Origin of the sequence: Leptolinea tardivitalis (assembly GCF_001050275.1) — a bacterium.
Taxonomy (GTDB): Bacteria; Chloroflexota; Anaerolineae; order Anaerolineales; family Anaerolineaceae; genus Leptolinea; species Leptolinea tardivitalis.
On sequence record NZ_BBYA01000009.1, the window covers coordinates 286,842 to 342,946 of the forward strand.

General features: G+C 46.7%; 62 protein-coding genes (2 of these 62 cut by a window edge). 41 read left to right on the forward strand and 21 right to left on the reverse strand.

The annotated features are described in order from the left end of the window. Positions 1-720 carry the 3' portion of an MFS transporter gene (locus LTAR_RS08630; RefSeq protein WP_062421797.1) on the forward strand. Its footprint begins 690 nt before the window's first position, so only the last 720 of its 1,410 coding nucleotides appear in the window; the start codon falls outside the window, past its left edge; its stop codon occupies positions 718-720. Between the two features lie 118 nt (positions 721-838). Then, on the forward strand, positions 839-1,264 hold the full coding sequence (locus LTAR_RS08635; protein ID WP_062421798.1) for a DUF3788 family protein: 426 nt from the start codon (positions 839-841) through the stop codon (positions 1,262-1,264). A 111-nt stretch (positions 1,265-1,375) separates the two neighbouring features. Here LTAR_RS08635 and LTAR_RS08640 read toward each other — a convergent pair whose 3' ends face one another. From LTAR_RS08640 to LTAR_RS08650, 3 genes are all read right to left on the reverse strand, one after another. Continuing rightward, the gene (locus tag LTAR_RS08640; protein WP_062421799.1) at positions 1,376-2,089 is read right to left on the reverse strand and encodes a permease prefix domain 1-containing protein; all 714 of its coding nucleotides are present in this window, start codon (positions 2,087-2,089) and stop codon (positions 1,376-1,378) included. Next, entirely contained in the window at positions 2,082-2,414 is a 333-nt protein-coding gene (locus LTAR_RS08645) for a PadR family transcriptional regulator (protein WP_062421800.1), read from the reverse strand. Before LTAR_RS08645 ends, LTAR_RS08640 begins: the two co-directional genes overlap by 8 nt. 124 nt (positions 2,415-2,538) lie before the next feature. Beyond that, positions 2,539-3,765 (reverse strand): endo-1,4-beta-xylanase, encoded by a 1,227-nt coding sequence (locus LTAR_RS08650; protein WP_062421801.1) that lies wholly within the window; start codon positions 3,763-3,765, stop codon positions 2,539-2,541. Between the two features lie 219 nt (positions 3,766-3,984). Here LTAR_RS08650 and LTAR_RS08655 point away from each other — a divergent pair, with 219 nt between their 5' ends. The 5 genes from LTAR_RS08655 to LTAR_RS08675 all read left to right on the forward strand — a co-directional run bounded on the left by LTAR_RS08655 (position 3,985) and on the right by LTAR_RS08675 (position 7,773). After that, positions 3,985-4,449, forward strand: coding sequence for a hypothetical protein (locus LTAR_RS08655; RefSeq protein WP_062421802.1), 465 nt, complete (start codon positions 3,985-3,987; stop codon positions 4,447-4,449). 62 nt (positions 4,450-4,511) lie between these two features. Beyond that, complete coding sequence (locus LTAR_RS08660; protein ID WP_062421803.1) at positions 4,512-5,264, forward strand: DUF72 domain-containing protein; 753 nt, start codon at positions 4,512-4,514, stop codon at positions 5,262-5,264. Positions 5,265-5,397: 133 nt separating this feature from the next. After that, positions 5,398-6,183, forward strand: coding sequence for a ribonuclease HI (gene rnhA, locus LTAR_RS08665; protein WP_081419899.1), 786 nt, complete (start codon positions 5,398-5,400; stop codon positions 6,181-6,183). 85 nt (positions 6,184-6,268) lie between these two features. After that, positions 6,269-6,760 (forward strand): hypothetical protein, encoded by a 492-nt coding sequence (locus LTAR_RS08670; RefSeq protein WP_062421804.1) that lies wholly within the window; start codon positions 6,269-6,271, stop codon positions 6,758-6,760. 155 nt (positions 6,761-6,915) lie between these two features. Further along, positions 6,916-7,773, forward strand: coding sequence for an alpha/beta hydrolase (locus LTAR_RS08675; protein WP_062421805.1), 858 nt, complete (start codon positions 6,916-6,918; stop codon positions 7,771-7,773). A 9-nt stretch (positions 7,774-7,782) separates the two neighbouring features. On the opposite strand, the gene LTAR_RS08680 is transcribed toward LTAR_RS08675, so the two are convergent. Further along, positions 7,783-8,658: a LysR family transcriptional regulator gene (locus tag LTAR_RS08680; protein ID WP_062421806.1), complete on the reverse strand. Its 876-nt coding sequence runs from the start codon at positions 8,656-8,658 to the stop codon at positions 7,783-7,785. A gap of 98 nt (positions 8,659-8,756) precedes the next feature. On the opposite strand from LTAR_RS08680, the gene LTAR_RS08685 reads away from it, so the two are divergent. After that, a complete protein-coding gene (locus LTAR_RS08685) occupies positions 8,757-9,749 on the forward strand; it encodes a YeiH family protein (protein WP_062421807.1) in 993 nt (330 codons plus the stop codon). Between the two features lie 162 nt (positions 9,750-9,911). On the opposite strand, the gene LTAR_RS08690 is transcribed toward LTAR_RS08685, so the two are convergent. Then, positions 9,912-10,328, reverse strand: a complete 417-nt coding sequence (locus LTAR_RS08690; protein ID WP_062421808.1) for an OsmC family protein — start codon at positions 10,326-10,328, stop codon at positions 9,912-9,914. 340 nt (positions 10,329-10,668) lie between these two features. On the opposite strand from LTAR_RS08690, the gene LTAR_RS08695 reads away from it, so the two are divergent. The 6 genes from LTAR_RS08695 (at position 10,669) to LTAR_RS08715 (ending at position 16,831) form a co-directional block, all read left to right on the forward strand. Next, positions 10,669-12,126, forward strand: coding sequence for an aldehyde dehydrogenase family protein (locus LTAR_RS08695; protein ID WP_062421809.1), 1,458 nt, complete (start codon positions 10,669-10,671; stop codon positions 12,124-12,126). A 182-nt stretch (positions 12,127-12,308) separates the two neighbouring features. Beyond that, positions 12,309-12,701: a hypothetical protein gene (locus LTAR_RS17250; RefSeq protein ID WP_201775963.1), complete on the forward strand. Its 393-nt coding sequence runs from the start codon at positions 12,309-12,311 to the stop codon at positions 12,699-12,701. Next, positions 12,662-13,177: a CPBP family intramembrane glutamic endopeptidase gene (locus LTAR_RS17255; protein ID WP_201775964.1), complete on the forward strand. Its 516-nt coding sequence runs from the start codon at positions 12,662-12,664 to the stop codon at positions 13,175-13,177. The genes LTAR_RS17250 and LTAR_RS17255 overlap by 40 nt, the downstream gene beginning before the upstream one ends. A gap of 267 nt (positions 13,178-13,444) precedes the next feature. Beyond that, positions 13,445-14,764 carry an ABC transporter substrate-binding protein gene (locus tag LTAR_RS08705; protein WP_062422005.1) on the forward strand — a complete coding sequence of 440 codons (1,320 nt, stop codon included), beginning with the start codon at positions 13,445-13,447 and terminating at the stop codon, positions 14,762-14,764. 169 nt (positions 14,765-14,933) lie between these two features. Continuing rightward, entirely contained in the window at positions 14,934-16,007 is a 1,074-nt protein-coding gene (locus tag LTAR_RS08710) for a carbohydrate ABC transporter permease (protein ID WP_236686594.1), read from the forward strand. Continuing rightward, positions 16,004-16,831 carry a carbohydrate ABC transporter permease gene (locus LTAR_RS08715; protein ID WP_081419900.1) on the forward strand — a complete coding sequence of 276 codons (828 nt, stop codon included), beginning with the start codon at positions 16,004-16,006 and terminating at the stop codon, positions 16,829-16,831. The genes LTAR_RS08710 and LTAR_RS08715 overlap by 4 nt, the downstream gene beginning before the upstream one ends. Before the next feature lie 110 nt (positions 16,832-16,941). On the opposite strand, the gene LTAR_RS17645 is transcribed toward LTAR_RS08715, so the two are convergent. The 4 genes from LTAR_RS17645 to LTAR_RS08730 all read right to left on the reverse strand — a co-directional run bounded on the left by LTAR_RS17645 (position 16,942) and on the right by LTAR_RS08730 (position 20,321). Next, positions 16,942-17,124, reverse strand: a complete 183-nt coding sequence (locus LTAR_RS17645; RefSeq protein WP_369409634.1) for a type II toxin-antitoxin system PemK/MazF family toxin — start codon at positions 17,122-17,124, stop codon at positions 16,942-16,944. After that, the gene (locus tag LTAR_RS17265) at positions 17,117-17,293 is read right to left on the reverse strand and encodes a type II toxin-antitoxin system PemK/MazF family toxin (RefSeq protein WP_201775966.1); all 177 of its coding nucleotides are present in this window, start codon (positions 17,291-17,293) and stop codon (positions 17,117-17,119) included. The genes LTAR_RS17645 and LTAR_RS17265 overlap by 8 nt, the downstream gene beginning before the upstream one ends. Positions 17,294-17,720: 427 nt before the next feature. Next, positions 17,721-18,836, reverse strand: a complete 1,116-nt coding sequence (locus LTAR_RS08725; RefSeq protein WP_062421810.1) for a M14 family metallopeptidase — start codon at positions 18,834-18,836, stop codon at positions 17,721-17,723. 30 nt (positions 18,837-18,866) lie between these two features. After that, positions 18,867-20,321, reverse strand: a complete 1,455-nt coding sequence (locus LTAR_RS08730; protein WP_062421811.1) for a YfcC family protein — start codon at positions 20,319-20,321, stop codon at positions 18,867-18,869. A gap of 170 nt (positions 20,322-20,491) precedes the next feature. Between LTAR_RS08730 and LTAR_RS08735 the strand changes: the two genes are divergently transcribed. The 3 genes from LTAR_RS08735 to LTAR_RS08745 are packed head-to-tail and all read left to right on the forward strand — an operon-like array spanning position 20,492 to position 22,851. Beyond that, entirely contained in the window at positions 20,492-21,070 is a 579-nt protein-coding gene (locus LTAR_RS08735; RefSeq protein ID WP_062421812.1) for an RNA polymerase sigma factor, read from the forward strand. After that, positions 21,063-21,677, forward strand: a complete 615-nt coding sequence (locus tag LTAR_RS08740; protein WP_062421813.1) for an anti-sigma factor family protein — start codon at positions 21,063-21,065, stop codon at positions 21,675-21,677. Before LTAR_RS08735 ends, LTAR_RS08740 begins: the two co-directional genes overlap by 8 nt. Positions 21,678-21,732: 55 nt before the next feature. Beyond that, complete coding sequence (locus tag LTAR_RS08745) at positions 21,733-22,851, forward strand: DUF7544 domain-containing protein (protein ID WP_062421814.1); 1,119 nt, start codon at positions 21,733-21,735, stop codon at positions 22,849-22,851. A 104-nt stretch (positions 22,852-22,955) separates the two neighbouring features. Here the strand turns inward: LTAR_RS08745 and gpmA are convergent, their stop codons facing one another. Continuing rightward, positions 22,956-23,699, reverse strand: a complete 744-nt coding sequence (gene gpmA / locus LTAR_RS08750) for a 2,3-diphosphoglycerate-dependent phosphoglycerate mutase (protein ID WP_062421815.1) — start codon at positions 23,697-23,699, stop codon at positions 22,956-22,958. Positions 23,700-23,942: 243 nt separating this feature from the next. Here gpmA and LTAR_RS08755 point away from each other — a divergent pair, with 243 nt between their 5' ends. The 6 genes from LTAR_RS08755 (at position 23,943) to LTAR_RS08780 (ending at position 30,457) form a co-directional block, all read left to right on the forward strand. Next, complete coding sequence (locus LTAR_RS08755) at positions 23,943-25,079, forward strand: acyltransferase family protein (RefSeq protein ID WP_062421816.1); 1,137 nt, start codon at positions 23,943-23,945, stop codon at positions 25,077-25,079. A gap of 68 nt (positions 25,080-25,147) precedes the next feature. Then, positions 25,148-27,811 carry a winged helix-turn-helix domain-containing protein gene (locus LTAR_RS08760; RefSeq protein WP_062421817.1) on the forward strand — a complete coding sequence of 888 codons (2,664 nt, stop codon included), beginning with the start codon at positions 25,148-25,150 and terminating at the stop codon, positions 27,809-27,811. Positions 27,812-28,002: 191 nt separating this feature from the next. Further along, positions 28,003-28,986 (forward strand): NAD(P)-dependent alcohol dehydrogenase, encoded by a 984-nt coding sequence (locus LTAR_RS08765; protein WP_062421818.1) that lies wholly within the window; start codon positions 28,003-28,005, stop codon positions 28,984-28,986. A 47-nt stretch (positions 28,987-29,033) separates the two neighbouring features. Continuing rightward, positions 29,034-29,399, forward strand: coding sequence for a DUF6326 family protein (locus LTAR_RS08770; RefSeq protein WP_062421819.1), 366 nt, complete (start codon positions 29,034-29,036; stop codon positions 29,397-29,399). Between the two features lie 75 nt (positions 29,400-29,474). After that, complete coding sequence (locus LTAR_RS08775; protein ID WP_062422008.1) at positions 29,475-29,825, forward strand: DsrE family protein; 351 nt, start codon at positions 29,475-29,477, stop codon at positions 29,823-29,825. 209 nt (positions 29,826-30,034) lie between these two features. Further along, complete coding sequence (locus LTAR_RS08780; RefSeq protein WP_062421820.1) at positions 30,035-30,457, forward strand: VOC family protein; 423 nt, start codon at positions 30,035-30,037, stop codon at positions 30,455-30,457. Positions 30,458-30,518: 61 nt separating this feature from the next. Here the strand turns inward: LTAR_RS08780 and LTAR_RS08785 are convergent, their stop codons facing one another. Beyond that, positions 30,519-33,074 (reverse strand): PEP/pyruvate-binding domain-containing protein, encoded by a 2,556-nt coding sequence (locus LTAR_RS08785; protein ID WP_201775967.1) that lies wholly within the window; start codon positions 33,072-33,074, stop codon positions 30,519-30,521. Positions 33,075-33,102: 28 nt separating this feature from the next. Then, positions 33,103-33,351, reverse strand: a complete 249-nt coding sequence (locus LTAR_RS16875; RefSeq protein WP_081419903.1) for an AbrB/MazE/SpoVT family DNA-binding domain-containing protein — start codon at positions 33,349-33,351, stop codon at positions 33,103-33,105. Positions 33,352-33,444: 93 nt separating this feature from the next. On the opposite strand from LTAR_RS16875, the gene LTAR_RS08795 reads away from it, so the two are divergent. The 3 genes from LTAR_RS08795 to LTAR_RS08805 all read left to right on the forward strand — a co-directional run bounded on the left by LTAR_RS08795 (position 33,445) and on the right by LTAR_RS08805 (position 35,296). Next, the gene (locus tag LTAR_RS08795) at positions 33,445-33,696 is read left to right on the forward strand and encodes a hypothetical protein (RefSeq protein ID WP_139044473.1); all 252 of its coding nucleotides are present in this window, start codon (positions 33,445-33,447) and stop codon (positions 33,694-33,696) included. A 286-nt stretch (positions 33,697-33,982) separates the two neighbouring features. Next, positions 33,983-34,345 (forward strand): hypothetical protein, encoded by a 363-nt coding sequence (locus tag LTAR_RS08800; RefSeq protein WP_062421822.1) that lies wholly within the window; start codon positions 33,983-33,985, stop codon positions 34,343-34,345. A 141-nt stretch (positions 34,346-34,486) separates the two neighbouring features. After that, positions 34,487-35,296 carry an aldo/keto reductase gene (locus tag LTAR_RS08805; protein ID WP_062421823.1) on the forward strand — a complete coding sequence of 270 codons (810 nt, stop codon included), beginning with the start codon at positions 34,487-34,489 and terminating at the stop codon, positions 35,294-35,296. Positions 35,297-35,338: 42 nt separating this feature from the next. Here the strand turns inward: LTAR_RS08805 and LTAR_RS08810 are convergent, their stop codons facing one another. From LTAR_RS08810 to LTAR_RS08820, 3 genes are all read right to left on the reverse strand, one after another. Further along, positions 35,339-35,863, reverse strand: a complete 525-nt coding sequence (locus tag LTAR_RS08810; protein WP_062421824.1) for a GyrI-like domain-containing protein — start codon at positions 35,861-35,863, stop codon at positions 35,339-35,341. 66 nt (positions 35,864-35,929) lie between these two features. Then, complete coding sequence (locus LTAR_RS08815; RefSeq protein ID WP_062421825.1) at positions 35,930-36,838, reverse strand: helix-turn-helix transcriptional regulator; 909 nt, start codon at positions 36,836-36,838, stop codon at positions 35,930-35,932. 69 nt (positions 36,839-36,907) lie between these two features. Next, a complete protein-coding gene (locus LTAR_RS08820) occupies positions 36,908-37,717 on the reverse strand; it encodes an SPL family radical SAM protein (RefSeq protein ID WP_201775968.1) in 810 nt (269 codons plus the stop codon). Between the two features lie 80 nt (positions 37,718-37,797). Between LTAR_RS08820 and LTAR_RS08825 the strand changes: the two genes are divergently transcribed. The 11 genes from LTAR_RS08825 (at position 37,798) to LTAR_RS08875 (ending at position 47,613) form a co-directional block, all read left to right on the forward strand. Beyond that, a complete protein-coding gene (locus LTAR_RS08825; protein ID WP_062421826.1) occupies positions 37,798-38,427 on the forward strand; it encodes a class I SAM-dependent methyltransferase in 630 nt (209 codons plus the stop codon). A 216-nt stretch (positions 38,428-38,643) separates the two neighbouring features. Next, a complete protein-coding gene (locus LTAR_RS08830; protein WP_062421827.1) occupies positions 38,644-39,603 on the forward strand; it encodes a D-2-hydroxyacid dehydrogenase in 960 nt (319 codons plus the stop codon). A 17-nt stretch (positions 39,604-39,620) separates the two neighbouring features. Further along, entirely contained in the window at positions 39,621-40,055 is a 435-nt protein-coding gene (locus tag LTAR_RS08835; RefSeq protein WP_062421828.1) for a hypothetical protein, read from the forward strand. 14 nt (positions 40,056-40,069) lie between these two features. Further along, the gene (locus LTAR_RS08840) at positions 40,070-40,576 is read left to right on the forward strand and encodes a hypothetical protein (protein WP_062421829.1); all 507 of its coding nucleotides are present in this window, start codon (positions 40,070-40,072) and stop codon (positions 40,574-40,576) included. Between the two features lie 61 nt (positions 40,577-40,637). After that, the gene (locus tag LTAR_RS08845) at positions 40,638-41,213 is read left to right on the forward strand and encodes a nitroreductase family protein (protein WP_062421830.1); all 576 of its coding nucleotides are present in this window, start codon (positions 40,638-40,640) and stop codon (positions 41,211-41,213) included. A gap of 158 nt (positions 41,214-41,371) precedes the next feature. After that, positions 41,372-41,971, forward strand: coding sequence for a TetR/AcrR family transcriptional regulator (locus LTAR_RS08850; RefSeq protein ID WP_062421831.1), 600 nt, complete (start codon positions 41,372-41,374; stop codon positions 41,969-41,971). Then, entirely contained in the window at positions 41,968-43,074 is a 1,107-nt protein-coding gene (locus LTAR_RS08855) for an Acg family FMN-binding oxidoreductase (protein WP_062421832.1), read from the forward strand. Before LTAR_RS08850 ends, LTAR_RS08855 begins: the two co-directional genes overlap by 4 nt. 475 nt (positions 43,075-43,549) lie before the next feature. Then, positions 43,550-44,836 carry an ABC transporter substrate-binding protein gene (locus LTAR_RS08860; protein WP_369409635.1) on the forward strand — a complete coding sequence of 429 codons (1,287 nt, stop codon included), beginning with the start codon at positions 43,550-43,552 and terminating at the stop codon, positions 44,834-44,836. A gap of 98 nt (positions 44,837-44,934) precedes the next feature. Beyond that, positions 44,935-45,780 (forward strand): carbohydrate ABC transporter permease, encoded by an 846-nt coding sequence (locus tag LTAR_RS08865; protein ID WP_062421833.1) that lies wholly within the window; start codon positions 44,935-44,937, stop codon positions 45,778-45,780. After that, a complete protein-coding gene (locus LTAR_RS08870) occupies positions 45,780-46,616 on the forward strand; it encodes a carbohydrate ABC transporter permease (protein ID WP_062421834.1) in 837 nt (278 codons plus the stop codon). Before LTAR_RS08865 ends, LTAR_RS08870 begins: the two co-directional genes overlap by 1 nt. A 124-nt stretch (positions 46,617-46,740) precedes the next feature. Beyond that, positions 46,741-47,613 carry an AraC family transcriptional regulator gene (locus LTAR_RS08875; protein ID WP_062531883.1) on the forward strand — a complete coding sequence of 291 codons (873 nt, stop codon included), beginning with the start codon at positions 46,741-46,743 and terminating at the stop codon, positions 47,611-47,613. 8 nt (positions 47,614-47,621) lie between these two features. Here the strand turns inward: LTAR_RS08875 and LTAR_RS08880 are convergent, their stop codons facing one another. Next, positions 47,622-47,999, reverse strand: a complete 378-nt coding sequence (locus tag LTAR_RS08880; protein WP_062421836.1) for a cupin domain-containing protein — start codon at positions 47,997-47,999, stop codon at positions 47,622-47,624. A 337-nt stretch (positions 48,000-48,336) separates the two neighbouring features. On the opposite strand from LTAR_RS08880, the gene LTAR_RS08885 reads away from it, so the two are divergent. Continuing rightward, the gene (locus tag LTAR_RS08885) at positions 48,337-49,557 is read left to right on the forward strand and encodes a BaiN/RdsA family NAD(P)/FAD-dependent oxidoreductase (RefSeq protein WP_062421837.1); all 1,221 of its coding nucleotides are present in this window, start codon (positions 48,337-48,339) and stop codon (positions 49,555-49,557) included. A gap of 115 nt (positions 49,558-49,672) precedes the next feature. Then, positions 49,673-50,233: a methyltransferase family protein gene (locus tag LTAR_RS08890; protein ID WP_062421838.1), complete on the forward strand. Its 561-nt coding sequence runs from the start codon at positions 49,673-49,675 to the stop codon at positions 50,231-50,233. On the opposite strand, the gene LTAR_RS08895 is transcribed toward LTAR_RS08890, so the two are convergent. The 4 genes from LTAR_RS08895 to LTAR_RS08910 all read right to left on the reverse strand — a co-directional run bounded on the left by LTAR_RS08895 (position 50,230) and on the right by LTAR_RS08910 (position 54,125). Beyond that, positions 50,230-50,997 (reverse strand): AAA family ATPase, encoded by a 768-nt coding sequence (locus tag LTAR_RS08895; protein ID WP_201775970.1) that lies wholly within the window; start codon positions 50,995-50,997, stop codon positions 50,230-50,232. The genes LTAR_RS08890 and LTAR_RS08895 overlap by 4 nt on opposite strands. A gap of 87 nt (positions 50,998-51,084) precedes the next feature. Continuing rightward, positions 51,085-51,897, reverse strand: a complete 813-nt coding sequence (locus tag LTAR_RS08900) for an SIMPL domain-containing protein (RefSeq protein ID WP_062421839.1) — start codon at positions 51,895-51,897, stop codon at positions 51,085-51,087. A gap of 45 nt (positions 51,898-51,942) precedes the next feature. Beyond that, positions 51,943-53,430: a sensor histidine kinase gene (locus LTAR_RS08905; RefSeq protein WP_062421840.1), complete on the reverse strand. Its 1,488-nt coding sequence runs from the start codon at positions 53,428-53,430 to the stop codon at positions 51,943-51,945. A gap of 2 nt (positions 53,431-53,432) precedes the next feature. After that, positions 53,433-54,125 carry a response regulator transcription factor gene (locus LTAR_RS08910; RefSeq protein ID WP_062422013.1) on the reverse strand — a complete coding sequence of 231 codons (693 nt, stop codon included), beginning with the start codon at positions 54,123-54,125 and terminating at the stop codon, positions 53,433-53,435. Positions 54,126-54,299: 174 nt separating this feature from the next. On the opposite strand from LTAR_RS08910, the gene LTAR_RS08915 reads away from it, so the two are divergent. Next, the gene (locus LTAR_RS08915) at positions 54,300-54,905 is read left to right on the forward strand and encodes an LOG family protein (RefSeq protein ID WP_062421841.1); all 606 of its coding nucleotides are present in this window, start codon (positions 54,300-54,302) and stop codon (positions 54,903-54,905) included. 223 nt (positions 54,906-55,128) lie between these two features. Further along, positions 55,129-55,383 carry a hypothetical protein gene (locus LTAR_RS08920; protein ID WP_062421842.1) on the forward strand — a complete coding sequence of 85 codons (255 nt, stop codon included), beginning with the start codon at positions 55,129-55,131 and terminating at the stop codon, positions 55,381-55,383. A gap of 84 nt (positions 55,384-55,467) precedes the next feature. Here the strand turns inward: LTAR_RS08920 and LTAR_RS08925 are convergent, their stop codons facing one another. After that, positions 55,468-56,105, reverse strand: the 3' portion of a protein-coding gene (locus LTAR_RS08925) for an NADH:flavin oxidoreductase/NADH oxidase (protein ID WP_062421843.1). The gene runs 427 nt beyond the window's last position; only the last 638 of its 1,065 coding nucleotides appear in the window; the start codon falls outside the window, past its right edge; the stop codon is at positions 55,468-55,470.

A 56,105-nucleotide genomic window follows, 5' to 3' on the forward strand; every position in this document is an offset into this window, starting at 1 on the left:
AGCAATAAACCTTTCATCCTTGTTACCACGATTTACATGCTCTCCTGGCTGGCCATCCAGTTTGCACAGAATAACTTGCAGCTCTACACCAAAGACTGGATCAAGATGGATATGGGCCTGTTCAGTTTCTTGCTGCTGGCCATACAGTTTTCTTCCTTTATATGGGTGCTCATCTGGGCAAAGGTCAGTGAAAAGATCGGCAAGCAGAATGTATATTACCTGGGCGCGGGCTTCTTTGTCCTCGCCCTGATGGGATTGTTCTTCCTGCAACCGGGGCAGGTTGTCGCTACTTTCGTATTGGCCGTCATTGCCGGGATTGGCATATCCGTCGGTTATCTGGTCCCCTGGAGCATGGTGCCTGATGTGGTCGAGCTGGACGAGCTGGAAACCGGACAGCGGCGCGAGGGTGTATTCTATGGTTTCTTTGTATTCCTCCAAAAAATGGGACTGGCTGTAGGCCTGTTTATATCCGGCTGGGCACTCGAACTTTCCGGATATGTCAATGCCACCCCGGGTCTCCCTGATCCGGTTCAGCCTGCTTCAGCACTTTTTGCCATCCGTGTGCTCATTGGTCCGGCCAGTGCTGTGATCCTTCTGCTCAGTTTCCTGGCGGTGAAGGCTTACCCGATCACCCGTGAAAAGCATGCTGAGATTAAAGTCGAACTGGATAAGCGAAAGAACAATCAACCCATTCCATCAACCTTATTGCCTGAAGAATAATTTGGTGGATGGACATAGATATGACGGGATGACATGAATTTCTTTCTTCTCGCTTTTTGAAGCATAGAAGATATGAAGTAAAATAGATCATATCTTCTATTTATTTGACGGAGAGGTAATGGAAACGGTCAACGATGTTGAATTGCGTGATGAAACTATCTTCCCTGATGATCATGTCCTTTCTGCTATGCTGGGTGATTCTTTTTCTGCCTATCAGGAATTGCTCAAATTGTTTGACGATAACCAGTTGAACTACGGCTGGCGCTTCTATCACGATGTAAACATGTGGCTATGTAAAGTTCAAAAGAAAGAGAAAACCATTGTCTGGATGTCTGCGAAACAGGGGTACGCCCAGGCGACCATCTATTTTCCGGAAAAACATATCGATCAGATTTACACACTGAATATCAGCGAAGAACGTAAGGACCTTATCCGCAATACAAAAAACACGGGTAAATCCAAACCCTGTATCTTCGAGGTCCGGTCAGCAGATGTTCTGACGGATTTTAACGAAGTGATGCAATTCAAAATAAGAGCCAAATAATCGGCGAAAAGGGAGAGGAATCCCTCCACAAGAAAGTAATGCTTCCCGGATAAACCACAAAGAACGCCGTAAGGCGTTCTTTGTCTATTTGGTGTATCAGGGCAACAAAAATCAGTTAGTTGCCAGATGTTTTTTCCTGTCAACATTGAGCCATTGCAGAAGGATTAATCCCAATAGGGGAAGAAGAATTCCCGAAACCAGCTGGTACATGGAGACTACAGCCGAGTATTCTGCGTACATGGTTATGGGCATATTGGCCGCTGTAATACTGGTCAACAAAATCCCTCCGATGGGAACGAGAAGGAATAAACCGGCCAGACAACCCAGCAACCACCCCCATCTCTGTTCAACGAATTGTGAAAATGGTGACTGACGGACAATCCCCAAGGTTTTTTCCCGGGTCAGGGTTTTAACACCCAGCCAGAGAATGACCGGCAGCAGAATGGAAAGAACCACAAACAGGATGCCGCTTGAAAGAATGGATTTTGTAGACATCAGCAGCCACGAACTGCCTGCTCTGGCCAGAAAAGCCCAGACAGTACTGAGTGCCTGAAAGCCCAGGATGCCAATGACCATCCAGCGCAGCCGATGGATCCACAGGCTGCCGGTATTGACCTTTTCAAATTCCGCTTCCAGATTTGCCCCTGTACCGATGCGTCTGGCGGCAATCAGGAAGGCCTCTTCTTCTGATAAGCCGAGGCTGACCAGATGAGAGATACCCATCCGCAGATGGTCTTCGAGTTCATCTATATCATCTGCCAGGATGTTTTCCTGCAGATTCAGTCCGGATTTCCAACGGGAAATCAATTCGTCAAGGTTATGCATACGACCCCTTCCATAGTCTATTCAAGGTATTGTTTACAATCCCCCATTGATGTTTTTCTTCCTGCAAGGCACTGACGCCTTTTTTGTTAAGTCTGTAATACTTCCGTTTTCGTCCGGAATCCATCAATCTCCATTCGGATGTCACCAGCTCTTCTTTTTCCAGGCGGTGAAGCACCGGATACAGCATCCCTTCTGACCAGCTAATTTCTTCTTCCGATAATTCGCTAATACGCTGGATGATTTCATAGCCGTAGCTTTCCCCTTCGGCCAATATGGACAGGATCAACGGTGTGGATGAAGCCGCCACAAGTTCTTTATTCAGCATAGTCCTCCTTTTATACATAACAGTTTTAGGTATTATACATAGAACTGTTAGGTAATGCAAGCCCTCCATATTCACTACAGATCTGTTTGGGACAGATTTGGGGGAGAGTGTTGCAATTTATGATCTACAGGCGGATTGTTGCTCGGTCTGATCCCTGATCAATCGAGATAATCTGACGTTCACCGGCGGCAGTTATTTCATATTCTCCAGGGAATCCACTGAAATGTAAGCAGCCATTTTCATCCGTGAAAAAGTCCGTTTTTTCCAGCCACCATTCGCCTTTAACCCGTTTCAACAGCTCGTCATAGGCCGGTTTGGCCGAACCGTCACGCCGGATCAAACCGCCGGGTGAATTCAACCAGTTGCCGTCCTGCATATCCCACCAGGTGATGCTTTGCACCAGTGGATGGGCAAACAGGGTTTCATAGTGCATCACGGCTTCTATTGCCTGACGTTCCTCGCCTTCCGGTGTTGACGGCCAATCTTTCACCTGATAATCGTTTAAATCAACAATCTCCGGTGGCATCAATTGACCGGAAACCAGGGTGGTTTCTGTAAAATGAATCGGCAGATTGAAACGACTGAATCGTTCCAGAATTTCCAGAGTCTTTTCTACTCCCCAGTAACCCTGATGCATGTGCGATTGAATCCCAATGGCATCAAATTTCACTCCGGCTGCCAGGCATCCCTCTACCAGAATATCATAGGCAACAGATGTATCAAAGTCATTGATTAGGAAGATGGCATCCGGATTTTCTGCCCGGGCAGTCTCGAACATCGTCTTGATAGTCTGTATCCGTCCCATTTCTTTGCAGATGCGGGTGATGCCGTTGTCATACCGGTTAAAAACCGGCATGATCACGGCTTCGTTGATTACATCCCACATATCAATCAAACCACGGAAATCGGAAACCTCGCGGCGGATCCGTTTTTTCTCCTCAGCGAGGATTTCAGAATTGGTAAGGGGAAGCAGCCAGTCGGCGCACAGCGTATGCCAGCACAAAGGATGCCCTTTCACTGTCAAATGATGGTCAAGACACCATTGGGCGGCGTGTTTCAAAGATTCTGTTTTTGGCTGGCCGCGCTGCGGTTCAAATTGACCCCAGTAAAATGGCAGAGTGGCTGCATTAAAGAGAGTGGTGAGCTTTTCCGCCCTGATGTGAGCCTGTTCCAGTGATTTACCCGTGTACTCGTTATTTGCCAGTGGAACGGTATCAAAAGCGGCTGTACCAAAGAGGAATTTGTGATTGATCTGCTTAACGATCGCCGGTTGATTGATGAGGGGTGAACCATCGGTATTTAAGAGAGTGATAGTTGAGTGAAACATACGGCTCTTGAGTTGACTGTTCATTGGTTCCTCCGGTTACGCGATATTTAATCCGTTCGTTTTATTTCACTGATGTAATGGATAGGCGATCCCATCTTACCATGATAGGATTCTTTATAATATCCATGTCTTTTAATCTTCCGGGTTTTATAAAAGACAATCTCTTTATTTCATCCTGACCATTGCTCCAATGGATAAACCCGGATGCAATCAAAATTCATAAAACATGGTCGGTGATTTCCCATGAACGAACAAATCCATGATTATGTAGTCTCAAAAATATCCAGTGCGGCATCAGATGATGACATTATTTATTCCATCTGTCAGGAAAAGGGATTTAATTGGGAAGAAGCCAGCCAATTAGTGGAACAAGTCAAAGAAGAGCACAATGATGACATAGCAACCCGGCAGGCTCCCATTAAAATGTTCTTATCTATTGTTTTCTTTATTTTGGGAATTGTTCTGGTGATTGGTCCTATCCTTTATCTTTGGAATATGTTGGACATGTTAAGGGTTTTATCTGAATTCCTCAATGGCCGCGGTGGTACTCAGTCAGCAATAAAGCTGTTGCAGAGTCGGTGTCTTTTATTGAACTGGTATGAACTGCCTTCCTGGTTTTCCTTAATTGCTCTTGGAGCCGCGATTTTCGCGGCAAACATCCAGTATATTCAAGAATTCTGGAGACAATTGTTGCCAGGTCAGGATTGACTTGAAATATCCAATACGTTCCGGGTAAGACAGAAAAACTTGTTTGGGTTATCATTTTATTCATGGTTGAGCATCAGAATACAGATCTAACTACTTTTTTTATCGGTACTTCCGGCTGGACATATGAACACTGGAAGGGTTGCTTTTACCCGGAAAGCCTGGCCAGGAAAAAATGGTTTGACTTTTACTCCACCCGGTTTAATGCTGTTGAAATCAATGCCACGTTCTACCGGTCATTTCGTGATCAGACGTACCTGAATTGGAAGGCGCATGCCCCGCAGGGATTCGGGTACGTGTTAAAGGTGCCCAAGACCATCACCCACAGAAAATTGCTCAAAGACGTTGAAGTGGACATTCAGGCCTTTTGTCAGTCAGCTGCCCTGTTGGAAGAATCATGGAAAATGGTCCTTTTACAGGTGCCTCCCAATTTGACGTATGATCCGGGGTTGCTGCGCGCTGCCTTGCAAGTGTTCCCGGATCCTTCACGTGTGGCGGTGGAATTTCGACATGATTCCTGGTTCAATGCGGATATTGAACGGTTGTTATCTACGCTTGGCGTAGCTTTTTGCAATGTTGATTCACCCCGTCATGCCTTAACGGATTTCCTTACATCAGAGCGGGCTTATATTCGCCTGCACGGACGCGAACACTGGTATTCGTCCAATTATCCTGATGAAGATCTGGTCTATCTGGCCAGTCTATTGCGCCGGTTGTCTGTCCGCGGTGCCAGAGAGGTCTACGTCTTTTTCAATAATGACTTTGGGGGCTTTGCCCCTGCCAATGCTCTGACATTGAAACGTTTTCTTGACTCTTGAATGTTTTTTGATGGCAGTTCGATTGTTACAATTATTCAAATATGTCTCCATTGCACTTGACTGACCTGAATTTGGTTGCCAATCAAGAAACTTTCCAGAAAATCAAGTAGTAAATAAATATTCGGATAGCTTAATGAGCGAGAAGAAAAAGCAGTATTACATCGTAATAAAAGGCCGGCTGTCGGGTGTTTACACAAAATGGTTCGGTACCGGAGAAGCGGTTGAACAGGTGAAGGATTTCCCTGGAGCGGTGTATAAGGGTTTTTATACGCGTGAGGAAGCCGTCAACTGGTTGGAAACCTTCTCTGAAGATGAGCTTATAAAATCTTCACCTGAGTTGGTGGATTTTATCCACAAAACCACTCCAGAGAACAACGAGCTGACCCTTCCCCCTGTGGAAGAATTTTTGAAAGCCGGAAAAGTGGTCATTTTTACAGATGGCTCTGCCATCGGAAACCCCGGACCCGGTGGATATGGTGTTGTGATGAAATTCAGAGAACATCGTAAAGAACTTTCCGGAGGATTCCGTCAGACGACCAACAACCGTATGGAAATTCAGGCGTGTATTGAAGGCTTGCGGGCATTGAAGCAAAAATCCGATGTGGTGATCATCAGTGATTCGAAGTATGTGGTTGAAAGTATGACCAAGGGTTGGGTCAGACGATGGCAGTCCAATGGCTGGCGTCGTAATGATAAAGAGATGGCCGAAAATATTGATCTTTGGATGCAAATGCTGGATTTGTGCGATCGGCATTCAGTTGAGTTTCGCTGGATCAAAGGGCATAACAACACAAAGGAGAATGAACGTTGTGACCAATTGGCTGTTTCCTTTGCTCAGAGGAATGACCTTCCGGCAGATGTAACATTTGAAAAAGGTCTCTCTGAAAAGGATATGCCTTTATTTTCTTCTTTGAGATAAGCATATTCAAATTGTATAATAAACAAATTGGGCGTGGCATTGGCCCGTAACGTTATTGCCATTGCAGATTTCAGGGAGGAATTCAATGAAAAGGCTGAAATACAGCGTTTTATTCTTTAGCACAATCCTCGCGTATGTAATCTTCCACATTACAGAAGAAGCGCTGGGAAACTTCCCATTATTTATGCATCAAAATTGGGGTATCCCCAATATTGGATATGCCCGCTGGCTTTATCACAACATCATTTTCTTTTTACCTGTATTGATGATTGGTTTCCTGATGTATCTAATTGATGAGAAAAGGATTTATCTGGGGCTCGGCATTACATTCTGGGGAATTCTCAATTTCTTTGAACATACTTTTTATACTATAAAGAACGGCGTTGTCTCACCGGGCTTCTTTTCATCATTGATTTTTGTTGCTCTGGCAATTCTGACAATGATTACACTCGCAAAACAGAAAAACCTTACAAAAAAGATCGTGATCTCTTCGGTTCTTACGGCCGGTGTCTATTGGTTGATATCTATAGCCCTTGTTTTAACCTGTTCCCAACTCGTGGCAAAAATCTTCCAATAATCTGAATGTTCCAGAGCAAGAAATTGATTTTGCACGTAGTTGGTGGTGAATTACCGGTAATACCAAAGATTGGTTGATCTGTATAATGAATATGGATTAAGGGCGGTAGCCACGAAATTTGCATTTTTCATAAGTGGAACCGGGAAGGTGGAAAAATGACCAAATACTCACGTAACCATGTTTTGGTGGTGTTTATTCTTTTAATTCTGGGATTTTCTGGCTGTAGACCTGAACCTGAGCCAACAGTTGAATTTCCGCCGGTCGCCATTCCTGATTCGGAAATCCGGCAGCTCAAATCAACCGCCACCGGACGGTCGTATGATCTGTACATTCGATACCCCAATAATTATGTAAAAGACGGCGGTTTAAAATACCCGGTCCTCTATCTGCTGGATGCCCAGTGGGATTTTAAAATGCTGGATTCGATTTACGGCTGTCTGGAGTATGACGGATATATTCCTTCAATTTTTATCGTGGGGATTACATACTCAGGCAAAGATGTTGACTATAACGCTCTTCGGGCTATGGACTTTACCCCTGTACATGATGACACCGTTCGCGGCTCCGGCGATGCTCCCAAGTTCTTATCCTTCATCAAGACAGAATTAATGCCTTTTATTGAGTCAAATTACCGCATTGATACCAGCAAACAGGTTTTGATGGGTAGTTCGTACGGCGGTACTTTTACCCTCTATACCCTGTTTACAGAGCCTAGTCTTTTCAAAGGATATGTTGCGTCAAGTCCGGTTACTGTGTATGGCAACCGGTTTGCGTTTGATCAGGAAGAAAACTATGCCGCCAGCCATAAAGAACTGCCTGCACGATTATTTATTGGTGTAGGCGGGGATGAGAATCTACTGGAACCGGTAAAATCATTCATCAACGTGCTGGAAAAAAGGAATTATGCCGGTCTCAAGATGGAAACACGGATCATAGAGGGTGCTGCACATTCCAGTAATAAACCAGAAGTGTACACCCGGGGATTGAAATTCGTGTTTCTCGATGTGCCCTGATTTAATGAATCATCTTTTACCGGTAATTTGTATGGCAAATTCCTTCATCGTTGATGTGAAGTATTTTTGTCTGTGATAAATCAGACAAAATTTTCGGCGCAATTTCAGTTCAGATATTGGAACAATATGGATAGTCTTTTCCATAAGTTCCTGTTGAATTGCCACGATAGGTAATACACCCAGCCCAAGGTTATTCAGTACAGCAAGTTTGATAGCTTCTGTGCTGTTATAAACACCAGCTTCTTTCCATGGAATGCCAGCTGCATTCATCTGAGTTGTAAAAATTTCCTTTGTGCCGCTGCCATCCTCCCGAACAATAAAAGGGAATTCAGCCAATTGCTCTGGTTTCACTGATGGTAATTTCATCAAAGGATGTTTGGAAGAGCAAACAATAGCCAGATCATCATATAAAAAAGTTTCCTCCAGGATATCGTCTGAGTGAACCATGCCTTCTACCAGTCCAAAATCCAGCTTATCTTCCAACAAAAGGCTTTCAATCTCGCGGGTATTATCTACCCTGGAAAAGATTTCCACATCAGGAAAGCGATCTTTATATTTCGCAATTGCATCGGGAAGAAAATAGGCACCCACGGTTTGGCTTGCTCCGATGCGTAAGATTCCGGCATGGTTTAAGTCAGATAGTTCTTTTTTTGCCTGAGCTTCCAGATTAATAATATGCCGTGCATAAGACTGCAACCGTTTCCCTGCTTCCGTGAGGAATAATCGGTGATTTAATCTTTCAAATAGACGTGTATCGTAATACTTCTCCAGATCACTTATCATTTGGCTCACAGAGGGTTGACTCATATACAGTGATTTGGCTGCCATGGTCATGTTCATATAGTCGCAAACTGATAAAAAAACAGTTAAATGTCGAATATTCATAAGTAAATCCTTATGAATATTATCATATCATACTATTTTACATATTCTTATTTTCTATTTATTATCCAGAAATACTTACAATACAAGGTGAATTAAATATGTGGATTAAAAAGTTTTCCATCCTGGCAGGTATCTCTCTATCTTTGGCATTAGCCACAGTTGGTTACTGGCTCGGTAAAATATTCCCTATTATTGGTGGAGCTGTATTTAGTATTCTTCTGGGAATCCTGCTGGCTTCCGTCTGGAAACGTCCTGCTTTTTTTGAAACTGGCATCCGTTTCACATCAAAATATATCCTTCAATTGGCTGTAATCTTACTGGGTTTCGAAATGAGTATTGGCAGTGTACTGGTTGTCGGGAGACAATCGCTCTGGGTAATTATCGTGACACTGTCCACGTCATTTCTTGTCGTTTTTCTTGCAGGTCGTTTTCTGAAAGTCAATAGAACACTGCGAGTGTTGATTGGTGTTGGAACTGCCATTTGCGGTGGATCTGCTATAGCAGCCGCATCTTCTGCCATTCAGGCGAAAGATCAAGATGTTTCATACTCGATTTCCACCATTTTCCTTTTCAATGTAATTGCTGTATTTCTGTTCCCCCCTATGGGCAGACTACTGGGTTTGTCGGATACCGGTTTTGGTATGTGGGCTGGAACGGCAATCAATGATACATCGTCAGTTGTTGCAGCCAGTTATGCCTTCAGTAATGCAGCCGGCAACTTCGCTACGATAGTAAAACTGACTCGCAGTTTAATGATTGTGCCTATCACGCTAATTCTGGCAATTGCTTACGCACGAATCAATGGCGATAAAAACAAATTTTCCTTTATAAAAGTGTTTCCCTGGTTTGTTATCGGATTTTTAGCAACCGCCATTGTTACCAGTTTGGGATTTATCCCGGCAGAAAATTCCCATTTTCTTGCTTGGATTGGTAAGTTCTTGATAATGACTGCTATGGCAGCGATTGGGTTAAACACCAATATTCAGAAATTTATCACAGCTGGTCCACGGGCATTATCATTGGGGGGCATTACCTGGCTGGCCGTTATGGGATCTTCATTGGCTATCCAACTTGCCAGTCGAATCTGGTAAAAATGAATTAGAAAGTATCTTTAAGGATAAACCGCAGGGATTTTGATCTGACTTTACTTTCCGTCTAGAACAATAATACCTGAATGAAGGCTTAAAAGCAGACCGCAGAATTTTCTGCGGTCTGCTTTCCCATTACTTCTTTGGAGTATGATTCGAAAAACCTCAGGCTAATCTGGCCGTTAACTTCATCTCCACTGCGGATAGAGCCTGGGAAACCGGGCATCCAGCTTTAGCCTGTTCGGCAAACTCGACAAAGGTTTTTTCATCAATACCGGGAACTTCACCAATAGTCGAAAGTTCAATCAGGGTGATTTTAGGACCATCGCCCAGATGTACTTTGGCGGTGGTGGAAATGCGGGTGGGGGTGTGATTGGCTTTGGACAGGATGGCTGAGAGGAACATGGAAAAGCACCCTGCATGGGCGGCACCGATCAATTCTTCCGGGTTTGTACCCGGGCCATCTTCAAAGCGGGAAGCACGGGTAAAACTGCCTTCATAAGCGCCCGATCCAAGGCGCATAGTTCCCTTACCGTCAACTAGATTTCCATTCCATACGGCCGATGATTCTCGAATTGCCATTTGAACGCTCCTTTTGCGTATTAATTATTTTTATAAAAAGAGCGTAGCATGATGACGGCACAGGTTCAATACAAGGTATCATCTTTTTCAAATATTCCTTTAGCCTGAATTGTTCACAAAAAAGGCAGAAGATCCATTTGAATTCAAGTTCGGTTGTAATAGATTTGATTCGCTTACATTTGAGTCGGGTGATAATATTCACGCCTGCCAGATGAAATGACGTAATACATAACTTTTCACAGCTTTTAATTGGCTGATTGAATTCACACACCAGAATCAACAGGAAATTTACAGAATCTACAAAGAAAGGATTACTGCCATTTTGCAGTAACTTAATAGCATGGATGCACAAACCCTGTCTGAGCGAGTGGAACGGTTACGCATCACTTTTCGGAGTGGAAAAACACGCTCTATTGAGTACCGTCAGTCTCAATTGCTGGCCCTTAAGAGAATGTTGACGGAATGCAGTTCTGATTTTGATACTGCGTTGAAGGCAGATTTGAATAAGAGCACTTTCGAATGTTATGCCACTGAGGTCGGGTTTCTTCTGGGAGAAACCAACCATGCATTGGAACATCTTAAGACATGGATGCAGCCTCTGGAAAAAAGCACACCGGTATTCCTTCAACCGGCAAAGAGCCGGGTGGTCTTTGAACCGCTGGGGGTGGCATTAATTCTGGGAGCCTGGAATTATCCAATTCAGCTTACGCTCGGTCCTCTCGTGGCTGCCATCGCTGCCGGCAACGCTGCCGTCATCAAGCCGCCGCGCACGGCAAAAAACACTTTTCAAACCATTGCCCGGATTTTGCCTCAATACCTTGACCCCGATGCATACATGGTGATTGATGATGACACAGCCAATGACCTTATCCTGAATGAACGCTGGGATAAGATCTTTTTCACCGGAAGTGCAGAGGTAGGCCGGATCGTCATGCAGGCGGCGGCCAAACATCTAACCCCCGTTACATTGGAACTGGGTGGCAAGAGTCCAGCGCTGGTGGATGAAACAGCCAATTTACGGGTCGCCGCCCGCCGCATCGTTCAGGGGAAATTTTTCAATGCGGGGCAGACCTGTGTGGCACCTGATTATATTCTGGTGCAAGAAAACATCCTTGATAAACTGATTTCCGAACTGACCTGGGCTTTACATGAATTCTATGGAGATGATCCCCGGGAAAGTGATGAATATGCCCGGATTATCAATGTAAAACAATTTGATACCCTGATTGGCTACCTTTCCGATGGCGATATTGTTATTGGCGGGCAGTCTGATCGCGAGCAACGCTATATCGCACCTACGATTTTGAAAAACGTTTCTCCCGAAGCACCCGTTATGCAATTCGAAATCTTTGGTCCCATATTGCCGGTATTGCCGGTCAAAGATATGGATCACGCTTTGCAATTTGTTCAACAACGCGAGAAACCCCTGGCTTTTTATGTGTTTTCGGAAAACAGGGCGGAAGTGGAAAAAATTCTGAACAATTCGACATCCGGCGGTGTGTGTGTAAACGAGACGATCAACCACCTGGTGGTACCCGGTCTGCCATTTGGTGGAGTGGGCAACAGTGGCATGGGGAAATATCACGGTGAATGGGGTTTCAGGGAATTCTCTAATGCCCGGGCTGTTTTGGATCATGAGACCAGTTTTGATCCGTCTCTGCGGTATCCACCTTATGGAACCGAAAAATTGAACCGCATGAAGAAGTTGATGGAAATGCGTATTCCTTATCTGTTTGAAGGTCTGGTTGGCAGGTTATTGCGCCGCCAGGGAGATAAAATATTGCAGTTTATAAAGTAATGTTGACCGAAAAAAATAAAAAAGAATCTGACAATCAAAGGCTCGATTGTCAGATTCTTGTATAAACATGATGGGTATGGTATTCACAAATCATCCTGATGGAACATTTAAAGACCACATGGGATTTGAAGGTAAAATTATCTATCACAACATACTTCACTCAAATCCCATGGGGGAAAAACATGAGCACGCCCGACAACCAAGTTTTCCATTCCGAAAGTCAGAATTGGTTGCAACGTCATCCACTGGTCTCGTATTTCTGTCTGGCTTATGCGATTTCCTGGATATTGAGCATCCCGTTTATTCTATCTGAATGGGGTATTCTGAGTGGAGATTTCAGACCATTCTTTATTGTAAAATCGTTCGGGCCTTTTCTGGCTGCCTATATCTTGACAGGTTTTCTTGAAGGGAAAGACGGCGTAAAACGGTTTCGGAAATCTGTACGGCAATGGCAAACAGGCTGGTTGTGGTATCTGATTACGTTGCTGGTTATTCCGGCTTTGCTCCTGGGGGGATTCTTATCCAACCTGGATCGTTGGCCGGATTCAAAGGAATCACACCTCTTATTCTGGTAAATTATGCTGTAACCTACCTGGTCGTGTTCTTTGGCGGGGGGCCGCTTGGAGAAGAACCTGGTTGGCGTGGTTTTGCCCTTCCCCGGTTGCAGAAACAATATGGCCCGTTGGCGGGCACATTGATCTTGAGTGCGTTGTGGACCTGCTGGCACCTGCCCGATTTTTTGACGTCAGCCCAGGGCGGCGGGCCGGGGACGGGTATTTCTGCGTTTCTGGTCAATTTCCCGATTTTTCTTGCCCTGGTCACAGCCATTGCTGTCATTCTGACGTGGATCTTCAATAACACCAGGGGTAGCGTTTTCCTGTCTATATTGGCGCATGCCAGCGTGAATACTCCACAGGTTGTGCTGGTACCGCTTTTCTCGGCTGTTACGACTACCAGCTTGAATCTGGCCGCCTTGATCGGATTCAGCCTTCCTGCCGTAGTACTTTTACTCGTTACCCACGGTAAACTGGGTTATACCTTAAAAGACTAAAAGTTCTCGCAGGAAAATATCATACGGCTACCCGTATTTTTCGTCGCGTATTATATAAAAGTGCAATAACTATTTGACATGGATCTGCCTGTTGCTTTTTTTTAAATCTCTTAATTATGTAAAAATCACAATCTAATGTACAATAATAATCGCGAATAAAAAGATTTCTGGGGGAAACAGACGTCTTTCGGAAAGGAGATGATGTTCAGACATACTGCTCCTGCTTTTGGTTTAAAAGATGAATATATATTTTTCAGGAGGAAAGTTATGCAAAAAAGGTTTTTATGTCTGGTAAGCGTAATTCTGATTCTTGCATTCTCGCTTTCCGCTTTTGCACCGGCTGCACCCGCTGTCCAGAAGAAACAGGTTGAAGTCTTCTCCTGGTGGGTTGGCCCTGGCGAAGCTGATGGTCTGGCTGCCATGGTAAAAGTCTTTAACGCAAAGTATCCTGATATTACCTTCGTTAATGCTGCCGTGGCTGGTGGTGCCGGTACAAACGCCAAAGCGGTTTTGCAGACCCGCCTTGCCGCCAATGACGCACCAGATTCCTGGCAAGCCCATGCCGGTCAGGAAACCATCGCCAACTATGTGGCAGCGAATCAGGTTGCACCTTTAGACGACCTGTTCAAAACTACCGGTTTAAATGACGTTCTTCCAAAGACCCTCCTTCCATTAATTTCGAAAGACGGTCATCCTTATAGCGTTCCGGTTAATATTCACCGTTCCAACGTCCTGTGGTTCAACCCGAAAGTCTTAAAAGATGCCGGTGTAACGGCCAATCCCAAGACTGATTTCAAAACCTGGGACGATTTCTTCGCCGCCTGCGATAAGATCAAGGCCGCCGGAAAGACCTGCCTTTCCATGGGTGCTCCCTGGACGGCCATTCACCTCTTTGAGAATGTGATGATCGGAACCATTGGTCCTGATAAATGGAACGGCCTATGGTCGAACCCACCAACCACTGACTGGGCTGGCGCCGATGTAAAGAAAGGCATTGCCAATTTTGCCAAAGCCCTCTCTTACACAAACCCCGATGCCTCTACACTATCTGACTGGCAGCCGGCTTCCAAGATGGTTTCTGATGGCGATGCCGCCTTCAACATCATGGGTGACTGGGCATACGGCTATTACGCCAACCCGGCTCCGAACGGCCTGGCTCTGAAACCCCATGAACAATTTGACTGGGCGGTCTCTCCGGGAACCTATGGCGTCTTCAACTTCCTGGCAGACAGCTTTGTTTTACCCGCCAAGGCCAAGAATGCGGAAGGCACCAATGCCTGGTTGACTGTTGCCGCTTCCAAGGAAGGTCAGGAAGCCTTCAACCCGTTGAAAGGTTCCATCTGCGCCCGTACTGATTGCGATATGAGCAAATTCAGTGAATATTCCAAAGATACGGCCAAAGACTGGTCTTCCAATACAGTGGTTGGCAGTTTGCAGCATGGTGTGGTTGCTGCACCTGCCTGGGCTACGAAGATCGGAACCGCTATGGGATTGTTCCAGGCGAGTAAATTGGACGATGCCGCACAGGCTGACTTCCAAAAAGCCCTTGCCGATGCCTGCAAGTCTGACGGCACCTGCAAGAAATAATCCTGAATATATCTACACAAGCATGGGGCGGCTCTTTTTGAGCCGCCCATTCTTACCCAATCAAATCATTTTGCCTCTTTTGATACCCCGTCAATTGTATGGTCCAAAATCCTTGCGAAGGAGATTTTGTTGAAATGCAAAGAATAATCGGCAGAAAGAGAGACAAGATATGTCATTGAAATTCAAGCTGAATATTCCACATCTTATCCTCTCGGTTATTCTGATGGCTGTAGGAATTTCGGCCATCTTTGCTCTTTCAAAGATCGACCTGATCCTTTTTGAAAAGAACTTCACCTCCATTGGTATTCTGTTGGCCGCTCTTATTTTTTATAGTGGCATCATTCTGATTGTTATGATGTTTGAAAACGAGACTCTTCTTTCCATCTCGTTGCTTTTCCCTTCTGTTGTGGCTGTGGCCATCTTTGTATATGGGTTTATCGGCTGGTCAATACGGGTTTCACTGAGCAAATGGAAGGGCTTAACTCCAGATTTCACCTGGGTGGGACTTGCACAATATCAGGAATTGTTCAAGGACCCCCGTTTCCTGATTGATGTCCGTAATACAGTGATGTTCACGGTACTTTTCATTGCCGGGTGTCTGATCATTGGTCTAACACTGGCCATCCTGCTGGATCAGAAATTAAAAGGAGAATCGATTTTTCGAAGCATTTTCCTCTTCCCCATGTCCATCTCATTCATCGCCTCCGGTGTGGTGTGGGGCTGGTTGATGAACCCGGCCACCGGAAGCCGCACGGCTGGTATCAACCTGATATTCAAATCTCTGGGATTGAATTCTCTGATCAGCCTGTGGCACTCCACGCCGCAGCCGTGGGGGATGGCCTTCACAGTCATACCGGCGGTTTGGATGCTCTCTGGATATACCATGGCCCTGTATCTGGGCGGCATGCGGGCCATATCAGATGACCTGCGGGAAGCCGCCCGCGTGGATGGGGCGAGCGAATTTGAAATCTACCGGTATATTGTGTTCCCCATGCTGCAGCCGGTCACCCTCAGTGCAGTCATCATTCTGGGTCATATGTCGTTGAAGATTTTCGACCTTATCGTTGCATTGGGAAATAAGGATATCCGGTTGGATGTTCCGGGTATCTACATGTGGGTGACAACTTTTGATGGTACGAATTACGCCCAGGGAGCGGCGATCGGTGTGTTGATGTTAATCAGTGTTGCCATACTGGTTATTCCATACCTGGTTCAGAATATCCGCACGGAGACAGAACTATGACCCATCGCAAACCTGTTGTTTCAGTTCTGTACTATACGTTTCTTATCGCGTTGATGCTGGTCTATCTTCTGCCTATATATCTGTTGCTGCTTACAGGGTTTAAGCCGTTTGACCAGGTGGATTTAAAAACCATGTGGAACCTGCCGGTTGGTGGGTTATATATTGATAACTTCATTGCAGGGTACAAGCAATTGGCGCCCAACATTGATAACAGCCTCAAGATGGTCATCCCTGAGGCCCTCCTTTCGGCTTTGCTGGGTTCCATCAATGGCTACCTGCTGGCAAAATGGAAATTTAAGGGCTCCAATCTCCTGTTTAGTCTGATTCTGTTCGGGATGTTCATTCCGTATCAAAGCATCTTGATCCCGCTGGTGAAATTCATGCAGTCCATTAACCTGTACGGTGACCTGCCCGGTCTGGTAATGGTGCACATCATTTATGGTATTCCCATCACCACGTTGATCTTCCGGAATTACTATGCCGGTATTTCTTCCGAAATTCTGGAAGCCGGGCGCATTGACGGAGCCAGCCTGCTTGGACTGTACCGTTACATCATGTTCCCGCTATCCGCGCCCAGTTTTGCCGTGGTCATCATCTGGCAGTTCACCCAGGCCTGGAATGAATTCCTGTTTGCCGTGGTGCTCACCAACCAGTCCAACTGGCCGGTGACGGTGGCATTGAACAATCTGGCTGGCAGTCAACTGGTGCAGTGGAACGTACTGATGGCAGCCACGTTTATGGCTGCTCTGCCCACCATGCTGGTCTACATTTTCCTCGGCCGGTTCTTCCTGCGCGGCTTGATGGCCGGAGCATTGAAAGAGTAAATTCTCTTTATCAACCGTACTTGACAAGAAACAAGCCCACCATTTTGAGATAGATTGGTAAGGTGGACTTGTTTTTGAATCTCATTTTTCCTTCATAGGATCAGGGATCTTTATTCCGTAACAGGATATTCGATTACCAGTCCAATCGAATGGGATATCTGATTCATTTCTTTGGGCGTAAGCGAACCTATTTTCTTTATAAACCGAATGGTTGAAACAGACCGGATTTGAAATGTATCTGCACTGGATCTTTTCTGTAAGCCGTTTTTCGGCGTTGGATTGATCTTAACCATCCAGGGTGCTTGTTGGTAATGCAATTTTCAATCCGTGAGGGGGCACCACGATACGGAGAGGTAGTTTTCCGATGGCATTACTGCTGACAATCGCAACAGGACAAGTTTTCTTGATCTCTGCTCCAATGGTGGGATCAAAGTTGATCAACCAGATTTCGCCTCTATCCATGGATTACGTCATCACCATTCAATGCAGTCATATCTGTGAGGTCGGAGTCGGTGGAATAATCGGCAAGCAATGCATCGGCTGCCATCGCCATTTCTTTATGGTTTGAAACCTGAGTTGTGAATTTAAGTACTTTCGAACAAGTTCAGAAAAAGAAAGCCCATCTTTGTCTGCGATTTTTTTATAAATCGCTCTGTTCTTTTTCGAGTATCACCTGTTTACGGACATAATTTATTGACATCATATCCTCGCTTTTGGTTGTTACATATTATCAACACAATTGAGTGTGTATTGAAAATACACACTCAATTGGTAGAATACACCAACAATCTGTTTAAGAGGATTTTTTCCGGTGGAAAAAGATACCAACAGAATGACTCTTTACATGAAATGTATAAATTTAGATGTAAGTAAATTCAGACGAGAGGTTTCACTTCACGGCGAATAACCCGATCACAGTATCAAACATCTTGCGAGAATCGGCCAGTGCTTTCTCAAACCAGGCCGATTCTGAAGGCAGATACAGCTCGCGGAATTCATTTTTCACCCATTCAGCCGCTTCCGGGCTGCCGCCTTGCTGGTTGAGCTGGTTTTTCAGTATGGTAATGCGCAGGCTGCGGGCTGCCTGTATGGTGGAATCACCATAGGTACCGAATTCACAGGTGGCGGCAAAGAATTTTGCTTCGGGAAATTCGCGGGCAGCCAGCTGGTATTCCCAATCGATCATATCGCCTTGCATGGTATAAAATTCGTCCGGGTTGGCAGCGGCTACCCGCGGGGTGCCATAGCAGGCGGCAAGTTCCGCGGCTGGCCGCTTCTCATACGGCGAGGTGACCAGGGTCATCTGGTCGCGCGGACCGTACCCGGTGTGCATGTCAAGGTGGGAGATGTCTTTATAACCGGTAAAACCCTGCCGGTACACAGTCATCATGGTATCTGTCTCCGGTTGTCTGTCAAATCCGCCAAAATATATACCTTCCGGATGGTTGTATTGCCCCATCAAAGCGGCTTCACGTATGCGCCGGGGACCGAATACGGCGAAGTTCCTTATTGTTCTGCCGATAAATCCCAGCTTTGAACCGGCCAGATTGTTGAGCGGTTCTTGCGGTTGGAAGTAGGGCATAAGCGCCGGGTAGTCAGGATTGGTTTGCTTCAATCGGGCAAAATCACCATCAAAGAAGTTGCGGTTAAGGTCAACATTGGACGAATTCTGGCGTTCCCAATTGTGCATCCCCCAGGGATTAATAGCATGAATCAACAAGAGGCCTGTGGTTTGTGGATCCAGCCTGTGGACGTATTCCTCAAAGAACAATTCCATCACGGCTGAACCGAGAAAACCCTCTATACCATGTTCGCCGGTGGTGATGACCAGCAGCCGGTCTTTGGAAACGGATGGTTCGCAGGTGATCACATCGGTTGTCAGATTGGGATCAACAACCAAAGGCAAACTGGTCAGGCGGGTTGCCGGCCAGCGGCTGGTCAAGTCAGCCAGATGTGCCTGAAATCGGGAACGTGATGTCAGATAGGAATCAGGGATAGTGGTCATAAAGGATTGCCTTTGAAATTGATGACGATTTTAGAACGGCCCATAATGGGTAAGCACGGCGATGCCCAGAAATGCCACTGTGGCCAGAATAACCCAGACCCACAAATTGAGAACCCAGCGAAGCCACTTGGGGAAGGGAATTACTGTGAGGCTGAGAGTTATAAGCAAAGCGGCGTTGGTGGGATAAACCATATTGGAAAACCCGTCTCCAAATGTATAGGCGCTGACGGCGATCTGCCGGTTGACACCCACCAGGTCAGCCAGGGGCATGATGATGGGAATCAGCAGAAAGGCTTTGGCGGATCCTGAGGTGATGAATAATTCGAGCACCAGGGTAAGGCCGTAGATCATCAAGGCAGCTGTGAACGGGCTGGTGCCCTGTAATCCATTATTGGCCCAGTGAAGAACCGTATCCAGAATCCCTCCGGATGAGATGATGTGTTTGACGCTGGCCGCCATCATCAACAGAGGTACAGCAGGAACGATACCCACAAATCCGTCCCAGGCAGCCTTCCAGGCAGATTTGCCTGCACCTGAGATCAGACCGGCACCAATACCGCCAATGACGAATAGCAGACCCGTAAGCGGGAGAGCGATGTCTCGTAAGATCTCCACGAAGGGGATGGCGATCAAGACGACCAGAATCAAGGCGAAAAACACGCCCAGAAATATGGCGGCGTTCTTCATTTTCGGATTGGTTGACATAGTGTCGTCAACATTGTAGGAACCAAATTTGATTTTCTCAGCTTTATCTTCTTCAAACACCAGCGATGTTTCTGGCTTCTTCTCCACCTTTCTGGCATATCGCGAAATAAAGACAGCCAGAATACCATAGACCACCACAAATAGAATCACTCTTGGTCCGGCGCCTGAGTAGAGCGGCAATCCGGAAAGCTGTTGGGCAATTCCGATGGTGAATGGATTAAACACGGCGGTGGAAAATCCTACATTGGTGGCCAGAATGGACATTCCAAGACCAGTCAGGGAATCCCACCCGAGGTAATACGCCAGTCCAAGGATGAGTGGCACCAGCGGGATGACTTCTTCAAAAATCCAAAAAAAAGATCCCAATGCCATGAAAACAAAGGTGACCACCAGCAGGAGCGTGTATTTACGCCCTCCGAATGTTTTTACGATGCGGGCAATTACCGCCTGCAATATTCCGCTGCGATCCATAATGCCGAAGGCGGTACCCACCAGCAGAATAAATACTATGATGGGTACAACTTTAGTCAGTCCATCTGGAGTGGCCAGCACTTCAAACGGGGAGGTGAACCACCGCCAGATCGGGAAATCTGGTTTGGCTACATATTGAAAAGAAGCCGGATCAATCACCTCGCGGCCATCGACTTTGATACGGTCATATTGTCCGGCCGGGATCACCAGCGTGAGTATGCCGGAAACCATCATAAGCAGAAAGATGATGGCCACAGCCTGAAGGAATGCTCGTGTGCTGATTTGTGCACCTGATTTTTGTTCTGCCATGAGGTTGTCTCCCGTGGTGGGTTTCATGAAAAATATAGAATTTGAAATAGCATATGGGATAAGCAATGATTCTATATCATTCGTCGAAAACCGGGTTAATCAAATTTGTATCGTTTTCTTCCGAATAAAAACGCCTCTATACTCGTTATATCTATAGAGGTTGAAACACTGTGCCCGAACATATATCAGAAATTGAAGAAAATCTGCTGATGGAAGCCAGAACCGGCGATCGAAATGCCTACGGTGAACTGGCTGGCCGTTGCTATTCCGATGTCATCCGGGTGGTATATCGTGCCTGCGGTGATACTGCCCTGGCACAGGATGCAGTACAGGAAGCCTTTATCCGTGCCTGGGTAAAACTGCCGGAATTTCAGGCCAGGGCGCCTTTCAGCCACTGGGTGTGCCGCATTGCGGTTAATGTTGCACTCGATACTCTTCGGGAAAAACCTCAAGAAAGTATCGAAGATAATCCGACAATGACCCATCTGGCAGGGAAAAACCTCGATCCTGAAACAGCGTACGTGGCTCGTGAACAGGCCGACCGTGTGCAGAATGCCATCAAATCATTACCTGAAGCCGCCCGAACGGTTCTGGTATTTCGTGAATATGGTCAGATGTCATATGACGAAATCGCAGCAACATTGGAGATCCCTGTTGGTACGGTTATGTCCCGCCTTAATTATGCCCGGAGCAAGCTTCGGGAATTATTACTGGAAGAATGCATGGAAACGGAGCGTGAGTATGCCTGATCTGATGCGTGAAAAACTGGGAGCTTATCTCGATGGTGAATTAGCCGCCTGTGATCGGGTGGAGTTGGAAGCTCATGTTGAAACCTGTCAGGCCTGCCGGGTGGAATTAGAAGAAATGCGGCACCTGTCTGCCATATTGAAAGACGCCATCGAACCCGAATTTATCCCTGCGGCTGACTTCAAGGCACAGTTGATGCTGCAACTCCCACGCAGCGCGGCCGCCCCATCTGACGACAGCCGCTGGCTGCCGTGGATAGCGCCGTTTATTGTTTTGATTGTGCTGATCTTCTTTCAGGTGACCTTTAATCTTTCATCTCTGATCGCCTGGCTCAATCCTATAGGGCTTTTCAATGGTATGGCGGCCTTGTCAAACCCGGCTCCCAGGGAAATGCTCTGGTTTATTACCGCTCAGGCTACCATTGGTGGTTTCCTGGATACGTCAGAGATGATGGGTCTGCAAATCCTCAATGATCTGGGATTGGTCACCCGCAACCTCTTTGTCGCACTCCTCTGGCAGATCGGAGCGGCTTTTCTGTACTGGGGTGTATTTACGGCCGTCTGGCACAGCCGGATTAAATCTATGTGGATGGCTTCGGCCGATCATTAATCAATTACCGGAAATCAAGACCGGTATCAGGTTCAAAAGAAAGTAAAGGAAAACTATGGTAAATATTGGGAAAATCTTAAAGCGGTCCTGGCATATTCTCTGGAATTACCGGGTTTTATGGATTTTTGGCGTGCTGCTGGCGCTGACTTCGGGAGGCGGTAATGGCGGTGCAAATGGCGGTGGAAGCAGCTCGCGATCTTCAGGCGCAGAATTTAATGGCTTTCACGGCGGTATCCCGAACGATGCCCCCCAATGGGTCCGTGATTGGTATGAATGGGGTACTCAAAATGTGCTTCCGCTTTTCATGCACCCCGAACAACACATCAGCACATTTGTGACAATCGGTATCGTGATTCTTCTTGTCATTTTGCTGATAAGTATTCTGTTTGCCCTGGTTCGTTACCCGGCCGAGACTGCCGTAGTCCGCATGGTGGATGAATTTGAGAATACGGGCAGCAAAGTCAGTTTCAAACAGGGATGGAAACTCGGTTGGAACAGACGTGCGTTCCGGATGTGGCTGGTAGATCTGTTGTTATTCCTTCCAGTATTTGTGTTGCTCCTGCTTATTCTGGCTGCCGGATTGATTGTCTTTGCCAGTGTATCGTCCACTTTCCAGGTGACCAATACCTTTGGGATAGTAGCTGCCATAGGACTGGCCTTCCTGAGCCTTTTCCTGTTGATCGTGGCAGGAATCCTGCTTTCTCTGCTAAGAAACCTTGCCATCCGGGCTGTATCTTTGGAAGATATGCGGGCGATGGAAGCGCTGAAATTTGGCTGGGCCATGTTCAAACGTAACTGGAAGAGTGTTGGCTTGATGTGGTTGGTTATGATGGGTATCGGTATCGGGTTTGGGATCGCGGGTTTAATTCTGTTCTTCCTGCTTATTCCGGCTTATCTGATCTTGCTGCTGCCCGCCGGACTGGTGGCAGCAGTGCCTGGCGCGATCGCCTACGGCATCACCAGTATCTTTACCGCCGGTCCGCTGACATGGATCATCGCTTTCCTGGTGGCAATACCGTTCTTTTTCACCATTTTGTTTGCCCCTATGGTGGTCGTCAGCGGGTGGTTCAAGATTTATGAAGGCAACGTTTGGACGCTCACATATCGGGAGATCAAGGCACTCGAAAACCTGTCCACTCCTGAGATACTGGGAGACAACGTGCCGGCTGCATAATCTGCATATATGATTTCATACGAAATAAATTAAACACAAGAGGCTGTCATATAAGACGAATAATCTTTTGTGACAGCCTCGAAATTTTGTTAAGCTGTGAAAAATTACTTGGCTTTTCCCTGATTCGCCACACTGGCCATTTTGGCTTCGATGGCTGCCTGGTCACCCAGGTAGTATTTCTTGACCACTTTGAATTTATCGTCAAACTCGTAAACGAGCGGTACACCGGTGGGAATATTGACACCGACGATTTCATCATCGGTAAGGTTGTCAAAATACTTGACCAGAGCACGCAATGAGTTGCCGTGAGCGACGATGACTATTCTCTTGCCTGCCTGCATGTCTTTTTTAATAACCTCTTCAAAGTAGGGCACCACACGGGCAACGGTATCCTTCAGACTTTCAGTCAGGGGAAGCTGGTCTTTCTTTTCATTGCGGTACTGCACCTGGTTCTGCGGGTTGCGCTCATCTGATTTCTCCAACGCAGGCGGCTGGATATCATATGAGCGGCGCCAGATTTTAACCTGTTCTTCGCCATATTTGGCGGCCGTCTCAGCTTTATTGAGACCCTGCAGGGCACCGTAATGGCGTTCGTTCAGCAGAAAGGTTTTCTTGACAGGAAGCCATTCACGATCCAGTTCTTCCAGTACATAATTCAGGGTGTGTATAGCCCGCTTCAAATATGATGTGTAACAGATATCGAAATCGTACCCTTCCTGTTTAAGGATCTGGCCGGCGCTTTTCGCTTCTTCCCGGCCTTTATCTGAAAGATCAACATCTGTCCACCCGGTAAACAAGTTGAGCCGATTCCATTCACTTTCACCGTGTCGAATCAAGACTAATTTCATAGTATCTTCCTCTTTTTCCAAAAGACTGTGGATTCTCGTGTTCAATAACAGGTCTAATTTTACTCAAAGCTGGTAATTATGACAAAGAAAAGACTATGTAAAACTATTGATACATATTTGGCAATGTCATATAACACAGCCATCGGATTATAGTAATATAAACATACAGAGCATGGTTTTTTCGCAGAATCAAAGATGAATTGTAACAATCAACCAACACTCTCTATGGGGAAATAAAACCAGATGAATGTAAAGAAATCGTCACAACCGGTATTCCACCTGGGTTACAGGCCGGCTATTAATGGATTGCGGGGTTTTGCTGTGCTATGGGTGATGGCATTCCATTTCAACTTACCATTAGGTCGTGATGGCATATTTGGAGTGGATATGTTTTTTGCCATAAGTGGATTCTTGATTTCTATTCTTCTCATAGAAGAATATGAGAAGAACAAGAAAATCCGGTTACTGGATTTCTATATTCGCCGGATATTACGATTGTATCCTGCACTCCTTTGTATGTTGATCGCTGTTGTTTTTTTTGTTCCAAGAGCATATATCATTTCCACTCTTTTCTATTTCACAAACTGGATTAAAGCTCTTCATCTTCAACCTGAGAGTTTATATCTCGATCATACCTGGTCGTTATCTATTGAAGAACAGTTTTATTTAATATGGCCGGTTTTGTTAATGATTTTGTTACGGTCAAAATTACCCAGAAAAGTTCTTTTTGTTTTTCCGGCATCATTAGGCTTGATTTCAGCCTTTTCGCGAGTTTGTATATGGAATTCAACTCAGGATTGGTTTCGCGTGTATATGGGTACAGATTTGCATGCAGATGGTCTGTTGTTAGGATCCGCTCTTGGACTGCAGACAGCATATACAGACCCCTCCTATTTCAATAAACATAAAATGGTTAATACACTCATTACGGTATTGTCGTTTACTTTACTGGCATGGTTGTTGATTGAGAAACAGATGGACCGGTCGTTCATACCAATTGCCGGGAATCTACTGGTTTCGTTAATCACTCTCGTAATACTCTATCGGCTGGTTCTCGCTCCTTCACAACTAATTATAAAAATATTGAGTTTCCCTCTCCTGGTTAAAATTGGCGTCATTTCTTATGGACTATATTTGTGGCATTCCCCTATTGGCGCGTGGATTGATTTGGGAAAGTCGAGTATCAATCCAATTTTTCTCGGATATATAAAAATCTTACTTACGTGCTTTATAGCAACAATTTCATACGTATTTGTGGAGAAACCATTTCTTAAACTCAAGAATCGGTACTCACCGAACAAGTCAGAATGCACAGTGGAATCCTCAGAATCAAATTCTCCGAAACAAAGCATCCTCGAAGTACAGGATAGCCTTAAATAATCGGTCTGTCTCTTGTAGGATGGGATAAAACAGATTTGCATCCTTACAGCTAACATATAATTAGTGTGATGGCAACTCCTGTTCTGGTAACCAAACTGTATATCCCTGAACTTCGACCAAAAATCGTTGCACGTCCACGTCTTATCGAACGTCTCAATGAAGGCCTTCATCGAAAATTAACTCTGTTATCTGCACCGGCGGGATCTGGGAAAACCACATTGGTCTGTGAATGGGCGGCACAAATCCGCAAAGACCGGGGGATTGCCTGGCTTTCATTGGATACTAACGACAATGATGTCCATCGTTTTTTGATATATCTGATTTTTGCCCTACAGACGGTTGAACCGGATTTGGGCAAATCTGTTTTGAACCTTCTAGAGTCTCCGCAACCACCGCCCGCAGAAACATTGTTGACAGTAATCATAAATGACATATCCAGTCTAAAAAAATCCTTCGTACTCGTCTTTGATGATTACCATCTGATAAGTTCACCGGGAATTAATAATGTTCTTCTGTTTTTGTTGGAGCATATGCCCCCACAGATGCATATCCTTATGACAACGCGGGAAGAACCAGATTTCCCTCTGTCACGTCTGCGAGCCTGTGATGAGATAACCGAAATACGGGCTCATGACCTGAGTTTTTCTCTCGAAGAAACAACCCGGTTTCTCAATGATGTGATGGAATTGGGATTATCTACCGAGTATGTCAATATACTGGAAACACGTACTGAAGGCTGGATCGCCGGACTGCAGCTGGCGGCTATTTCTCTGCGCGGTAAAAAAGATCCAGATGGTTTTATCCAGTCTTTCACAGGAAGTCACCATTACATTCTGGATTACCTTGTGGAAGAGGTTATTAAACAACAGCCTGACGATGTGAAAAACTTTCTGCTGTGCACATCGATTCTGGATCGCTTTTGTGGTTCTCTATGTGATGCTGTATTGAACAGCCCGGAAGGTTTCAGTCAGACGACAATTGCCCGACTGGAACAGGCAAACCTGTTTCTGATTCCTCTGGATAATGAACGGAGATGGTATCGGTATCACCATCTGTTTGCCGATCTGTTACGACAACAACTTCATCAGAAGCCTCCAATCCTGGCATCGCTTTCGAGGGAACTCACCGAAAGTGAAATTGAAGCCGAATTGCACTTGCGCGCCAGTCAGTGGTATGAAAAAAATGGATTGGAAATAGAAGCATTTCAACATGCTGCCGCTGCCAGTGATATTGAGCGTGCAGAACGTCTGATTGAAGGCAAAGGCATGCCCCTGCCTTTCCGCGGAGCAGCCGCTCCGGTCATACAATGGATTGGGTCACTTCCGAAAGAGATCCTGGATTGTCATCCCTCTTTGCGGGTGACCGATGCCCTGTGTACCATGGTCTCCGGCCATCCCAGTCTGGTTGAATCAAAGCTCAAGGAGGCTGAATCCTTGCTTGATGTAACCAGTATGGATGAAAAGACGTGTGATCTGATCGGACAGATTGCCGCCTTGCGTGGACTGGTGGCGGCATCTCAAAACAATGTTGAAGCCATAATTTCCCAGTCTAATCGGGCACTGACTTTCCTGCATCCTCAGAATCAGTCTGTTCGAACGATTACAACGTATTCTCTGGGGGTGGCGTATGAACTGCAGAATGACCATGAGGCCGCTGCCCGGGCGTATCAGGATGTCATAAACCTGGCGAAGACTTCGGGTAATACCATGTTTGCGTTGGCAGCCCATTCATCATTGGCCGATGTACAAATTGCAGAAAACAAACTTCATCAGGCTTTTGAAACGTATAACCAGGCGATGGCTCTGGCTGATAAACCAACCCATTGGACGACGTATGATCCACATTATGGTCTGGCCCGTATTCTCTATGAATGGAATAACCTTGATGAGGCACATTCTCATGCCGATGACTGTATCCGTCTGGCTCCCCAGGTGGAATGTGGAACAGTAGTTTCTGCCAAAATCTTACTCTTGCGACTGTATCTGGCACGAAATGATGTGAAAAGCGCAGCCAACGCATTGGAAGAAGCCCATGTAATCGCAAATGAACGCAGTCTCACGGATTGCGCGTCTATCTTATCTGAAGCCCGTGTGGATCTTTTACTCCATCAGGGCAGGTTTGCTGAAGCGGTTGAACTGGCAGAAAAATCTGGTTTACCAGAAAGTCTGGCTCGTTCATACCTCGCAGCCGGGAATGATGAATCGGCCCTTTCTTTACTGGAATCACTGCGCTGGAAGATGGTTGAAGTCAACCGCCCGGATCAACGATTAAGAATTATGACTTTACAGGCGGTTGCCCTTTATGAACATGGCGAATTAGAAAAAGCTCTCCGCATACTTACGGAGGTATTGGAAGAAGCAAAACCCGGAGGTTTTATTCGTCTTTTCCTCGATGAGGGGGAAAAGATGGGAGAATTACTGGAAATTGCTCAATCCAGGGGGATTAACCCGGAATATACATCTATTCTGCTTGCTGCTTTTACCGAAGAGCCGTCAGACAAGGGGAAGAAGCCTGCCGGTGAGGAAAACCAATCACTCATTGAGCCGCTCAGTCCGCGCGAGCTGGACGTGCTGCGGTTGATTGCCCGGGGTTTATCAAACAAAGAGATTGGGAGCCGGTTGTTCCTGGCGCTCCCCACAGTCAAAGGGTATACCCGGATAATTTTCAATAAACTACATGTCCAACGACGTACAGAGGCCGTGGCACGGGCGCAGGAACTTGGCCTTCTGTAAACTCCTCAATTGATTAATAGAACTCCCGGTGGGAAACCATACCGGTAATCAATACTTAAGTATCTATTCATCCATACCCGGTGCCCTTTATATTTTTATCAGAATAAGGGATCGGGTTGATTTTATGGCGCAGTAGTTTCGTATGAAGACCTGATCCGATACATCAGATCAGTTTGTAAGAGAAGGGAAAGATGAAAGCAATTGTATACACCCAATATGGTACGCCGAATGTGATGAAGCTGAAGCAGGTTGAGAAACCCGAATCTGGTGATAATGAGATTTTGATAAAGGTACATGCTGTTTCAGTTAATTATGCAGACTGGCATGCCCTGACCGGAACACCGTATATTGCGCGCATAGCCTTCGGATTTTTTCGTCCGCGCAACGTTATTCTGGGGGCGGACATAGCCGGAACAGTGGAAAAAGTTGGTCGAAATGTAGGATTGTTCAAACCGGGTGATGCTGTTTATGGGGACCTTGGATTGCATGGGTTTGGTGGTTTTGCCGAATACATATGTGTAAAAGAAGAATGGATTGCCCATAAACCAGAAAACCTTACGTTTGCCCAGGCGGCAGCCGTTCCTATGGCAGCCGTCACCGCCTTACAGGCACTGCGGGATCATGGTCAGGTTCAACCCGGGCAAAAAGTCCTGATTCATGGGGCCGCCGGTGGTGTGGGAACATTTGCCGTTCAACTGGCAAAATACTTCGGCGCCCACGTGACGGCTGTTTGCAGCAGCCGGAATACAGATCTGGCTAGCTCGCTCGGAGCAGACGAGGTCATTGATTATGCCAGGGAAGATTTCTCGGCGAATGGTCACAGGTATGACCTGATTCTGGGCATCAATGGAAACCGCTCTATTAATGATTACCGGCGGGTACTGAGTCCCCACGGCAGGTATTTAATGATCGGTGGCAGCGACCGTCAAATTTTTCAGGCCATGATCCTGGGGCCGTTGCTTTCAAAAAAAGACGGCATTAACATGGGCGGCATGACTGGCAGAACCAACCCGAAGGATCTCGCTTTTATTAAAGACCTTCTGGAAGCCGGGAAGATCAGGCCGGTTATAGACAGGTCTTATCCACTGGAAGAGACGCATGCCGCGTTACGTTATATTGGAGAAGGACATGCCCGTGGAAAAGTGGTGATTCACGTGGTGGACGAAGGAAAATAAGGATGGATGACATCGCATTCCTTTTAAATAGGAAACGATAATCCAAAATGACAGATAAACCTTTCCTTTTCTCATTTCTGTGGGCCGCCCTCATGCTGACCTACTTACTTGGGGATGTTTTGCGCATCTTCAGCGGTGATTTCAAACCCGGTGAAATTGATGGAATAAAACTTTCTCAGGCGGCGTGGCTGGGGATAGCCGTATTGATGTTGATTCCGATCCTGATGATCATCGGCTCGCTTCTGTTAAATCAACCTGTGAATCGCCAGGTAAATATTGGGGCAGCTGCATTTCTATTGCTTTTCAACCTCGTAGGTCTACCCACATACCCTTCACTGTATGACCGTTTCCTGATCGTTGTAGGATTGGCAATCAACGTGATGACCATCTGGTTTGCCTGGCAATGGGGATGATCATTCTTTTCTGAGAGCAAATGAGCGATCAGGCAGATTACCATCCGGCAAATTTAACGGAAGGAGTACATGCAAATGACTGCATCCAAACCGGAGAAATTGCTGATCGTATGGACCAGCGGCGATAAAGACGTCGCCATAAATATGGTCTTCATGTATGCCCGGAATTCCATGTTAAAAGGCTGGTGGGATGAGGTAACCCTGCTTATCTGGGGACCTTCAACCAATCTGTTGGTACAAGATGAAGAGCTTAAAGTGGGTCTGAAGGAGGTACAGGATGCCGGAGTGCGGGTGGTTGCCTGCAAACGTTGTGCGGAAAACTACGGAGTAGTGCCCCAGATGGAAAGCCTGGGAGCAGAAGTGATTTACAGCGGCGAATTCCTCACGGATTGGATAAAATCTGAGGAAAAGTACATCACCTTCTAACCATTAATTTGAACAGGAATATAGCAATGGCACATAACAGCTCTTTGCCTGTTGTTCCAGGCGCATAATTTGCGGAATTGTCAAAATTGATCTTGTTCGATGGATGGGAACTGAACATGCACGGATTTGATTCCAATATATCAAATACGTGCATGTCAACCAGTTCTTTATTTCTGAGAAAGCTAAAGTCGAAAGGATAGGTGCAGTCCGTGAAGCAGAATATTGTTCATATTGCCCTGGTTGTCAGGGATTACGATGAAGCCCTGGATTTCTATGTAAACAAATTGAATTTTGAACTGATCGAAGATACCTATCAACCGGAGCAGGACAAACGCTGGGTGGTTGTTGCCCCGCCGGGCGGCACCGGCACAACGCTTCTTTTGGCAAGGGCTTCCAAACCTGAACAGGAACCGTTCATTGGCAATCAAACAGGCGGACGGGTTTTTCTCTTCCTGAACTCTGATGATTTCTGGAGGGATTATCACGCCATGCAGGCGAAGGGGATTAAATTCATTCGCGAGCCCAAACAGGCGGAATATGGCATGGTGGCTGTTTTTGAAGATTTATATGGAAACCTGTGGGATCTGCTGCAACTAAATGAGGATCATCCGATTGTCAGACGGATGAATTAAAAAACCAGGGTGAGGTTACAAGTACCTCACCCTGGTCGTTTTCTCACATATTCAAGTGGAATTATAAAATCTCTACCAGCCCTTTGCCGCCATCCACCCGAACACGGTCGCCGGTTTTCAGACGCATGGTGGCATTCCCACAGCCGACCACAGCCGGGATGCCGATCTCACGGGCCACAATGGCTGCGTGACTGAGCGGCGCTCCCAGGTCGGTGACAATGGCGGCCGCACGCGGAAACAACGGTGTCCAACCGATGTTGGTCATGGTGGTGACCAGCACTTCACCGGCTTTGAAGGAGCTGCTTTCTTCCAGCGATTCCAACCGCCGGACGGTTCCTTCCACCACTCCCAGTGCTCCGGCAAATCCATGAATGGATCGGCCGTCGTCTTTGACAGTGGGCGATTTTGTCTGGACGATGGCATTTGCATCGTACACATCAGATCGCCGGTTCGGATCGGCAGCCCAGGTGAAGGGATCAAACCGGCCGCAGATCACCGCCGGGTATGGAGGCAGGGCGCGGTATTTTTCGAATGTTTCCCTGCGCAGTGGGATATACTCAATGGCTTTTGTCCCGGTGGTTAACCCTTCCAACACCTCATTGATGGTCAGGAAGAAAATATCATCACCAATACCGAGAAACTCACCGGCTCGCAGAGCAAATGCGCGCAGCACAGCCATACCCCGTGTGGCTTCTGATCTGACGGCTTCCCGGTTACGGGCGGCGGCGGAAACCTGGTCAAGGCGTTTTTTCATATACTTTGCCTTCCCCGGCACTTTCTCACAGAAGCGTGCCCAGGCGGCATCATATGCTTCACGCTGACGATGGATTAATTCATCCACATCCACCGGAGTTTTTTCCCATTCCTTCAATTGACGGTCAAGCCAGGCTGGATCTTCATTGGGTCTGGGCCAGGCACATTCGGCTTCATTGACTCCACGATGGCCATATCGGTCCAGGTATTCTTCACGGCTCAGGCGGCCTTTTTTAACGAGGTCCAATCCAGCCATGGGGCCAAGGCTTTCCAATTGCGAAGAGGTTCCGCTGAGGTTGGACAGTAACGCATTGGCATCATCATCACCGACCAGCCCGTGAAGCTCACGATCCACTCTAACCTGGATATCGGAAGAGGCAGCAATGATGTGGATCAATGAATCGCAATACCGGGGGAATATTTCATTCTTCCATAAATCAACCAGTTCCATTCCAGTTGAGGTTTGTTGAATTTTCCCACGTAACTCGGCACATTTCTGACGGTTTTCCGCCAGAAACCTGGGGGCTTTCTTGCGATATTCCCCAAATTGCAGGGTGGATCGAATCAGGCCGGGAAGAACATTTTTTGACCATTCTTCTCCTGTCAATGGGAGAAGAGGGATTTGCATACCTTCCGGCAGACCGCCCCACCAACCGGCAATTTCCTGGTAAGCCCGACGGGCATCCCCTTTGAAGAAGCGGGCAAAAGCGGAAACCTGCACGGTGATATTTGAATAGAACCGTCCGCAAATGATGCCATTGAGAGAATGGTTGCGTACAAATAAGTTGGGGCCATTCCGCTTATCCAGGTAATATCGCAGTGATGTGGTGAACGGTGTCAATACCTCCGGGCTGGCTTCCATCAGGTTGGTGGCCGACCACAGGAAATTGCCTTTGAGTGTATCGTTCCACACGGCTGTAACCGGATTGAAGTTATTCAATGTGGTGATGGGACGCGCCTGCAAAATGCAGACCTTGCCTCCGGTGACAGCCCACTCAATATCCTGTGGACAGCCAAGATCGTTTTCAATCATATTGGCGAGACGATGCAGGTTCTTTGCAATTGCGTTGAGTTCAGACGAGCCATTATATTTCCCGGATGGACGTTCGAAAGTGAAAGTCTGTGCAGAAACCTGCCCTGATACCAGCTTTTCGCCAATACCGGCCACGAAATTCCCGCTCATTTGACCATAATTGCCAGTCAGAGGATCAACGGTGAAAAGGACACCGGCGTACTCAGGTTGTACCATTCTCTGGATGACCACGGCGACCGGATGTTCCCCGCCTTCCAATCCATGATGGCGGGTGTAACTCTCCACCCGCGCGCTTGTGCCAGAATGGACGACGGTCTGAATGGCTTTGCGGATCTCTTCGTCGGTTTTTACGTCCAGCACACTTTCAAACTCGCCGGCAAAGGATGCCTGTGCTGAATCTTCCTGCAGGGCGGATGACCTCACGGCAAAGGCCGCCGGTTTTCCAGCCCGCAATCGGGATAGCTCTTTCTGAACCTGTTCCCAGGCTGCCGGAGTGATATCACCCTGGGTAAAAGATTCCGGGAGAAGCACACAACCATCTGGTACGGGATAACCGTTCTGCTTTAGCATAGACAGGGCTTTGCCTTTTCCACCCGCCTGCAATGACAAGGGTTCGTCAACGGGCAATCGGTTAAAGGCAAGAACAGTCTCTCCCTCTTTAGGACGGACCAACCACATATTCAGGTGCATCAGTTCGTTCCCCAGCCAGATGAAAAGCTGGTTCCCAACGCCGCCAGCAACAGTAGCCAGAACGATCAAGGCAGCCACATTTTTTATTCCGCTGAATCGGAAGACTGAAATGGCGCAGATGGTGGCACCAATCCCGCCCAAGAGTGGGACAATAATTTTCTAAAAAAGTTTATTCACTTTCGTTTCCTTTGTTTGTTAGTGTGCTTTGCTGAATAATGGCGAACATCCCCGGGTGTTTTTCCAGAAGGGAGGTCGCCTTGATCAGAGCCAGTCCCTGTTCAAGATCCCCCAGCACCAGCATTTTGTCGCCCACTTCAATATTGAAATCACGCCGGGCTTCGGCTGGAATGACGATTTGACCTCTTTCGCTCACAGTCACGGTTCCGTAGAACCGTTTATTTTCTGATGGATTATTCATGCTTTTCTCCGGTAAGATATATCTTGTATACAAGATATATCTTACATATCTTACATGAAGTTGTCAAGAGATATTTATTGGTACAATAGTCCTATGAAACTAAAACGAATAGTGATGATTGTTTTATCTGCCGGTTGGCTGCTGCCCGTAAACCTCGGTATTTCCTCTTTTTTTTCATGGGCGCAATATGAGCTTGAGCCGCGGTTGAATGGCGTATTTCCCGGTAATTCCTTCCCATTCCTCGGTTTCGCCGGTCAGATGATTGCGGTTGGTTCCATCTGGCTGGCTGTTGCAATTACTGTTTGGGTGATTAAGGTTTTTAACTACATAAATATGGGTCGATGATGTTTCCTGAAAATATGATGCTGGGGGTAATAGCCTCGCGTTTTCTGATCAGGCAATTAAGGCCTATTCCAGTCAGAAGAAATATTCTCACAGGCAGGAAAGAACGTGAACGATATGGTCACATTAATGGATTTCCGCTGCCTATGAGAAATGCAATCACCTTCTGGTTTTAGCGTATATCTTTATAAGGTAAAACGTAATAAACCACTGAGTAATCATCGTTTCATATTTGGTTGGAAGTCTAACCAGTGGTTCTTAAAATAGAGAATAATTTGGCGGTGTCGAGATGAAAATCGAATTTATTCTTCCCGGTTTTTTATTTCTCTTGATTGTACTGACTGGATTGGTGCTCCGATGGCGTGAGAGACCTTTCAACCAATTTCTTCTAGCCATCCACAAACTTCTTTCCCTTGGGTGTCTTATCTACATCGGAATGGTATTGTATCGAATATACTCGACTTCATTCATCACTCCATCCGTCTGCCTGTTGATCGTGCTCACGGGAGGATTGTTTGTCTCCTCCATAGCTACCGGAGCAGTAATCAGTGCAGCCAAAAAGGCATCCCACCCAGTTTTACTGGCACATCGATTTCTTTCTTTAGGCGTGATCATTTTCTCATTTTTTACACTTTGGGTTGTCACCCGCTGAAATTTCGACTGAGTTGGCCTGGCATGGAATGTTCCTGTCATTGATCCATCTTAAATTTGTTAATGAATATAAGGTTCATAGCCTCTTGAAGTTGTAGAATCTAATCCGGATGATATTCTGAAAAACAGGGAGGTTGTCTCCGTGCGTTTTGAGAAAATTCAAAACACATGTATTCCCAAAGTGGGTTTTGGAACCTGGAGAATTGGGGGAGAGGGATTGCCCGATTCCAAAAAAGACAATGATTCCCTGGCAGCTTTGAAGTCCGCTCTATCAATTGGTTACCGTCACTTTGACACGGCAGAATCGTATGCCGCCGGTCATGCCGAAGAACTGTTGGGATTGGCCGTTCAGGAAAGCGGCATTCCGCGCGGGGATCTTTTCATCACGTCCAAGGTATCTCCTGACCACCTGTCATATGAATCTGTTTTAAGCAGTTTTGAAAACAGCCTGAAACGGCTGAAAATGGATTATCTGGACCTGTACCTCATTCACTGGCCGCGACGCGGAATGAATCTGGCTGATACGTTTCGGGCGCTGAATCAACTGGTGTGTGACGGCCGGGTGCGCCATTTGGGTGTCAGCAATTTCAAGCTGAAAGAGCTGCGCGAGGCAGTTGCTTTATCGCAATCCCCTCTATTTACCAATCAGGTATCCTACAGTATTCCAGACAGGAGGATGGTGGAAAATGGTTTGCTGGATTATTGCCGCCAGCAGAGTATTCTGATCACCGCCTACACTCCGATTAATCACCGCAACACGCGAAGCAGTAAAACCATCCAGAGGATTGCAGAAACAAGAGGATGCACACGCGAGCAGGTCGCCCTGGCCTGGCTGGTTAGCCAGCCGGGGGTGATCACCATTCCCATGTCGTTTAATCCACAGCACCAGAGAGAGAATTTCCAGGCAGCCGATATCCAATTGACGGCCGAAGAAATGGAATTGCTGGGTTAATCTGATCTGCCTGTCTGCGCAAACAGGCAGATCAGATAATGGTTATTTTTCTTTTATGGCTACATACAGATCAATACCCGGCTTCCTTGCCTTGCTGCGCTCATCATGGTATTCAAAATCTCCCACTACCGCATTGTCTGGTTCATACGGTGAAGAGGGCAGCCATTCTGTATAAATATACTTTTTCAACAACCCCATTCCAATACCCCATACAAGCACCGAACGCGGTTGAAAGTGGAAGCGGGCATACCGGCCAACTGGAATTTCAAAAGCGGTCAGACCGTCAGGGACAGAGTCAAAGCTGGTGACGACATCACCGTTCAGGTAATCCCAACTTCCATCATCCATAAAGCCTTTGCTGACGGCAACGAATCCCCACGGTTCGCGTTTGTTTTTAATCAGACCGGTTTTCTTGATCTGGTTATATTGCTTTCCCAGCCGGTCAGCATCACGAAAGATGCTTTTCTCGTTGGTATGAACCGAAACACCGATCATTTTTATGGGTTCATTCAAGACAACAATGGCCGGTTCTTCTTTTTTAACCTGTAGAAAATCGTAAATCGTCATATTCACTCCCTTTTTCCTTTATCATAGCCGGGTAAATATGACAATGTTATGTCATATAAAAATCAATCAGGAATACTGTACCAGTGTCTTCTTCAACTGTTTAATGATGCTTTCACACAATTCCGGCGGGTCAAGCACTTTTACATGACTGCCGTAGGATAAGATAAAGCCGGTAAGCCAATCATCCAGCGGCATAGAGATATTAACCTCGCAGGAACCATCGGGATTTTTCTGAATCAGACTGTCATCAAAATCGTCATAAACCCGATGAAGCACCGGGGGAAAGAACCGCAATTTTATGGGAACAAAGGGATTGGTCAGGATTTGATTTTGAGTATTGTCTTCCGGCGGTTCTTCCCGTCTGATAAAGGATTCGCCGGTGTCAATCAGGTTTTTAATGCGGGACAGGCGAAAAGTTCGATACTCTTGCCGGGTACGGCAAAATCCCCACAGGTACCAGGCATCACTCTTGAATATTAACCGCATGGGTTCCACGTTGCGGCAGGAGGTATCTCCCTGAGAATTGACATAATCAAAATGGATTACCCTGCTATTCAAGATGGAATGTTTGATAGTGACAAATTTTCCCTCTTCATTCGGTTTGCTTCCCCAGGGAGAAAACTCAATATGCACCCAGTCTGCCGATGTTGATTGCTGAAAAATCGCCCCGAGTTTTTCCAGGAACCTGTCAATTTCAGGGTATTGTGTTGCCTGAAGCGTCTTCAAACTCAGCAGAAGGCTGTCCGTTTCTTCGCGGGTTACGAGGGCTCTGTCAAATGTATAGTTTTCCAAAAGGGAAATGCCGCCGCCTCTTCCTTTGCTCATATAAACCGGAACTCCGGCGGAAGAAAGGTCTTCAACATCGCGGTAAACTGTGCGAATGGAAACCTCAAATCGGTCTGCAAATTCTCTGGCAGGTATTGTCCCTCGATTCAGCAACAGGGAGACCATCTCCAGCAGGCGGTTTACTCTCATGAAAGTATTATTTCATACTTGCCTGAAATATGACAGGTGAATGTCAGATATATGTAGACCCCATTACCATTAGAAAGCTGTGGAGCAGGGTATTCCCAGATCGGAAAAATCCGTCATCAAATGTTTCACTGCCGAGTCAAAGAATTCACCGGTCATTTTTTCCTGCAGACCGGCATTCCTGTATAACCGATCGGCATGGTGATAGTTCATCCGATCAAGGATCACACTGTCAACTTTACCCGCCAGGCTGCCGGCAAGGGTTTCGGCGCCGGGAAGGAGCGGGGCGATCATGACAAAGGTCTTAATTCCGGCTTTATGCAGCTCATCCAGTGCCCTGATTCGTTCAGAAATGGGCGGGGCTAACGGTTCGAACATTTTCCGGATGTTGTCATCTGCTGTGGTGACGCTGAATCCCACCTCAAAATTCTCTGCACGAGATAAAAGATCGATATCGCGCAGTACCAGTGGAGACCGGGTTTGCACGGTGACCGGCCAGCGGTGAAAAGCCAGAATTTCCAGGCATCTCCGGGTCAGTTGGTATTTGGCTTCCAATGGTTGGTATGGGTCGCACACTCCGCTTACCCAAACTCTGTCAGGTTTTTTGCGTAGTATCTCGCGGCGCAATAAATCAGGTGCATTCACTTTTGCATCAACAAATTGCCCCCATGGTTCAAGGTGACCGGTGAATCGTTTCATAAAACTGGCATAGCAATAGGAACAATTATGCTGGCAGCCCGTATATGGATTAATAACATATGGATAGATTTTGGATGGCGATAAAATGGATTTAGCCAGCACTTCTTTTACGATCATACGTTCTATTATACATGCAAAAATGAACCAGAATACATAATAAGCCTGTTTTCTCCATACAATCACTCGAAAACATCCATACTATCTCCACAATGTACAGGTATTCTCAGGTTTGTAAAAAGATATTCTTGAAAAGTGAGTAAAAAATGCCAGAAAATATAGAAACATCCACTTCAGTAGTCATGACTGGCAAACGAATGGCCCGAAACTATTTGCAGATGCAGAAGTTATTCAGCGGATTATATATGCAAAGGTTTTACCGGACCCTTTCAGAATGTGCCAGAACAGGTCGTTTCCTTGAAATTGGTTCAGGTCCAGCATTTCAGACGGCGGAAGTGATGCGTCGGTTTCACCCGGCTGAGATTATTGCCGTTGAACCTTCACTCGATATGATCTCGGTGGCGTCGGAATATATAATGAAATGCGGGTATTCGGATAGGGTTAAATTTGTGGAAGGTTTTGTGGAAGACGGCAGCCTGATTCGCGGTCTGGGTCAGTTTGACCTGGTTTATTCAACCCTTTCCATGCACCATTGGGCCAGTCCATCGATTGGATTGGCAAACCTTTATCAGGCGCTTAAACCGGAGGGTATCATGGTAATCTTTGATTTCCGTCTTACCCATGGAGAATCCAACCACAACAAACAAAAACCGCCCCAGGGAATGGAATCAGAAAAAACGGACATCCAGACGGTATTACTCCACGCAGGGATTAAGAAATTCGAATTACAATCCGGCCTGCTTTTTCAGACAATCCTGGTATCCAAGAATCTATAATTCCCCTTTGTTTCTCAAGAGGAAAAAAATAACCGATAAAACTCAACGGCGATTTTTCCTGAAGACGGATTGATAACGCTCATCTGTTCCGTCATCCAATCCCAAAATAGACAGGGTGGTTGGATGATATAAACAGGTAAAATAACGCCTATAGTTTTCTTTTCTGTAAATTCATAATCCCTAAAACCCGAATCATCCCTTTTCAAGGATAAGACCATGCGTATTGTCATTCTGGATGGATACACCTTGAATCCCGGCGACCTTTCATGGGAGGCATTCCATGCGCTGGGAGACTGCCGGATCTATGACCGCACATTGCCCGAAGAAATCGTTTCTCGTGCGGCAGATTGCGAGATCCTCCTGACAAATAAAACCGTGATCTCGCGGGAAACCATCCGGCAGCTGCCTGATCTGAAATATATCGGGCTGCTGGCAACCGGGTATAACGTAGTTGATATCAAAGCGGCGGCAGAACGGGGCATCCCGGTGACCAATATCCCGGAGTACGGAACAATGTCGGTGGCACAGATGGTTTTTTGCCACCTGTTAAATCTGAGCATCCATGCGGCAGAACACAGTCAGAGTGTGCATCAAGGGAAATGGAGCGAGTGCAAAGATTATTGCTTCTGGGATTTTCCGCTGGTGGAACTGGCTGGCCTGACGATGGGAATTGTCGGCCTGGGCCGCATCGGTTCTGCCACTGCTGTCATGGCGAAAGCCTTTGGGATGGTTGTGCAGGCCTACGACACCCGGATTCCGCCGAACATACCTGATGACGTCAAAATGACCGATCTTGAAACCATCTTTCGCGACAGTGATGTGGTCAGCCTGCATTGCCCGTTGACCGAAACCAACGCCGGTTTTGTAGATGCCAAATGGCTGAAAAAAATGAAAAGGAGCGCCTTTCTCATTAACACCAGCCGGGGTCAGTTGATTAATGAAAAAGACCTGGCGGAAGCCCTGAACTCGGGGCAGATTGCCGGAGCGGGTCTGGATGTATTAAGCGTTGAACCGCCTCCGGCGGATAATCCGCTTTTGACTGCCCGCAACTGCACCATTACTCCGCATATTTCCTGGGCAACCCGGTCAGCACGCCAGCGGTTGATGGTTACAGCCGTCGAGAATATCCAGGCCTTTGAAAATGGCAAACCCATCCATGTGGTGAATGGTTTGTAGAAGTATTTTTTTCAAAGATGAACCAATTCTCTCCCTTCAGGATTCCCCCCTACTTTGGTATTGTTTTAATTATTATGGGTGGAATTATCCTCGGAGCCGCTCTGGGTCTGGTTCCAACAGACGGCGGTCGGTTCATGGCACCGGAGTGGATTATCTATGGCTTGTCCATTTGCCTGATCAGCGGCGGTTTATCCCTCTGGCTTCCTGAAAAAACACCGGTCATCATCAAAAGTCTGTTTCTGATTATTGTGCTGGGTTCCCTGGCACTGGTGTGCAATTGGTCGGCTTTTGCCCCGGGACTGGTTTATGAATCATCTGTCGGAATTAACGGTTTTGAAGTATCCGGGGTTGATCAGGTGGGAGGTCGGATTGTTTTTGGACTGGCTGCCGCGGTGTTTGATGTTTTTATTCTGACAACCATCATAGGTTGGATTCGATCAAAAACCCATTGAGGCTGTAGGTGGACATGAATAAAACGATTATGGGAGATTTTCTGCTTTCAAGCGGGCCGGCAACCGAATATGCCGATAAATTAATGCAATACGGCCAATTTGTCGGTTCGTGGGATATTGATTGCACCTGGTTTGATTCAACGGGCGCGCAGACTCAGAAGAAAGGGGAATGGCATTTCGGATGGATTCTAGGAGGTAGGGGAGTTCAGGATGTATTGTTTGTTAAAGGAGCTCCACCTGAAAATTACGGCACCACCCTGCGCTGTTATGATCCTTCTCTGGATGCCTGGCATATTGTCTGGATGCAGCCCTATGGCAGAGAATTCGTACACCTCATTGGGCGTAAGGTGGGCGATAGAATGATCAACGAGGGTTGTGGATACAATTTGACTCAATTGGAGCGTTGGAGTTTTACTGAAATAACCGCGAGCTCATTTGTGTGGCGGGGAGAAATTTCCACCGATAATGGTCAAACCTGGATATTACAGCAGGAGATGCGGGCTGTACGTGTATCTTCATAAAAATGACTGCACTGATGACATATAATATTCGTACCAATAACCAATTTTTCAGGAGACTGCCATGTTGAAAGACCTGGTTTTGCGAAACCGGAGTTACCGAAGATTTAACCAGACAGCGCGGATCAATCCAGCCGTGCTGCGCGACCTGTGCGATCTTGCGCGTTTGACTCCTTCGGGCAGGAATGCCCAGCCTTTGAAGTATATTCTGGTAACTTCTGAAGACCTGTGTGACAAGATCTATCCACTTCTTGGATGGGCTGGCTATTTAAAGGATTGGGATGGTCCCATCGAAGGGGAACGTCCTGCTGCCTACATTGTCATGCTGGGAGATAAAACCATCTCGGAAAACTTTGGCATTGATCCCGGCATTGCCTGTCAGACACTGCTTTTGGGCGCAGTGGAACAGGGACTGGGCGGCTGCATCATTGCCACTGTAAAGCGCGAGAATTTGAAAACCCTGCTTGAAATTCCGGATACCTTTGATGTTTTGTATGTGATTGCTCTTGGAAAACCGGTGGAAGAAGTCGTGGTGGAACCGGTTGGTTCGAATGGAGATATCAAATACTGGCGGGATGATAAACACGTTCATCACGTGCCGAAACGCGAATTGAAAGATGTGATTGTGGCAGAGAAGTAAAGTCTTTACAGATTGTTTTTACATATCCAGCAGGGTTATCTACAACTGATTCCTGCTGGATTTTTTATTCCATCAGATCTTTCGGGCAACAAGAAAAAGCCCTTGACATATTAGAGTATATGCTCTAATATTAGAGTAATTACTCTAAAGGATAACCTATGACCGTAAAAGATGCCATTTTAAAGACAGCCATCTCACTTTTTAATGAATTAGGTACTGCCAGGGTAACGACTAATCTGATCGCCAAAGAAGCCAAAATCAGCCCGGGCAACCTTTATTACCATTTTAATGATAAGGCTCATATTATCCGCGAAATCTATGAAATGATGATCTGCGATTGGGATCAGGTCTATGAGAGGGTGGATGCGCGGCCGAAAGACTTGAACGATTCCATCAAATACTTTGTCCGCGATAATTTCGAATTACTCTGGCGTTACCGATTCTTCAACCGGGAAACAATCGCCTTGATTAATGCTGATTGTCAGCTCTATGCGCGGCACACAGAAATGACCCATATGCGGTTAACTCGTCAGAGAAAGATCATTCAAGAAGCTATTCAGATCGGTCTTTTCAAACCAACTACCACAGAAAAAGAAATGGACGATCTCTTGACCATAGCCTGGATTGTTTCCAATCACTACCTCCTTTACCTTGAGGGGATGGGACAATGCGTACAAAAATCCGATTTTGATCATGGTGTAGATCTGGTTATGCAGGTTTTAAAGCCATATCGCAATGATGATAGGAAGAATGAATGAAGAAAAAAGAGATGACCAGACGTGATTTTCTGAAAATTTCTGGCATGGTTGGTATCGCCGCCGTCAGTATTGGTCTGCTGGACACCTGCCAACCCTGGGTAGATTTGCCTACAGGGGCGGTAAATAGTAAACCAAACAAATCGAAGGAAATGTCAATGTTGGAACAAAAAAAGGAATTGATCCAGATGGCTTCCCTGGCGGCCAGCGGACATAATGCGCAGCCTTGGAAATTTGAAATAACGGAGAGAGGAATTACCATTCTTCCGGATCTTTCCAGGCGGTTACCGGTTGTTGATCCAGATGATCGGGAATTGTGGATCAGTCTCGGGTGTGCACTTGAGAACCTGGTGGTGGCGGCAAGAGCGGCGGGATTAAACACAGAAGTAACATATCCTGATATTTCTGAAAAAATCAATATAGACCTGAAGGACGCAGAAACAGAGCAGGATGAATTATTTAACGCATTAGCATTACGGCAGAATACTCGGTCAATGTATGATGGAAATACTGTACAATCCGCTGAGTTGGACAAATTAATGGCTTTGCCGGTGATTGACGGAATTTTCGTCGATTTTTTCAATGAATCAGACGAAATTACCACCCTCTCGGAGTTCATCAGACAGAGCACAATAAAGCAATATTCTGATCCTTTGTTCATCAACGAATTAATCCATTGGCTTCGGTTTAATAAAAAAGAAGCCCTTTCCATGGACGGTTTGTATACACGCTGTTCCGGCAACCCGGAAGTGCCCCGGTTTATTGGTCAATTATTTATCTCTGGTATAAAACCAGAGAAGCAGGCGGAAGAAGATATTCAGAAATTGGTTAGCTCAGCCGGTGCAGTGATGATTTCCACTGAAACAGATTCACGATCTGAATGGGTAAAAACCGGCCGGATTTATGAACGGCTGGTATTACAAATGACCGCGTTGAATATTCAATCTGCCTTATTGAACCAGCCGATAGAAGTGCCGGAGATTCGTGGTGAGATGACAGAGTCGCTCCATCTAAAGGGCGCACGGCCACAGATGCTTGTGCGTTTTGGACATGCACAATTAATGCCAGGTTCTCTCCGCCGGCCAGTGGGACAGATATTGATCTGAGTTTATCTGCCTTTTTGTGTTGGCAGGTTGGAATAAAATGATGACCTGCCAACCAATCTTTAAGCATATTTTGAAAATCTGATATATACTGATAATCTCATAATAAAAGAGGATATGAAAACCTTCGTTTTACGAAGGATTTATCTGACCACCAGGTGGTATGGGGCGAAAGGAGAGAAGGGTACCATCGGATAACAATGAAAAAAGGGATGTACCGGGATTAAGATGTCACAATATTGTGAAATCAGACAAATTCCTTAAATCCTGATTGATCCTGAACGGGGGAAATTCATCACAGCCAATCCGACTAAGCGCTGTTGATTTAAAACTGCATACTCTTAACCTCGCACGAAGGGAGGTGGTTGATTTCTAAAATTTCAACGTCGTTGAAGTAGAGAAAAAAACCAATTTCTTAAGGAGATGAGAGATGTCTAAAAGATCAATGAGCTTGATTGGCATTCTGGCAGTCCTGGTAATGGTGCTCTCGGCATTTATTCCATCTGCCCCGGCAAAGGCAGATGGGGGCGAGCTTTATTTTCTCAACTTTAAGCCGGAACAGGCGCCGGTTTACACAAAGATTGGCGATGCTTATAAGGCAGAAACCGGCGTCACGTTGAAAGTAGTCACTGCGGCATCTGGAACATATGAGCAAACATTAAAATCTGAAATAGCCAAGGCCGATGCTCCGGTGCTATTCCAGATTAATGGCCCTGTCGGGTATCAATCCTGGAAGGGGTACTGTGCGGACTTGAAAGATACCGACCTTTACAAGCATCTATCAGACAAATCCATGGCAGTGACTTCGGGTGATGGCGTATACGGTATTCCGTACGTTGTTGAGGCGTATGGGATTATCTATAACAATGCCATCATGACGAAGTACTTCGCCCTGGATGGCGCCAAAGCCAAATCCATGGATGAGGTGAAAAACTTCGCCACATTAAAAGCGGTCGTTGAAGATATGACCGCGAAGAAAGACAAGTTAGGGATCAAGGGTGTGTTTTCTTCCACTTCCCTGAAACCCGGTGAAGACTGGCGCTGGCAGACTCACCTGGCCAATATTCCGGTGTTTTATGAATGGCGGGACAATAAAGTAGATATTGCCAGTGATGCCACCAAAGAGATCAAATTCCAATACGCCGATAACTTTAAAAACATCTTCGATCTTTATTTGAACAACTCTGTAACCTCTCCCAAATTGTTGGGCAGCAAGAGTGTGGATGACTCAATGGCTGAATTTGCGCTCGGTCAATCTGCCATGGTGCAAAATGGCAACTGGGCGTGGGACCAGATCGCCGGGGTTGACGGTAACACGGTTAAAGCTGAAGATGTGAAATTCCTGCCCATCTACACCGGCATGCCTGGTGAGGAAAAGCAGTCCATCAGCGTAGGTACAGAGAACTTCTTTGCCATCAACAGTAAGGCTTCTGCCGAAAAGCAAAAGATGGCAGCAGATTTCATCTATTGGCTGTACAGCACACCCAAAGGCAAAGCCTTTGTGACCAATGATTTGAAATTCATTGCCCCATTTGACACCTTTGCTGAAAATGAAAAACCAACCAACCCTCTGGCAAAGGAAGTGATGCGCTATATGGCCGATACGAATCTGTACAATGTCGCCTGGAATTTTGTCAAATTCCCGAATCAGACTTTTAAAGACAATTTCGGAGCTGCGTTATTGAAATATGCCCAGGGTAATATGAAGTGGGATGACGTCAAAACACTGGTGGTTGAACAATGGAAGAAAGAAAGCGCAAGATAAGATAATACTCCGGTTTTTTCCTGGCCTCCCGCACTGCCAGTTTGTGCGGGAGGCCAATTCAATGACGTGCGGCAAATTCCGCAGAGCAGGAGTTCCCCGTGCAAAAGATGCCGAAGAAGTATTATGTCTTTTTCACACTGCCTACTTTACTGGCTTTTGTGATTGCTTTTTTCATCCCTTTTCTGGCAGGCATTTACCTTTCTTTCACCGAGTTTCGAACAGTGACGGATGCTTCATGGGTGGGTTTCAATAACTACATTCTGGCTTTTACCGATGACCAGAACTTCATCAATGCGCTGATTTTCACCATCAAATTTGCCATTGTATCTGTTGTATTGATCAATGTCTTCGCCTTTTTTCTGGCTTATTTACTCACCCGCTCAATCCCTGGAACGAACATCTTCAGAACCATCTTCTTTATGCCGAACCTGATCGGCGGCATCATATTGGGGTATATCTGGCAATTGCTGATAAATGGGATACTGATCAATTTTGGGGTGGATATCACCTTCGATGCCAGCTATGGCTTCTGGGGATTGGTGGTTCTAATGAACTGGCAGATGGTCGGATATATGATGATCATCTATATCGCTGGGATTCAGAGCATTTCCAATGAATTGATCGAAGCGGCCAAAATAGACGGCGCGAATGCCTGGCAGATTCTCAAAAGCATCATCGTCCCCATGGTGATGCCAGCGGTCACGATTTGTACATTTCTTACAGTAGCCAATTCGTTCAAACTATTTGATCAGAACCTGGCCCTCACGGCTGGAGCCCCGGACCGGGCATCAGCCATGCTGGCTCTGGATATCTTTACCACTTTTTATGGCCGGATTGGGTCTGAAGGTGTTGGGCAGGCAAAAGCGGTGATGTTCTTTATGATTGTGGCCGCCATTGTGTTAATCCAGTTACGCCTGACAAGAAGTCGGGAGGTTGAAAGCTGATGAAAAATCGGGAAGTAATTCGAGAACGGATTCTATTCATCTTATTGCTGATCCTGGCTCTCCTGTATTTGTTTCCCATGCTGCTGGTATTGATGAATTCTTTCAAGGGAAGATTCTATATTTCAGATACGCCGTTTGCGCTGCCAACAGCTGAGACATTTGCCGGAATAAAAAACTATTTCAGCGGCATTGAAAAAACTGGCTTCCTGCCGGCTTTCGGATACTCTCTGTTCATCACGGTCTTTTCGGTGGGGACGATTGTCCTGTTTACTTCCATGACAGCCTGGTGTATCACGCGGGTAAAATCAAAATTCAGCTCGTTCCTGTATTACCTGCTTGTGTTTTCAATGATTGTGCCTTTTCAAATGGTCATGTTCACCATGTCAAAAATGGCCAATATTTGTCATCTCGACAATCCGGTGGGTATTATTGTGCTTTACCTGGGTTTTGGTGCCGGTCTGTCTGTTTTTATTTTTAGCGGCTTTATTAAGGGAATCCCACACGAAATAGAAGAAGCCGCGGTTATCGACGGCTGCGGCCCGATCCAGACGTTCTTCCTGGTGGTACTCCCGATTCTCAAACCGATCTGTATCACCGTGGCAATATTAAACACCATGTGGATCTGGAACGATTACCTGCTGCCATACCTGGTGATTGGAAACAACTACAAAACCATCCCGATTGCCGTCCAGTACCTGCAGGGTGGGTATGGCAGCCGTGATATGGGCGCCATGATGGCCATGCTGGTACTGGCGATCCTGCCAATCATCATCTTCTATTTATCATTGCAAAAATACATCATCAAAGGTGTAGTGGCCGGAGCGGTAAAAGGATAGGTTAAAGTTACAAATCAAGGAGCTGCCTTCAATGGAGCAGCTCCTTTTTCTTCTCTCATGGCAGGTTATATGAATGCACATGAGATATTAAAATATTGACTATATGAGGGCATCAGCCGGGTATATGAAAACGCAGCACGAAGAATCAGCCGATGCCGGTATTAAATATTCACCGGCCAAAGATCATTCGGGGATAGGCATAATTGATGGGACGAATGTTGATCATGATTTTCCGAAGCACATTCACCATTCCTATTCTCTGGGTCTCGTCACAAAGGGACAACGGATTATCCAGACAGATAATGAAACAGAGGTCCTTTCGGCCAATCAATGTTTCATTATCAACCCTCTTCAACCTCATTCTTGCAGAAGAATGGGTGGGAAAAACCATGATTACAGCGTTATTTCCATCTACCTGCCAATTATGCAGAAGGTTTCCCGAGAGATATGGAACAAAGAGGAGATCCCATTTTTTCCAAAAGTGAAAATCATTGATCCGCTCATCACAGACCGATTTTCTTCTTATCTGTACAACCGGAACAACCATGATTCCAACAGACAGGAGAAATTATTCTCTCTGCTTGAAAGATTGATATGTGATTATGCAGTAGCTGCCAGCCCTGGCAAGTCAGTAACAGAAATTCACCCTGTAATCCAACAGATTTGTTGTTATATAGACAGGAATCTTGATCAGATTATTCGATTGGATGACCTGGCCGATCAGGCGCATGTCAGTCCATTCTATTTGAACAGATTATTTCGAGAAGAAATTGGCATCCCTCCGTATACATATCTATTGCAAAACCGGGTAAAGAAATCAATGGAAGTCCTTCTGGAAACACGATCAATCATTGATACATCGAGTCAGATGGGCTTTTCTGACCAGAGCCATTTTTCCCGATTCTTCAAGGAATTTATTGGTGTTACACCAGGCCGGTTTCTAAATCAAAATCAGGGTGGCACCGAGGAATTTTCCTCGGTATCACCCCTTTTTTAAATGAGAATTTACAGAAGAGCGGGAATGAATTTGGCCATTATATAAAGGTCCTGATCGCCAGCCACTACCCTGTGGATTTTTCCCTGCGGTATAACGGCACAGGTTCCAGGTTCATAACTGATCTGTCTGTTCTCAATGATCCCGATGGCTTCCCCTGAAACGACCTCGTGCAATTCCCAGTTTTCCGGATGAATGTGATCACTTATCTGGCAGCCGGCCTGTACTTTAACCAGATGGCAGCTGAATTTCCCTCCGGTTTGTTCTCCTTTGATCAGGTGCTTTAGAAAAACACCCTCGCAGGTGGCATGTTTGTTCCATGGGATTAGGGACAAACTCAATTCTCCATCAACCGTGGCGATGATACCCTGGTCAATAATGTTATTCATTGTTTTCCTCCAAAATTGATATAAGGAGATTTTAGGATGACCATGCCGAATCGTCTTGAATGATCTTGCACTCTTTTGAATGGAGAATGAAAAGCGTGTGGAGCACTTTTCCGTATTATTCATCATGCATACCTGCATGCACTGGTTTTCAAAAATGCAAGCTCATTCGAGGATTATTGATGGGTTTTCAGTGATCTGATTGATTCCGCATGTAGATTGACCAGACCAAAAAAAGATCATTTATAGTGGTTGAAAGGAAAATACCAGTTTCAAACCTGGCAATCGTATAGCGATTCTTCCGTTGTCAGGCTGTTCGGGCATCCGATATAATCTGCTTATGAAAATTGCGGTGATTGGTGCGGGTGCATCGGGGATGGCGGCTGCCCTGCAGGCAGCCTGGCATGGGGGTGATGTAACCCTGATCGAACGCAACGAGACGGCCGGACGCAAGTTGCTGGTCACCGGGAGCGGCCGGTGCAATATCACCAATGAGGCTGTTTCAGCCGGTGCGTATGCCTGTGCCGATGGTCAATGGATGGAAACGCTGCTCGGACGGTTTGGTGTCAGGCAGTTGATTGAAATGCTGTCTGGCATGGCCATTCCGATACACAAAACTGATGATGGCTGGTATTACCCCCTGTCAGAATCAGCACATTCGGTTGTAGATGCCTTTTCCTGTGCACTTGCGATGGCCGGTGTAAAACTGTTAACGTCTTCCCGGGTGAATCAAATCCGGATTGTTGAACAGGGCTTCATCGTCCGATATGCCACCGGTGAACGGGAATGGGAAAGGAAATTTGACCGGGTGGTGGTGGCTGCAGGTGGAAAGGCATATCCTTCTCTTGGTTCCCGCGGCGAGCTTTACCCTTTGCTTCAAAAGCTGGGTCATACCATCCTGCCTGTGCGGCCTGCACTTGCCCCGTTGCTGGTTGATCTGGGAGACTTGAAGTCTCTGCAGGGGCTGCGATTGGATGTGAAAGCCTCAGTATGGGAGGGTCATACCTGTCTCGGTTCTTCGACAGGGAATATGATCTTCACGGAATGGGGGGTAAATGGGCCTGCCGTCATGAATGTCAGCCACATCGTTTCCGCCCGGCCTGAATCACGGTTGACATTGTCACTCGATCTGTTGGCCTTCGTTTCGAGGGAATTTAACGATCTTTTAGCTAACAAGCGAGATTCGAATTTACCGCTCAAAGTCTTCTTTGAGGCATTTTTCGCCCCAAAAGTGGCCGATGTGCTCATGAAATACACACGCTTTTCAGAAAACATGACGTTGAATCAACTGGATGATAAAACCTGCAAACAGCTTGAATCTTTCCTGAAAGATATTCGTTTACCGATCAAGGGGGTGCGTGATTTTGATTATTGTCAGGTTTCTGCCGGCGGTGTACCGGTGACACAGGTGGATCCTTCAACAATGGAATCAATGAAGGTAAAAGGCCTGTATCTGACGGGTGAGACTCTTGATGTGGTCGGTCCTTGCGGGGGGTACAACCTGCAATTTGCCTTCAGCAGCGGAGCATTGGCCGGTATGGCAGCTGCAAGATCGGTTTAATCTCGGGCGGAATACCAGAATTACTTTTCCTCCTTGCTCTTGAATTTCATCAATGTGTGGGTATGATGGAAGAAATCATCCTGACAATCGGTTGGTTTTTGAGGGAGGGAGGCGTATGAAAACCTTTACCCGATTAACCCGGAGGGAATATCCGCTGGCGGTACGGCTGGTAGTCACGCTGGCTGCCGGAATGGTCTTCGCCCTATTGATCCCATATCTGCTGTTCGGTTATGCACCAAGATTGGATGCTCTATGGTCTTTTCAGCGCATTTCACTGGGAACCGTTGGATATATCGTGGGAGGCTTGATTGTACTTTCTGGTTTTTTATTTGCACTCTGGCCTATTTCTGACCAGTTGTTTGCTGCCAGGGGAACACCGATACCCGTAGTGGCTACAAAAGTGCTGCTGGTGAGAGGCCCATTCCGCCTGTGCCGCAACCCCATGGGCTTTGGGGCAATCATGGCTTACCTGGGAGTGGCCATCCTGACCGGGTCCATCTCGGCTTTGCTGTGTGTTTTATTCTTTGCCGGGCTCTTTGTAACTTATGTCAAACTCTTTGAAGAACATGAATTGGAAGCCCGTTTCGGGGAAGCGTATACGGCGTATAAGGCTTCCACGCCTTTCCTTATACCCGATTTCACCAGGTTAAAGAGGCCGGAGAAACACGACAACTAGTCTATGGGAGATTTCTGAGATTCTTCTTCAAACAAAACGCTCAACATCTGCTCACGATGATTGAGAAAATCTTTTGCCACCTGATAATGATCTGTTTCTTCGTATTTTATATTCCGAATGCCTGTCTCAGTAAATAGATACAGGTGAGCATCCGGGTAGGCCATCAGAATGGGGGAGTGGGTGGCAATGATGAATTGTGACCCCGCTTTTACCAGTTTGTGAATGACCGCCAGGGCGGAAAGCTGCCGTGAAGGTGAGAGTGCCGCCTCTGGTTCATCCAGTAGATACAGGCTGCCGCCTTTGAATTTTTGAGTCAGCAAAGCCAGGAAAGATTCTCCATGGGATTGCGCATGAAGTGATTTTCCGCCATAACTGCCGGTATATTCCACATCGTCTATAAAAGAAGCCAGATTATAAAAAGATTCTGCTCGAAGAAAGAATCCATCTTTCGGTGCTTTGTAACTTCTTCCCGGTTTGAGATACTCGTGCAGACTCGAATGGGTATCACGGGTGGAAAAAAGGCTGTTACGGGTCCCGCCTTCCGGATTGAACCGCATAATCTGGGCGATGGCTTCCATCAGGGTCGATTTACCGGTTCCGTTTTCGCCGATGAAATACGTCACAGCCGGGTGGAATGTGAGGGTTTCCAACTGCTGTATGGCTGGAATATTGAAAGGATAATCTGTCCAGGATGGCACATTTCCCCGCAGCAATGTGATGTCAATGAGATATGGCCTGGCTGAAAGCAGATTGCCTGAATTCACATAATCCTCCTGTATCAGGATCGTCAGGCCATAAGTATACTATTGGGAAATAGAGCCATCCTGGTTTTTCTTCGGGGTGATTGTTGTTTATTTTAGAGCAAATGAAGCACTGACTTCCGCCTTCACAGAAATTTGTCCGAGGCTCACCGGTTCATCCCCTGAACTCGTTGCTGAGGTACTAACCGTTGGATTGGCATTTTGAATGACATTTTGGGTCATCTGGCTGCCCAAACGATTGGATCCGTACCACCAACCGTTATAGTATGACCATGAATTTTCATTGATACTCAGAACACAGCCCGTCTCACCACCCGAAGCTGAAGCCAGCGCCTGAGCTTTTTCTTTGGCCGCTGTCATGGCCAATTGACGGGCTTGATCGCGGTATTTACGCAATTCGCTGGTGTAGAAACTCACGTCATTCACCTGGTTGGCCCCGGCGGAGAGGGCGGCTGCCAGTACTGAACTTGTCTTTTTTACATCCCGTACCGTCACAGCAATAGTGTTATAGATACGATATCCCTTGATATAAAGTGAATCATAATTTTCATATACAGGCTCAATACTATATACATCTGTGGCAATATCTTTCGGATCAACATTTTCTGCTTTAATGGCGGCTATGACCCGTTGAATAGCTTTGTTATTGGAATCCTGAACCGCGTCCACTGAAGCCCCGTTTGACTGTACGCCAAGCTGAATGGTTGCCCTGTCAGGGATGACGTTGATCTGGGCGGTGCCGGTGACGTTTATACTGCGCCCGGTATTACAACTGGCGGCCGGTGTTTCAGTTTTTACGGGAGTGATATCCTGCGCATATACCGGACTGATTCCCGGTGCACCGGTCAGCAGCACCAGGATGACAACGACTAAAACGATCTGAAAATAGGTTGAAATCTTCATGGGAAACTCCTTTCCTGTTTCCCATTAGATTAATAGTTGATCGTGTCAGTTTGATGTCAGAAGACCAGCAGCTTCCGGGCAGTCATCAGATGCCGGAAGACGAATCACAAATGTGGCACCTCCGCCAGGGGTGTTTTCTGCCAAGATCAGACCTCCCTGAGCTTGTATCAGGGAGCGGGCGATGGAAAGACCGAGACCTGCTTCTCCACCCTGCCGGCGGCGGGATGTTTCTACCCGGTAGAAACGGTCAAATATAAATGGCAGGTGCTCTGGTGGAATTCCTGGTCCCGAATCACTCACGGCACAACACCAATTGGAACCATCCGGTGTGATGGTTATGATGATCTTTCCTCCTTCAGGGCTGTACCGGATGGCATTATCCAGCAGGTTGTCCAGCACCTGAGCAAGGCGGTCTTCATCTGCCCGAACAAGGGAATGATTGGCAGATTGAATATCGAAGGTGATATTTCTGCCAATTGCCAGAGGTAAAAGGCGGTCACAACGCTGCCTGACGAGATCGGTCAGGTTCAGTGGTTGCAGATGAAGTTTCAACATTCCGGCATCGGCGCGGGTGAGCACCAGCAAATTATTAACCAGTCGAATAAGACGGTCCGTTTCTTTTTGCATGGATTCAAGCAGGGGTCCTCTTCCGGCCAGATCGTCCATGGCGCCGTCTTCCAGAGTCTCGATGGTGCCTTTGATGACCGTCAGGGGAGTACGCAATTCGTGGGCAACATCGGCCACAAAAGCATTCTGTGCCTGGTTTGATTTCTGGAGACTGGCGACCATGTAGTTGAAAGTGTCTGCCAGGTTGTCCAGCTCATCTATCTGGCTGTTCACCGAAACTGTCTGGGTCAGGTCGCCATGACTGACGTTGGAGGCGCCTTTTGCCAATGCAGATACCGGCGTTGTGATCTGCCGGGCCAGCAAAAAGCCGACCGCCAGAGCCAGAATCACCGCAACCAACCCGGCTCCAACAAGTTGGAGGGTAAAACCTGCCGGTAGACCATTGCCGGGGAGTGGCATGGCCAGATATGCCAGTCCGCTGACTTCGCCTGAGGCATCACGTATTGGAGCGGCGGCATAAAGCACACGTCGGTTACCTGCAGTAACTGTTCGTACAAACGTGGCTGCAATCCCATTTCGGGCAGACTGTATTTCCGGGCGTTTTGATAATTCATCTGGCGTGATCAGGGCATTTCCTTCAGCAGGAGGCATTTGCACCGCAGGAGAGTCAGATGCCAATGGCAGCCCGATGAGCACGGTTCCTTCGGTCCCGAGAAGCCGGGTATGAATACCGGGCATTACATTAGATACCTGCGAATAGCTTTCAGCAGGAACGGCCGGTAAGGGTTGGTTATTATTATTATAGGCGGCGGCAGTCAATTCAGCCTGCGCCAGAAGGTTTTCTGCCTCGGTTTGCACATACATAGCTTCGACTGCCCGCCAGAAAAAGAAACCGGCAATACCCAAACCAAGGATAAGGATGGCCAGTCCATTCAGGAATATTCGCCCTCGCAGAGTGCGAAACATTTTCAGACCTCCATCCGATAACCGACGCCCCTGACGGCTTCAATGCAATCAGCTTCTGATGAGATTGATCGTAATTTTGCCCGCAGACGTTTAATAGTGCTGTCAACCGCACGGTTATCACCGGCAAACTCATATCCCCAGGCCTGTTCCAGAAGGCGTTCACGCGTTAATACCCGGCCGGCGTTTTGCAACAGCAAAAGAAGAACGTCAAACTCGAGGCGGGTAAGGGAAATTGTGACATTATCTATGCAAGCTTTACGCGAACCAATATCCAATACCAGACCGCCTTTACCGTGAAGCGTAGTTGTTTTTGTCCCTTCTTTTTCATACAACGGACTGCGGCGGAGGACGGCTTTAATGCGAGCCATCAGCTCGCGTACACTGAATGGTTTGGTAACATAATCATCCGCCCCCAGCTCAAGCCCCACCACACGGTCAACCTCTTCGCCGCGGGCAGTGATCATGATCACTGGCACAGAGCTGGTTTTGCGCAACTCACGGCATACATCCAATCCATCCAGCTCGGGGATCATCACATCCAGCAAGATCAGGTCTGGATGATCATCGTGCGCTATCTTTAAGGCCGATTCACCATCGGCGGCAATATACACCTGATAACCAGCCTTGCGCAGGTTGTATGCCAGAAGATCGGTAACCGCCGGTTCGTCATCCACAACGAGAATTGACGTTTGCATATGGCAAAGCATAGCATGATTTTGTGGCAATTGTGTGTCAGAATGAATTTGCGCGTCGGAAATATGTGTAGAATAGCCTTTAGAATGTAATTAGAAAGTTGACCGATAATAAGACAGGGTTGTCGTCAATGGTGTAGCAGGCGGAATTGTGATCTAAATAAAGAGGAATAAACCATGAAACATATTTGTGTTTTTTGCGGGTCAAGCCCAGGATTGAAGAAAGAGTATATGGAAGCTGCCAGTATTCTGGGGACAACACTGGCGGAAAGGAAAATCACCCTGGTTTATGGCGGGGCCAGTGTCGGGCTGATGGGACAGGCAGCAAGATCCTGTCTGGAAAAAGGGGGAGAGGTCATTGGCGTTATCACCCGCAATTTTGTTGAACAGGAAGTCGCCTTCACAAAATTGACCAATCTGTACGTTGTTGAAACCATGCATGAGCGAAAAGCTAAAATGGCTGAGCTGTCTGATGGTTTCATTGCGCTGCCCGGCGGATTGGGAACCCTGGAAGAATTGTTTGAAATTCTCACCTGGTCACAATTGGGGATCCATACTAAACCCTGCGGCTTGTTAAACACCTGTGGATATTACGATGATATGATCCGCTTCCTGGACCTTACGGTTGACCAGCAGTTTGTAGAACCAGTTCACCGTCAGATGATCCAGATTGATGATCAGCCAGATAAATTGCTGGACAAATTTGAGGTATATCAACCGCCTCAAGCCAACAAGGCTGATTGGGTGCGTCAATTAACCGAGCAGGCAAACGCGAAACAATAGTCATTATCACAATTCAAAAATATGCGTTTGGATAAACAAATCAAAGCGGGAAAATTTTCTTTCCATGATGTGACAGGTAAACTAAGGTTTTCAGCATACGCCTCTTTTTTATTGAAAGAGATTATTGCGGAAGTTAATAATCTTCTCATGATGGGTATCAGACCCAAAAGAATTCGAAATCATACGATATAATACCGCCCGCTTAAAAAAGGAGAAGCAGTATATGATTTCGAATAATGTTACAGGCAGTGAAAAACCCGTGAGAATTAACCGACTTGTATCGGTAATCTTGAATGGAGTGCCCTTGAACAGGTTGGCTGCACAGAATGGTAATGATGTTTATGGTATGGCCAATGCCCTTATGGCAGGGACATCTGATACCGTCAAACGAAACATTCTTTCACACGAGCGCCCGATGTTGGAACATTCTTTGCGGAAAGAAATTCGACGACGAACCAATATAAACCATACTCTGTGAGTTTATCTCGTAGTAACAGTGATAAAAAAAGTGCATTTTGAAAAATGCACTTTTTTATTCCCTTGTCATAGAGGGTTTTGTCTGCTAGAAAGCACGCAGATATTGTGACGGAATTGGTGCAGGTTGCTTTAACGATCTGTATGCCTGTAATGGCCAGTATGGGTTGCGAAGCATTTCACGTCCCAGCAAGACGATGTCAGCCTGACCGCTGCGGATGATAGCATCCGCCTGTTCAGGATTGGTGATCAGACCCACGGCAGCCGTCAGAATGCCGGTACTACGCACGGCTTCAGATATGGGTACCTGATACCCCGGGCCTGTTGGAATATGTACACCGGAAACACCTCCGCCGGAAGAGCAATCCACCAGATCCACCCCTTCTTTCATCAAGTGTCTGGCGAGTTCCACTGATTCCTCCACCGTCCAGCCGCCTTCTGCCCAATCGGTGCCGGAGATACGCACGGCCAGAGGTAATTTTTCCGGCCAGACAGAGCGGATCATCTTGACGGTTTCCATCAGGAACCGGATACGATTTTCAAAACTTCCGCCGTAATCATCTGTCCGGTGATTAGAGAGGGGTGAATAAAAGCTATGAAGCAGATAGCCGTGCGCAGCATGGATTTCCAGCCATTCAAACCCGGCTGTGAGGGCACGCCGGGCGCCGTCTCGAAACAGGTTTTGAATGGCATGAATCTCTTCCACACTGAGCTCGTGCGGGACTG

What these genes read in the sequence shown, in the direction of transcription:
- LTAR_RS08635 (WP_062421798.1), top strand. Translation starts at nt 839, where the DNA reads ATGGAAACGGTCAACGATGTTGAATTGCGTGATGAAACTATCTTCCCT.
- LTAR_RS08640 (WP_062421799.1), bottom strand. Translation starts at nt 2,089, where the DNA reads ATGCATAACCTTGACGAATTGATTTCCCGTTGGAAATCCGGACTGAAT.
- LTAR_RS08645 (WP_062421800.1), bottom strand. Translation starts at nt 2,414, where the DNA reads ATGCTGAATAAAGAACTTGTGGCGGCTTCATCCACACCGTTGATCCTG.
- LTAR_RS08650 (WP_062421801.1), bottom strand. Translation starts at nt 3,765, where the DNA reads ATGAACAGTCAACTCAAGAGCCGTATGTTTCACTCAACTATCACTCTC.
- LTAR_RS08655 (WP_062421802.1), top strand. Translation starts at nt 3,985, where the DNA reads ATGAACGAACAAATCCATGATTATGTAGTCTCAAAAATATCCAGTGCG.
- LTAR_RS08660 (WP_062421803.1), top strand. Translation starts at nt 4,512, where the DNA reads ATGGTTGAGCATCAGAATACAGATCTAACTACTTTTTTTATCGGTACT.
- rnhA (WP_081419899.1), top strand. Translation starts at nt 5,398, where the DNA reads ATGAGCGAGAAGAAAAAGCAGTATTACATCGTAATAAAAGGCCGGCTG.
- LTAR_RS08670 (WP_062421804.1), top strand. Translation starts at nt 6,269, where the DNA reads ATGAAAAGGCTGAAATACAGCGTTTTATTCTTTAGCACAATCCTCGCG.
- LTAR_RS08675 (WP_062421805.1), top strand. Translation starts at nt 6,916, where the DNA reads ATGACCAAATACTCACGTAACCATGTTTTGGTGGTGTTTATTCTTTTA.
- LTAR_RS08680 (WP_062421806.1), bottom strand. Translation starts at nt 8,658, where the DNA reads ATGAATATTCGACATTTAACTGTTTTTTTATCAGTTTGCGACTATATG.
- LTAR_RS08685 (WP_062421807.1), top strand. Translation starts at nt 8,757, where the DNA reads ATGTGGATTAAAAAGTTTTCCATCCTGGCAGGTATCTCTCTATCTTTG.
- LTAR_RS08690 (WP_062421808.1), bottom strand. Translation starts at nt 10,328, where the DNA reads ATGGCAATTCGAGAATCATCGGCCGTATGGAATGGAAATCTAGTTGAC.
- LTAR_RS08695 (WP_062421809.1), top strand. Translation starts at nt 10,669, where the DNA reads ATGGATGCACAAACCCTGTCTGAGCGAGTGGAACGGTTACGCATCACT.
- LTAR_RS17250 (WP_201775963.1), top strand. Translation starts at nt 12,309, where the DNA reads ATGAGCACGCCCGACAACCAAGTTTTCCATTCCGAAAGTCAGAATTGG.
- LTAR_RS08705 (WP_062422005.1), top strand. Translation starts at nt 13,445, where the DNA reads ATGCAAAAAAGGTTTTTATGTCTGGTAAGCGTAATTCTGATTCTTGCA.
- LTAR_RS08710 (WP_236686594.1), top strand. Translation starts at nt 14,934, where the DNA reads ATGTCATTGAAATTCAAGCTGAATATTCCACATCTTATCCTCTCGGTT.
- LTAR_RS08715 (WP_081419900.1), top strand. Translation starts at nt 16,004, where the DNA reads ATGACCCATCGCAAACCTGTTGTTTCAGTTCTGTACTATACGTTTCTT.
- LTAR_RS17645 (WP_369409634.1), bottom strand. Translation starts at nt 17,124, where the DNA reads ATGGTTAAGATCAATCCAACGCCGAAAAACGGCTTACAGAAAAGATCC.
- LTAR_RS17265 (WP_201775966.1), bottom strand. Translation starts at nt 17,293, where the DNA reads ATGGATAGAGGCGAAATCTGGTTGATCAACTTTGATCCCACCATTGGA.
- LTAR_RS08725 (WP_062421810.1), bottom strand. Translation starts at nt 18,836, where the DNA reads ATGACCACTATCCCTGATTCCTATCTGACATCACGTTCCCGATTTCAG.
- LTAR_RS08730 (WP_062421811.1), bottom strand. Translation starts at nt 20,321, where the DNA reads ATGGCAGAACAAAAATCAGGTGCACAAATCAGCACACGAGCATTCCTT.
- LTAR_RS08740 (WP_062421813.1), top strand. Translation starts at nt 21,063, where the DNA reads ATGCCTGATCTGATGCGTGAAAAACTGGGAGCTTATCTCGATGGTGAA.
- LTAR_RS08745 (WP_062421814.1), top strand. Translation starts at nt 21,733, where the DNA reads ATGGTAAATATTGGGAAAATCTTAAAGCGGTCCTGGCATATTCTCTGG.
- gpmA (WP_062421815.1), bottom strand. Translation starts at nt 23,699, where the DNA reads ATGAAATTAGTCTTGATTCGACACGGTGAAAGTGAATGGAATCGGCTC.
- LTAR_RS08755 (WP_062421816.1), top strand. Translation starts at nt 23,943, where the DNA reads ATGAATGTAAAGAAATCGTCACAACCGGTATTCCACCTGGGTTACAGG.
- LTAR_RS08760 (WP_062421817.1), top strand. Translation starts at nt 25,148, where the DNA reads ATGGCAACTCCTGTTCTGGTAACCAAACTGTATATCCCTGAACTTCGA.
- LTAR_RS08765 (WP_062421818.1), top strand. Translation starts at nt 28,003, where the DNA reads ATGAAAGCAATTGTATACACCCAATATGGTACGCCGAATGTGATGAAG.
- LTAR_RS08770 (WP_062421819.1), top strand. Translation starts at nt 29,034, where the DNA reads ATGACAGATAAACCTTTCCTTTTCTCATTTCTGTGGGCCGCCCTCATG.
- LTAR_RS08775 (WP_062422008.1), top strand. Translation starts at nt 29,475, where the DNA reads ATGACTGCATCCAAACCGGAGAAATTGCTGATCGTATGGACCAGCGGC.
- LTAR_RS16875 (WP_081419903.1), bottom strand. Translation starts at nt 33,351, where the DNA reads ATGAATAATCCATCAGAAAATAAACGGTTCTACGGAACCGTGACTGTG.
- LTAR_RS08795 (WP_139044473.1), top strand. Translation starts at nt 33,445, where the DNA reads ATGAAACTAAAACGAATAGTGATGATTGTTTTATCTGCCGGTTGGCTG.
- LTAR_RS08800 (WP_062421822.1), top strand. Translation starts at nt 33,983, where the DNA reads ATGAAAATCGAATTTATTCTTCCCGGTTTTTTATTTCTCTTGATTGTA.
- LTAR_RS08810 (WP_062421824.1), bottom strand. Translation starts at nt 35,863, where the DNA reads ATGACGATTTACGATTTTCTACAGGTTAAAAAAGAAGAACCGGCCATT.
- LTAR_RS08815 (WP_062421825.1), bottom strand. Translation starts at nt 36,838, where the DNA reads ATGAGAGTAAACCGCCTGCTGGAGATGGTCTCCCTGTTGCTGAATCGA.
- LTAR_RS08825 (WP_062421826.1), top strand. Translation starts at nt 37,798, where the DNA reads ATGCCAGAAAATATAGAAACATCCACTTCAGTAGTCATGACTGGCAAA.
- LTAR_RS08830 (WP_062421827.1), top strand. Translation starts at nt 38,644, where the DNA reads ATGCGTATTGTCATTCTGGATGGATACACCTTGAATCCCGGCGACCTT.
- LTAR_RS08835 (WP_062421828.1), top strand. Translation starts at nt 39,621, where the DNA reads ATGAACCAATTCTCTCCCTTCAGGATTCCCCCCTACTTTGGTATTGTT.
- LTAR_RS08840 (WP_062421829.1), top strand. Translation starts at nt 40,070, where the DNA reads ATGAATAAAACGATTATGGGAGATTTTCTGCTTTCAAGCGGGCCGGCA.
- LTAR_RS08845 (WP_062421830.1), top strand. Translation starts at nt 40,638, where the DNA reads ATGTTGAAAGACCTGGTTTTGCGAAACCGGAGTTACCGAAGATTTAAC.
- LTAR_RS08850 (WP_062421831.1), top strand. Translation starts at nt 41,372, where the DNA reads ATGACCGTAAAAGATGCCATTTTAAAGACAGCCATCTCACTTTTTAAT.
- LTAR_RS08855 (WP_062421832.1), top strand. Translation starts at nt 41,968, where the DNA reads ATGAAGAAAAAAGAGATGACCAGACGTGATTTTCTGAAAATTTCTGGC.
- LTAR_RS08860 (WP_369409635.1), top strand. Translation starts at nt 43,550, where the DNA reads ATGGTGCTCTCGGCATTTATTCCATCTGCCCCGGCAAAGGCAGATGGG.
- LTAR_RS08870 (WP_062421834.1), top strand. Translation starts at nt 45,780, where the DNA reads ATGAAAAATCGGGAAGTAATTCGAGAACGGATTCTATTCATCTTATTG.
- LTAR_RS08875 (WP_062531883.1), top strand. Translation starts at nt 46,741, where the DNA reads ATGAAAACGCAGCACGAAGAATCAGCCGATGCCGGTATTAAATATTCA.
- LTAR_RS08880 (WP_062421836.1), bottom strand. Translation starts at nt 47,999, where the DNA reads ATGAATAACATTATTGACCAGGGTATCATCGCCACGGTTGATGGAGAA.
- LTAR_RS08885 (WP_062421837.1), top strand. Translation starts at nt 48,337, where the DNA reads ATGAAAATTGCGGTGATTGGTGCGGGTGCATCGGGGATGGCGGCTGCC.
- LTAR_RS08890 (WP_062421838.1), top strand. Translation starts at nt 49,673, where the DNA reads ATGAAAACCTTTACCCGATTAACCCGGAGGGAATATCCGCTGGCGGTA.
- LTAR_RS08900 (WP_062421839.1), bottom strand. Translation starts at nt 51,897, where the DNA reads ATGAAGATTTCAACCTATTTTCAGATCGTTTTAGTCGTTGTCATCCTG.
- LTAR_RS08905 (WP_062421840.1), bottom strand. Translation starts at nt 53,430, where the DNA reads ATGTTTCGCACTCTGCGAGGGCGAATATTCCTGAATGGACTGGCCATC.
- LTAR_RS08910 (WP_062422013.1), bottom strand. Translation starts at nt 54,125, where the DNA reads ATGCAAACGTCAATTCTCGTTGTGGATGACGAACCGGCGGTTACCGAT.
- LTAR_RS08915 (WP_062421841.1), top strand. Translation starts at nt 54,300, where the DNA reads ATGAAACATATTTGTGTTTTTTGCGGGTCAAGCCCAGGATTGAAGAAA.
- LTAR_RS08920 (WP_062421842.1), top strand. Translation starts at nt 55,129, where the DNA reads ATGATTTCGAATAATGTTACAGGCAGTGAAAAACCCGTGAGAATTAAC.